This window comes from uncultured Actinobacillus sp. (assembly GCF_945915845.1).
In the GTDB taxonomy this organism is placed as follows: domain Bacteria; phylum Pseudomonadota; class Gammaproteobacteria; order Enterobacterales; family Pasteurellaceae; genus Exercitatus.
Genome location: NZ_CAMEFX010000014.1, coordinates 1 through 46,876 on the forward strand (window position 1 = coordinate 1; position 46,876 = coordinate 46,876).

Annotated in this window: 42 protein-coding genes and 2 other RNA genes; 16 read left to right on the plus strand and 28 right to left on the minus strand. The window is 37.8% G+C overall.

Annotated features, from left to right (window positions below):
• Positions 1-372 precede the first annotated feature (372 nt).
• Positions 373-1,302, plus strand: a complete 930-nt coding sequence (gene yvcK, locus Q0O89_RS05060) for a uridine diphosphate-N-acetylglucosamine-binding protein YvcK (RefSeq protein ID WP_293730597.1) — start codon at positions 373-375, stop codon at positions 1,300-1,302.
• A 235-nt stretch (positions 1,303-1,537) separates the two neighbouring features.
• On the opposite strand, the gene rnpB is transcribed toward yvcK, so the two are convergent.
• Positions 1,538-1,933: RNase P RNA component class A (gene rnpB / locus Q0O89_RS05065), an RNA gene on the minus strand.
• A 96-nt stretch (positions 1,934-2,029) separates the two neighbouring features.
• Between rnpB and Q0O89_RS05070 the strand changes: the two genes are divergently transcribed.
• The gene (locus Q0O89_RS05070; protein ID WP_293730598.1) at positions 2,030-2,965 is read left to right on the plus strand and encodes a KpsF/GutQ family sugar isomerase; all 936 of its coding nucleotides are present in this window, start codon (positions 2,030-2,032) and stop codon (positions 2,963-2,965) included.
• An 8-nt stretch (positions 2,966-2,973) separates the two neighbouring features.
• Positions 2,974-3,516 (plus strand): HAD family hydrolase, encoded by a 543-nt coding sequence (locus tag Q0O89_RS05075; RefSeq protein WP_293730600.1) that lies wholly within the window; start codon positions 2,974-2,976, stop codon positions 3,514-3,516.
• A 78-nt stretch (positions 3,517-3,594) separates the two neighbouring features.
• Here the strand turns inward: Q0O89_RS05075 and cra are convergent, their stop codons facing one another.
• A complete protein-coding gene (gene cra, locus Q0O89_RS05080) occupies positions 3,595-4,581 on the minus strand; it encodes a catabolite repressor/activator (protein WP_293730601.1) in 987 nt (328 codons plus the stop codon).
• Between the two features lie 586 nt (positions 4,582-5,167).
• On the opposite strand from cra, the gene nrdA reads away from it, so the two are divergent.
• Positions 5,168-7,438, plus strand: a complete 2,271-nt coding sequence (nrdA, locus tag Q0O89_RS05085) for a class 1a ribonucleoside-diphosphate reductase subunit alpha (protein WP_293730602.1) — start codon at positions 5,168-5,170, stop codon at positions 7,436-7,438.
• Between the two features lie 77 nt (positions 7,439-7,515).
• Here the strand turns inward: nrdA and Q0O89_RS05090 are convergent, their stop codons facing one another.
• The 7 genes from Q0O89_RS05090 to Q0O89_RS05120 all read right to left on the minus strand — a co-directional run bounded on the left by Q0O89_RS05090 (position 7,516) and on the right by Q0O89_RS05120 (position 15,960).
• Positions 7,516-8,859, minus strand: a complete 1,344-nt coding sequence (locus tag Q0O89_RS05090; RefSeq protein ID WP_293730603.1) for a PTS transporter subunit EIIC — start codon at positions 8,857-8,859, stop codon at positions 7,516-7,518.
• A gap of 2 nt (positions 8,860-8,861) precedes the next feature.
• Positions 8,862-10,190 (minus strand): alpha-L-fucosidase, encoded by a 1,329-nt coding sequence (locus tag Q0O89_RS05095; protein WP_293730604.1) that lies wholly within the window; start codon positions 10,188-10,190, stop codon positions 8,862-8,864.
• Positions 10,191-10,524: 334 nt separating this feature from the next.
• A complete protein-coding gene (gene ftsH / locus Q0O89_RS05100; protein ID WP_293730634.1) occupies positions 10,525-12,453 on the minus strand; it encodes an ATP-dependent zinc metalloprotease FtsH in 1,929 nt (642 codons plus the stop codon).
• 115 nt (positions 12,454-12,568) lie between these two features.
• On the minus strand, positions 12,569-13,195 hold the full coding sequence (gene rlmE, locus Q0O89_RS05105) for a 23S rRNA (uridine(2552)-2'-O)-methyltransferase RlmE (protein WP_293730605.1): 627 nt from the start codon (positions 13,193-13,195) through the stop codon (positions 12,569-12,571).
• Between the two features lie 76 nt (positions 13,196-13,271).
• Positions 13,272-13,856: an SIS domain-containing protein gene (locus Q0O89_RS05110; protein WP_293730606.1), complete on the minus strand. Its 585-nt coding sequence runs from the start codon at positions 13,854-13,856 to the stop codon at positions 13,272-13,274.
• Positions 13,857-13,858: 2 nt separating this feature from the next.
• Positions 13,859-14,236 (minus strand): YraN family protein, encoded by a 378-nt coding sequence (locus Q0O89_RS05115; protein WP_293730607.1) that lies wholly within the window; start codon positions 14,234-14,236, stop codon positions 13,859-13,861.
• A complete protein-coding gene (locus Q0O89_RS05120) occupies positions 14,236-15,960 on the minus strand; it encodes a penicillin-binding protein activator (RefSeq protein WP_293730608.1) in 1,725 nt (574 codons plus the stop codon). Before Q0O89_RS05120 ends, Q0O89_RS05115 begins: the two co-directional genes overlap by 1 nt.
• A gap of 84 nt (positions 15,961-16,044) precedes the next feature.
• On the opposite strand from Q0O89_RS05120, the gene rsmI reads away from it, so the two are divergent.
• On the plus strand, positions 16,045-16,890 hold the full coding sequence (rsmI, locus tag Q0O89_RS05125) for a 16S rRNA (cytidine(1402)-2'-O)-methyltransferase (protein WP_293730609.1): 846 nt from the start codon (positions 16,045-16,047) through the stop codon (positions 16,888-16,890).
• A 46-nt stretch (positions 16,891-16,936) separates the two neighbouring features.
• Here rsmI and Q0O89_RS05130 read toward each other — a convergent pair whose 3' ends face one another.
• The 8 genes from Q0O89_RS05130 to Q0O89_RS05165 all read right to left on the minus strand — a co-directional run bounded on the left by Q0O89_RS05130 (position 16,937) and on the right by Q0O89_RS05165 (position 24,685).
• The gene (locus Q0O89_RS05130; RefSeq protein ID WP_293730610.1) at positions 16,937-17,716 is read right to left on the minus strand and encodes a transporter substrate-binding domain-containing protein; all 780 of its coding nucleotides are present in this window, start codon (positions 17,714-17,716) and stop codon (positions 16,937-16,939) included.
• Between the two features lie 74 nt (positions 17,717-17,790).
• Positions 17,791-18,882, minus strand: coding sequence for a lytic murein transglycosylase (locus Q0O89_RS05135; RefSeq protein ID WP_293730635.1), 1,092 nt, complete (start codon positions 18,880-18,882; stop codon positions 17,791-17,793).
• A 3-nt stretch (positions 18,883-18,885) separates the two neighbouring features.
• A complete protein-coding gene (locus Q0O89_RS05140; protein ID WP_293730611.1) occupies positions 18,886-19,695 on the minus strand; it encodes a glycosyltransferase in 810 nt (269 codons plus the stop codon).
• Positions 19,696-20,577: a glycosyltransferase family 2 protein gene (locus Q0O89_RS05145; protein ID WP_293730612.1), complete on the minus strand. Its 882-nt coding sequence runs from the start codon at positions 20,575-20,577 to the stop codon at positions 19,696-19,698.
• Positions 20,577-21,755 carry a hypothetical protein gene (locus Q0O89_RS05150; RefSeq protein ID WP_293730613.1) on the minus strand — a complete coding sequence of 393 codons (1,179 nt, stop codon included), beginning with the start codon at positions 21,753-21,755 and terminating at the stop codon, positions 20,577-20,579. Before Q0O89_RS05150 ends, Q0O89_RS05145 begins: the two co-directional genes overlap by 1 nt.
• A complete protein-coding gene (locus tag Q0O89_RS05155) occupies positions 21,755-22,522 on the minus strand; it encodes a glycosyltransferase family 25 protein (RefSeq protein ID WP_293730614.1) in 768 nt (255 codons plus the stop codon). The genes Q0O89_RS05150 and Q0O89_RS05155 overlap by 1 nt, the downstream gene beginning before the upstream one ends.
• Positions 22,519-23,718: a hypothetical protein gene (locus tag Q0O89_RS05160; RefSeq protein WP_293730615.1), complete on the minus strand. Its 1,200-nt coding sequence runs from the start codon at positions 23,716-23,718 to the stop codon at positions 22,519-22,521. The genes Q0O89_RS05155 and Q0O89_RS05160 overlap by 4 nt, the downstream gene beginning before the upstream one ends.
• Positions 23,708-24,685 carry a polysaccharide pyruvyl transferase family protein gene (locus Q0O89_RS05165; protein WP_293730616.1) on the minus strand — a complete coding sequence of 326 codons (978 nt, stop codon included), beginning with the start codon at positions 24,683-24,685 and terminating at the stop codon, positions 23,708-23,710. Before Q0O89_RS05165 ends, Q0O89_RS05160 begins: the two co-directional genes overlap by 11 nt.
• 155 nt (positions 24,686-24,840) lie before the next feature.
• On the opposite strand from Q0O89_RS05165, the gene Q0O89_RS05170 reads away from it, so the two are divergent.
• Entirely contained in the window at positions 24,841-25,587 is a 747-nt protein-coding gene (locus tag Q0O89_RS05170; protein WP_293730617.1) for a YdcF family protein, read from the plus strand.
• A gap of 68 nt (positions 25,588-25,655) precedes the next feature.
• On the opposite strand, the gene dacB is transcribed toward Q0O89_RS05170, so the two are convergent.
• Positions 25,656-27,092, minus strand: a complete 1,437-nt coding sequence (gene dacB, locus Q0O89_RS05175; RefSeq protein WP_293730618.1) for a serine-type D-Ala-D-Ala carboxypeptidase — start codon at positions 27,090-27,092, stop codon at positions 25,656-25,658.
• A gap of 170 nt (positions 27,093-27,262) precedes the next feature.
• On the opposite strand from dacB, the gene greA reads away from it, so the two are divergent.
• From greA to Q0O89_RS05205, 7 genes are all read left to right on the plus strand, one after another.
• Positions 27,263-27,739, plus strand: coding sequence for a transcription elongation factor GreA (gene greA, locus Q0O89_RS05180; protein ID WP_293730619.1), 477 nt, complete (start codon positions 27,263-27,265; stop codon positions 27,737-27,739).
• Positions 27,740-27,830: 91 nt separating this feature from the next.
• Positions 27,831-28,197: a transfer-messenger RNA gene (gene ssrA / locus Q0O89_RS05185) on the plus strand.
• A gap of 158 nt (positions 28,198-28,355) precedes the next feature.
• Positions 28,356-28,730 (plus strand): hypothetical protein, encoded by a 375-nt coding sequence (locus tag Q0O89_RS05190; protein ID WP_293730620.1) that lies wholly within the window; start codon positions 28,356-28,358, stop codon positions 28,728-28,730.
• Between the two features lie 384 nt (positions 28,731-29,114).
• The gene (locus Q0O89_RS10520; RefSeq protein ID WP_366516021.1) at positions 29,115-29,282 is read left to right on the plus strand and encodes an SEL1-like repeat protein; all 168 of its coding nucleotides are present in this window, start codon (positions 29,115-29,117) and stop codon (positions 29,280-29,282) included.
• A 1-nt stretch (position 29,283) separates the two neighbouring features.
• Complete coding sequence (locus Q0O89_RS05195; RefSeq protein WP_293730621.1) at positions 29,284-29,439, plus strand: hypothetical protein; 156 nt, start codon at positions 29,284-29,286, stop codon at positions 29,437-29,439.
• 310 nt (positions 29,440-29,749) lie between these two features.
• Complete coding sequence (locus tag Q0O89_RS05200; protein WP_293730622.1) at positions 29,750-30,787, plus strand: hypothetical protein; 1,038 nt, start codon at positions 29,750-29,752, stop codon at positions 30,785-30,787.
• A gap of 1 nt (position 30,788) precedes the next feature.
• Positions 30,789-31,292: a hypothetical protein gene (locus tag Q0O89_RS05205; protein ID WP_135709629.1), complete on the plus strand. Its 504-nt coding sequence runs from the start codon at positions 30,789-30,791 to the stop codon at positions 31,290-31,292.
• A gap of 27 nt (positions 31,293-31,319) precedes the next feature.
• Here Q0O89_RS05205 and Q0O89_RS05210 read toward each other — a convergent pair whose 3' ends face one another.
• Positions 31,320-31,817, minus strand: coding sequence for a hypothetical protein (locus Q0O89_RS05210; protein WP_293730623.1), 498 nt, complete (start codon positions 31,815-31,817; stop codon positions 31,320-31,322).
• Positions 31,818-32,088: 271 nt separating this feature from the next.
• On the opposite strand from Q0O89_RS05210, the gene Q0O89_RS05215 reads away from it, so the two are divergent.
• Positions 32,089-32,316: a helix-turn-helix transcriptional regulator gene (locus tag Q0O89_RS05215; RefSeq protein ID WP_273405464.1), complete on the plus strand. Its 228-nt coding sequence runs from the start codon at positions 32,089-32,091 to the stop codon at positions 32,314-32,316.
• A 131-nt stretch (positions 32,317-32,447) separates the two neighbouring features.
• Here the strand turns inward: Q0O89_RS05215 and Q0O89_RS05220 are convergent, their stop codons facing one another.
• The 9 genes from Q0O89_RS05220 to lrp form a co-directional block, all read right to left on the minus strand.
• Entirely contained in the window at positions 32,448-33,296 is an 849-nt protein-coding gene (locus tag Q0O89_RS05220) for a glycosyltransferase family A protein (protein ID WP_293730625.1), read from the minus strand.
• A 135-nt stretch (positions 33,297-33,431) separates the two neighbouring features.
• Positions 33,432-34,721: a serine--tRNA ligase gene (serS, locus tag Q0O89_RS05225; RefSeq protein WP_293730626.1), complete on the minus strand. Its 1,290-nt coding sequence runs from the start codon at positions 34,719-34,721 to the stop codon at positions 33,432-33,434.
• 118 nt (positions 34,722-34,839) lie between these two features.
• Positions 34,840-36,267: a glycosyltransferase family 9 protein gene (locus Q0O89_RS05230; RefSeq protein WP_293730627.1), complete on the minus strand. Its 1,428-nt coding sequence runs from the start codon at positions 36,265-36,267 to the stop codon at positions 34,840-34,842.
• A 2-nt stretch (positions 36,268-36,269) separates the two neighbouring features.
• Positions 36,270-37,505, minus strand: coding sequence for a hypothetical protein (locus tag Q0O89_RS05235; protein WP_293730628.1), 1,236 nt, complete (start codon positions 37,503-37,505; stop codon positions 36,270-36,272).
• A 151-nt stretch (positions 37,506-37,656) separates the two neighbouring features.
• Complete coding sequence (locus Q0O89_RS05240) at positions 37,657-38,745, minus strand: 5-methyltetrahydropteroyltriglutamate--homocysteine S-methyltransferase (RefSeq protein ID WP_293730636.1); 1,089 nt, start codon at positions 38,743-38,745, stop codon at positions 37,657-37,659.
• A gap of 200 nt (positions 38,746-38,945) precedes the next feature.
• The gene (locus Q0O89_RS05245) at positions 38,946-40,289 is read right to left on the minus strand and encodes a replication-associated recombination protein A (RefSeq protein ID WP_293730629.1); all 1,344 of its coding nucleotides are present in this window, start codon (positions 40,287-40,289) and stop codon (positions 38,946-38,948) included.
• A gap of 68 nt (positions 40,290-40,357) precedes the next feature.
• The gene (lolA, locus tag Q0O89_RS05250; RefSeq protein WP_293730630.1) at positions 40,358-40,987 is read right to left on the minus strand and encodes an outer membrane lipoprotein chaperone LolA; all 630 of its coding nucleotides are present in this window, start codon (positions 40,985-40,987) and stop codon (positions 40,358-40,360) included.
• Positions 40,988-40,999: 12 nt separating this feature from the next.
• A complete protein-coding gene (locus Q0O89_RS05255; protein WP_293730631.1) occupies positions 41,000-43,714 on the minus strand; it encodes a DNA translocase FtsK in 2,715 nt (904 codons plus the stop codon).
• Positions 43,715-43,726: 12 nt separating this feature from the next.
• Positions 43,727-44,206, minus strand: coding sequence for a leucine-responsive transcriptional regulator Lrp (gene lrp, locus Q0O89_RS05260; RefSeq protein WP_135709637.1), 480 nt, complete (start codon positions 44,204-44,206; stop codon positions 43,727-43,729).
• Between the two features lie 209 nt (positions 44,207-44,415).
• Here lrp and fruB point away from each other — a divergent pair, with 209 nt between their 5' ends.
• Positions 44,416-45,933: a fused PTS fructose transporter subunit IIA/HPr protein gene (gene fruB / locus Q0O89_RS05265; RefSeq protein WP_293730632.1), complete on the plus strand. Its 1,518-nt coding sequence runs from the start codon at positions 44,416-44,418 to the stop codon at positions 45,931-45,933.
• Positions 45,934-45,942: 9 nt separating this feature from the next.
• The gene (gene fruK / locus Q0O89_RS05270) at positions 45,943-46,875 is read left to right on the plus strand and encodes a 1-phosphofructokinase (RefSeq protein WP_108923964.1); all 933 of its coding nucleotides are present in this window, start codon (positions 45,943-45,945) and stop codon (positions 46,873-46,875) included.
• The last annotated feature ends 1 nt before the right edge of the window (position 46,876 follow it).

Below are 46,876 nucleotides of genomic sequence, written 5' to 3' on the forward strand. Positions count from 1 at the left end.
CAAAGTGCGGTTGAAAATCACGCGGAATTTATTTTTGTTCATGTGCTGTTCCTTATTTAGTTGATTTTAAGGTGAAAATTATATGTCTAAAATGAGTTAAAACGAATACCACACATTAAATGCCGTATAACGCTAAAAATGGAAGCGACAATCTGGTAAGGCACATAATTGATGAAAATAACGCGCTCTTTTTTCCTAATTTAGGATTCAAATTTATACAGCTTATTTCAAGCTGTTAATCATATTTTCAATATCCTTTCATTTTAATGAAAATCCATATATTCAGCAATCCATTAACTCACTATTTTTTTTACGTTTAACGGTATGATAAAATCAATTTAATTTTGAACCGCACTTTTTCTTACAGCTATCATGCAAAATTTGACAACCAATCACTTAGAACAACTTAATCATATCGTCGCCATTGGTGGTGGACATGGATTAGGGCGCGTAATGTCCTCGTTAAGCTTTATGAAAGAGCGCTTAACAGGTATTGTAGCGACCACAGATAACGGTGGTTCAACAGGCAGAATTCGGCATCAACACGGTGGTATTGCTTGGGGGGATTTGCGTAATTGTTTAAATCAAATTATTGCCAAACCCACTACTGCCTCCAAAGTTTTTGAATATCGATTTGGCGGAAATGGCGAATTAGCCGGGCATAATCTTGGCAATCTTATCCTCAAGGCACTTGAAGATATGGAAATTCGCCCTACAGAAGCCATTAATCTTATTCGTAACTTTTTACGGGTAAAATCTTTTTTAATTCCCATGTCGGAACAGCCGGTAGATCTCGGTGCGGTTTTGCAATCGAAAGAACGAATTGTGGGCGAAGTAACCATTGATAGTTTAAATGAGCTTCCTATTGAACTCTTTTTGGAACCGAGCGTACGAGCAACACCTGAAGCTATCCTATCAATCCAGAAAGCGGATGTGATTTTATTCGGACCGGGGAGTTTCTTAACGAGCATCATGCCTACGCTACTGTTACCTGAAATCATTGAAGCACTAAAACAAAGCCGTGCTAAAAAAATTTTTATTGATAATCTCGGTATTGAGCATAGCCCGGCTGCTAGTTTGTCTCTTTTAGATCGTATTCAATGGATTCATCGAGTGATAGGCCAAGAGATTATTGATGGCATTATTACCCCACCTGAATTTCAACACCTCTCCCAAGAATTAAATATTCCGATTCTTGGTCATAAACTCAACGCCGATGATGTGGTTTATCGTCATGATCGCGAGCTACTTTGTACGGCTATCAATGAAATGATTGGCAAATTAGGGGCTGTTTGGCTTTAAGTAAATCCCCCTAAATTTAAGACAAAAAAAAGCGTCTTGGACTGAAGACGCTACTCGGAAAGCAAATTTTAAGATGACTATTTTTTATAGTTCTCGTTTTTTATGGGGTCAAGGATATAGAATTCAGTTCCGGCTTGCAAACCCCAATGTTTAATTTTGTGACATGGCGCACAAAATTTTTTATTTTTCCTTGTTTTCAATAAAAAAGCAGACAAAATTGCCTGCTTAATTAAATTTGGTGAGTTGGTCGATAAGCCGGGTTCTGTCGTTGGACAATCATTCCTCTAGGCGTTACATCACTATAACGCTCAAGCAACCTACCCGAACTCTGAGCGGGCACACCCATTGAGTTCCTATTTGGTCTTGCTACGAGTGGAGTTTACCTTGCCGTGAACTGTTACCAGCCACGCGGTGCGCTCTTACCGCACCCTTTCACCCTTACCTTTCCGAAAAAAGGCGGTCTGCTCTCTGTTGCACTTGTCGTCAGCTCGCGCTGCCCAGCCGTTAACTGGCACTCTGCCCTTTGTAGCCCGGACTTTCCTCTCGTTTACTTGTCCCACTTATCACCTATTTCAGGCTTGCCTTACGGCACTAAGGGCTTCAATAAACCAGCGATTGTCTGACCAACTCTGGCGCGTAGTATAGCGGAATTTTAACTAGAGTGAAACAAAAACATCAGTTAAAATAACCGCACTTGAGCCTATTTTTATGAAAAAAGGAGGGACTTATGGATTACTTGCAAAATGCACGTGACACATTAAAAATTGAAGAACAAGCACTGGCGAAAATGTGTCAAAATTTAGACCGCACTTTTGATGCCGTCATCGAGCTTATTTTAGATTGCAAAGGTCGTGTCGCCATTAGTGGCGTAGGCAAATCAGGGTTAATTGGTAAAAAAATTGTTGCCAGCCTCGCCTCAACAGGCACTCCCAGTTTCTTTTTACATCCCACAGAAGCCTTCCATGGCGATTTAGGGATGTTAAAACCGATAGATGTAGTGATATTAATTTCCTACAGTGGCGAAAGTGATGAAGTCAATAAACTTATTCCTAGCCTAAAAAATTTCGGCAATAAAATCATTGCATTAACCAGTAACCCTCATTCAACGCTTGGTAGACATGCAGATTTCATCTTAGATATCTCCGTGGAACGTGAAGCCTGTCCAAACAATCTTGCGCCAACCACTTCTGCTTTAGTTACCCTTGCCCTAGGGGATGCATTAACTGTGGCGTTGATTCATGCGCGTAATTTCAAACCTATCGATTTTGCTAAATTCCACCCCGGTGGATCTTTGGGGCGCCGTTTACTTTGCCGTGTTAAAGATCAAATGCAAACTCGCTTACCTATTGCCGCACCGTCTCTGGGTTTTACTGACTGTTTAACCGTCATGAATGAAGGACGAATGGGCGTCGCGTTGGTCATGGAAAATAATCAATTACAAGGAATTATTACCGATGGCGATATACGTAGAGCATTAACCAAAAACGGCGCAGAAACCCTAACGAAAACTGCCCAAGATTTGATGACCAGACATCCCAAAACTATTAATCAAAATGAATTCTTATCTCATGCTGAAAGCTTTATGAAAGAGAAAAAAATTCACTCATTAATTGCGGTCGATGATCAAAATCAAGTGGTCGGATTAATCGAATTTTCATCTTAGGAATCAACATGCAAGAAAAACTTCAAAAAATTAAATTCGTTATTACCGATGTGGATGGCGTACTGACAGATGGCTTATTGCATTATGATGCCAACGGTGAAGCCCTTAAAAGTTTCCATGTTCGTGATGGATTAGGTATTCGTATGCTTATGGAACATGGGATACAAGTAGCAGTGTTGTCTGGACGCAGCTCCCCCATCCTGCAAAAACGCATCGATGATCTTGGCATAAAACTGGCGTATCTTGGCAAACTTGAAAAAGAAAGTGCTTGTTTCGATCTTATCCGTCAAGCGGGTGTGACACCGGAAGAAACCGCATACATTGGCGATGATAGTGTAGATCTTCCCGCTTTTGCCGTTTGTGGTTTGGCTTTTGCCGTCAATGATGCCCCTATTTACGTACAAAATAATGCGGATTACGTTCTCACACAAGCCGGGGGCAACGGTGCATTTCGAGAAATGTCTGACATGATATTACAAGCACAAGGAAAAATGGAAAGTTTTTCAACAGCTAAGGGATTTTTGAAAACTGTGATTAATATGGCGCAATAATTGCTATTTTAAGTTGCAACAATCAGGTTCAAGTGCGGTTAAATTCTCTCAAGATTTTAACCGCGCTTTCTTCTCAACTTACCAACGATAATGATGAATTTGTCGAATCAACTTTTCAGGAATCACCGTTGTTTTGGCTTTTTTAGCTGGAATCGCTAATTCAAATAATGCCTGCGCGATAATATGATGATCTTGTACGCTACACACAACCGGGTTCGCCAATAAATCCACTAATTCATTTTTACCAAATGTCGCAAAAACAATCTTCTCTGGGATGGATTTGTGTTTTTTCAAGAATACCTCTAACACCCCTTGTAGTAAGGTCAATGAGGTGGTGTAAATGGCATCAGGTAAAGGCGATGTCTCTAACCAAGCTTCAAAAGCAGCGGCTGCCTTATCTTTCTTAAACTCATCGGAATATAAAAAGTGAACATGCTCTGTGGAATGATTTTTTAATGCTTCTCTAAACCCCATTTCCCGTTCTTTACTCACAACAAGCTCAGGCACCGCCCCAAAAAATAAAATATTATTGTAAGATTGACGTGCCAATAAATTAATCCCTAAATGACAAGCATCTCGGATATCATTTGCCAACAAATTTTTCACACCTTCCGTATGAAGACGGCGGTCAAAACCAATCACAGGTACATTCTGATGCGTAAGATAAAAATCATTTTCCGTTGGCAAACAAGTGGATACAATCAACGCATCCACTTGACGTTGAAACAGATGTTTAGCACATTCCATTTCATTTTGAGCCTTGTCATTTGAACAGGTAATTAATAATTGATAGCCCTTTTCGCGACAATGATTTTCCAATAGGTTAACAATCTTGGCATAACTAATATTGGCAAAATCAGGAATAATCATACCTATCGTATGACTACGTCCTACACGTAAACCTGCTGCCATAGCATTGGGTTTAAAGTCATATTTATCAATCAATGCTTGTACGCGTTCAATGGTACGATCACTTACTCTATATTCTTTTGCTTTGCCATTTAAAACATAACTTGCTGTCGTTCTCGACACGCCTGCTAGTTTGGCAAGTTCTTCTAATTTCATAATAAGTCCTTTAAAAATATATCTGTTACTTGCTGAACCGAGTATAGCATTGTCTTTTTTCTACTTCAGAAAGAATAGTGAAATCTGAGAACTTGATCACAAAAAAACATCAACTTTTCACCGCGCTTTCCATAAGTCTAAAAGAAAAATTTTTAACGAACCCAAAATCTCTTTTAGCTATAACAACTTACTTTCTGTCAATAATCAGAGCACAAATTTATTACTTGAAAAATCCCATTTTTTACCTTATCTTGTGCCAGTTTTAATTTTCCACCCCATATATAGGGTCTGTTTATCTTTCAATAAAAAGCTGCGTTGTCGCCTAAAAAAGCCATCGGCTAGGCGTAAAACGCAGTTAATAGCAGGACTATTTACAAGTTTTACAACAACGACGATGGCTTTTTTAGGCACAACCCGAAGGGGCGGGCTTCTTTTTTGCCCACTCTGTGTTAAAAAAACTTTGTTTAGAATGACTAAACGGCAGTTTTTTTGCCTTGATTGGGCAAAAAATAAGCTCCGCCGCAGCCTTTTATTGAAAGATAAACAGACCCTAGTGTTAAACCAAAGTAATTCATAGGCAAACAATATGAATAAAGCATTGATGGTCACCAAACGTGACGGACAACTTGAACCCATCGATTTAGATAAAATTCACCGTGTTATTACATGGGCTGCGGAAGGATTAGATAATGTGTCAGTTTCGCAAGTGGAATTGCGTTCACACATTCAATTCTACGAAGGTATTCGTACTTCGGATATTCATGAAACAATCATTAAAGCAGCCGCTGATCTGATTAGTAAAGACGCGCCAGATTATCAATATTTAGCCGCTCGTTTGGCAATCTTTCATTTGCGCAAAAAAGCCTATGGTCAATTTGAGCCGCCACGCCTTTATGAACAAGTAAAAAAATTAGTTCGTATGGGAAAATATGATGAGTCTCTCTTAACAGACTACTCGCGTGAAGAATGGGAAGAAATGAATGATTTCTTAGACCATTGGCGCGATATGACTTTCTCTTATGCGGCAGTAAAACAGCTTGAAGGGAAATATTTGGTACAAAACCGCGTCACCGGTGAAATTTATGAATCTGCTCAATTCTTATATTTATTAGTGGCGGCAAGTTTATTCTCGAAATACCCGAAAGAAACGCGTTTAGATTATATTCGCCGTTTCTATGACGCAACCTCAACCTTTAAAATTTCATTGCCAACACCGATTATGGCCGGTGTACGTACGCCTACACGCCAATTTAGTTCATGCGTATTAATCGAATGTGGCGATAGCTTAGATTCAATCAATGCTACTGCATCAGCAATTGTGAAATATGTTTCTCAACGCGCGGGTATTGGCGTGAATGCTGGGGCGATCCGCGCTTTAGGTAGCCCTATTCGTGGCGGTGAGGCTTTCCATACAGGTTGTATTCCATTCTACAAATATTTCCAAACTGCCGTTAAATCTTGTTCACAAGGTGGCGTACGTGGTGGTGCTGCCACAGTTTACTATCCGCTTTGGCACTTAGAAGTAGAAAGCCTGTTAGTATTAAAAAATAACCGTGGCGTAGAAGATAACCGTGTTCGTCATATGGACTATGGTGTTCAATTAAATAAATTAATGTATCAACGCTTAATTAAAGGCGGTGACATTACCTTATTTAGCCCATCTGATGTACCGGGGTTATATGAAGCATTCTTTGCTGACCAAGAAAAATTTGAACAACTTTATGAACAATATGAACAAGATCCGGCTATTCGCAAACGCACAGTCAAAGCCGTAGAGTTATTCTCATTATTAATGCAAGAACGCGCTTCAACAGGTCGAATTTATATTCATAACGTGGATCATACGAATACCCATTCGCCATTTGATCCTGCAGTGGCACCTGTTCGTCAATCAAACCTTTGCTTGGAAATTGCTTTACCAACCAAACCATTAACACATTTCCACGATGAAAATGGTGAAATTGCATTATGTACACTTTCTGCTTTCAACTTAGGTAAAATTGAAAATCTTGATGAATTAGAAGAATTAGCCGATCTTGCTGTTCGTGCGTTGGATGCTTTATTAGACTATCAAGACTACCCTGTTGCTGCAGCTCGCCGTAGTTCATTAGGTCGCCGTTCATTAGGTATTGGTGTCATTAACTATGCCTATTATTTAGCAAAAAATAACGTTCGTTATTCTAATGGTAGTGCCAATAACTTAACGCACCGTACCTTTGAAGCAATTCAATACTACTTGCTCAAAGCCTCAATGAATTTGGCCAAAGAGTTAGGTCCTTGCGAATTTTTCAATGAAACGCGTTATTCACAAGGTATTTTACCGATTGATAACTACAAAAAAGATATTGACAGCATTACCAGCGAACCGCTTCATTACGATTGGGAAACCTTACGCGAAGAAATTAAAACCTACGGCTTACGTAACTCTACATTAACCGCGCTCATGCCATCAGAAACATCTTCGCAAATTTCTAATGCAACCAATGGTATTGAGCCACCACGTGGTCATATTAGCGTAAAAGCCTCAAAAGACGGTATTTTAAAACAAGTGGTACCAGACTACGAAACCCTAGGCGAAAACTACGAATTATTGTGGGATATGCCAAATATGGATGGTTATTTACATCTTGTGGGTATTATGCAGAAATTCGTTGACCAATCGATTTCTGCTAACACTAACTACGATCCACAACGTTTTGAAGAGGGTAAAGTACCAATGAAAGTCTTATTAAAAGACTTATTAACCGCTTATAAATTCGGTTTAAAAACGCTTTACTATCAAAACACCCGTGATGGTGCCGATGATGCACAAGAAGATATGGATGACGGTTGCGCAGGCGGTGCTTGTAAAATCTAATCACTAAATAATGAAAATAACCCTGTACAAATCAGATTGTGCAGGGTTATTTTTTTATCGAGATAACGAATATAAAACTAACGCGCGGCTTCTTGTGCTTTTTGCATAAGTTTCTCAGCAACCACCTCATTTAGTTCTTCTATTTTCTCTTTTTCTAAACAAACTTTTTCGTACATTTTAAAGAATGGATAATAAATCACCACGTCTAATAAAATTAAGCCTGCACTCAATATCGGTGCCCATAAATCTCCCCCGGACACCAAATACGCCCCGATCGGTGCTGGCGTTGTCCAAGGAGCCATGAGGTAGATACGGTGAATGAGATTAAAGTCAAGTAAGAGATAGGCAATAATCGCATTCGCCATTGGTGCAAAAATCAATGGGATAAAGAACAATGGGTTCACTACCATTGGCACACCGTACACGATAGGTTCACCGATAGAGAAGAACGATGGTACCAAACCGATTTTACCAATGGAACGCAAGTGTGCAGATTTACTGCGAACCAATAAGAAGGCTAAGGCAATAACCCCACCAGATGCCCCATGCACAATATAGAAATCCCAGAATGAGTTGGTGATGATATATGGTAATGGTTCACCTGCTTGGAACGCGGCAAGGTTGGCTGCCATGTTTTGCAATAGGAATGGTGTCCATAATTGCATCAACACTAAAGAACCGTTAATTCCTAAGAACCAAAGCAAATGTGTAGCGAAGACGAATAAACAAATTGCCCCCAAAGAATCACTTACTTTAATTAATGGTGCCATAAAGTCCATGATAATTTGTGGAATAGTTGAACCTGTGGCGTGTTCAATATATAGGGTAACAGGATAAAGCGTGAGTAATACCGCTAAAATTGGAATCACAATATTTAAAGATTCCGCCACCGCACTTGGTACTTCTTTTGGTAAGCGAATACGAATATTTAAATACTCTAATAATCGGGTTAATTCTACCGTATAGATCGCGATAAAAATCGCGGAGAACAAACCAATCCCCCCAAAGAATTTAATGTCCATCGCCCCATCTTTAACAGGTGCTGCAACCAATAAGAATGTCATTACCGATAAGAATGCCGCAGGTAATGGCTCTCGTTTATAAGCTTTAGCAAGGTTATAAGCAATACTAGCTGATGTGAACAAAGAAATGGCGTTAAAGGACATTTGGAAGAATCGCCAACCATAACCGCTCGCCCAGTGAGAGAACTCCCACCACGCTTGACCAAATGAGTTTTGAGTATTTTCATCAAACGGCGGAATGAGTAGGATCATTATAAAACTACCTACAATCAAAAACGGTAACACCACAATAAAACCGTCTCGAATTGCAGAAATGTGCGGTTGATTTTCCATGCGTTTTGCCACAGGCGCAACATGCTCATTCATAAAATCAATGAAACGAGTTGAGATACTGCTCATAACTATTCCTCCCCATTTGCAATTTTAAAGCCTAAGATATACCAATCTGGTTGGTAGTTTTCGATATGTAAAATACGTCCTTCAGAGGTGTTTTCTACATGGAATTTCAGTTCAGGATTTAATGCCTCAATATTGCCGTATAAAGACAATGGCAAACTATTTTTACCTGCTTTCAATCCATCAACAAACAGGTACAAATCTGACCGCACTTTTGTGTGATAAAGAGTGACATCACCCAGTTTTTGTGTCGGATTGCGACTGCATCTAGAGTGATAAATCCCTTCACCATTAACCGCCAACCATTGACCTAAGGCTAATAAACGATCCACTTGCTCTTGCGGAATAGTGCCATCTGCTTTCGGACCAATATTCAATAACAGGTTGCCGTTATCGGCTACGGTTTCCACCAAAAGTGTCACCAAGTCTTTCACTGAAATTAAATGGCTTTCATCTTCCACTTGGTTATAGCCGAAAGATAAGCCCATACCACGGCACATTTCCCATTTTTTATCACGAGAGGCCGTCCCATGTTTATATTCTTTAGATGTGAAGTCACACCATAATTTGTTCCAACGGTCATCTACCACACCTTCTGTAACGGTGTTGTAATAATGGGCAAATAAGTGCGGTAACATATGTTCGCCTGCTTTTGGCCAACCAATATCATTCCAAAGCACATCAGGTTTATAACGATCAATAAGCTCGACTACCTGTTTATAGGCAAAATCAGCATATTCATAGGTTGGGCAAGCATTAGAGAAATTTTGACTTTCGGTAAAAATCGGGTCAGAGGCATATTGCCAATCAATAATTCCCGAATAATACGCTCCCATACGTAAACCTTTTTCACGCACTTGCTCAGTCAATTCGCCCATTAAGTCCCGTTTGGGACCGGCTTGTGTACAGTTAAAGTCTGTGTGTTTACTTGGAAATAAACAGAAACCATCATGGTGTTTTGTTGTTAATACCACATATTTAGCTCCTGCTTGTTTAAATAATTCCGCCCACTGCTCAGGCTGCCATTTTTCTGCTTTCCACTGCGGAATAAACTGATCATAGGTAAAATCTGCACCATAAGTTTTCAAATGATGCTCATAGGTTGGGCCTTTTTGAACATTGATTGAATTAAAATACCATTCTGCATAAGGGTTGTTACAGAACCATTGTTCATCAATATCAATTTCTCCCAGTTGGCAAGTCGGTGGTGCAAATGCCGGCACAGAATAAACACCCCAATGGATGAAAATACCGAATTTTGCATCTTCGTACCATTGTGGTACTTCATGGGTTTTGATTGAACTCCAATCGGCATGATAGCGTTTTTGTTTCATAGTGCCTCCTGATAAGTGCTATAAATATTAAATTCATTTTTCAACAAGAAGCCTAAATAAAAAAGAAATTTTACGTTTTAATGGTATTTTCGTGAACTAAATCACAAAAAAGCTCTCTTACAATCACATTTCATTACAAATGAAATGCCCGATTTTGACTGAAGATCAAAAAATCGGGCATAAAATTTCTAATGTTAAATATATGGTTAACGCTAAAAGCACTTTCCGATTAAGAAAAAATTCCTAGATTTACCGGTTTGTTTAAAGGAAAATTTCCCTATTTCCTTCACGATTAAAAAAGGCGACATCATGCCGCCTTCTTTCTAGTTAAATCTTACAAATCTTCCGATTTTTCGACCGCACTTTCATCAGTATTTTCAGCTTTCACCGTTTCATCTGCCGATTTTTGTGCTTTAGGTTCATCGGATTGCGTTCGTTTTGAACTATTTTCTTCCCAACCTGACGGCGGAGTTACCGGCTCACGATTCATCAATTGCTTGATTTGCTCTTCTTCAATGGTTTCATATTTGACTAACGCATCTTTCATGGCATGTAAAATATCCATGTTATCAATCAACAACTGACGAGCGCGTCCATAGTTACGATTTACGATAGCGCGAACCTCTTCATCGATCGTATGTGCTGTTTCATCCGACATATGTTTGGCTTTTGCCATTGAACGACCTAGGAATACCTCACCTTCATCTTCTGAATAAAGAATTGGACCAAGTTTATCGGAGAAGCCCCACTGGGTCACCATATTGCGCGCAATATTGGTTGCGACTTTAATATCGTTTGATGCACCGGTAGAAATATTTTCTTCACCATAAATCAACTCTTCAGCAAGGCGACCTGCATATAAAGTCGAAAGTTTGCTTTCTAATTGTTTTTGACTGATGCTAACTTGATCACCTTCAGGTAAAAAGAAGGTGACACCAAGCGCACGTCCACGAGGGATAATTGTCACTTTATGTACGGGATCATGCTCAGGCACTAAATACCCCACAATGGCATGACCGGCTTCATGATAAGCGGTACTTTCCTTTTGCTTATCTGTCATCATCATTGAACGACGTTCAGGCCCCATATTGATTTTGTCTTTTGCTTTTTCAAACTCTAACATAGTGACAACACGCTTATTCCCACGTGCAGCAAATAATGCGGCTTCATTAACTAAGTTAGCTAAATCCGCACCTGAATAGCCCGGTGTACCACGAGCCAAAGTCATAGCATCAACATCATCACCTAAAGGCACTTTACGCATATGCACTTTTAAGATCTGTTCACGACCACGAACATCAGGCAATCCAACTGTCACTTGACGATCAAAGCGTCCCGGACGAACAAGCGCCGGATCTAACACATCAGGTCGGTTAGTTGCCGCAATGACAATAATGCCTTCTTTACCTTCAAAACCATCCATTTCCACGAGCATTTGGTTTAAGGTTTGTTCACGTTCATCATGACCACCACCAAGACCTGCACCACGTTGACGGCCTACCGCATCAATTTCATCGATAAAAATCAAACAAGGCGCATTTTTCTTTGCTTGTTCAAACATATCGCGTACACGTGATGCTCCAACACCCACGAACATTTCCACGAAATCAGAACCTGAGATCGTAAAGAATGGGACTTTAGCTTCCCCTGCAATAGCTTTAGCAATTAAGGTTTTACCTGTCCCCGGTGGCCCAACCATTAATACGCCTTTTGGAATTTTACCACCAAGATTCTGGAATTTAGTTGGATCTCGTAAGAAATCGACAATCTCACCCACTTCTTCTTTGGCTTCATCACAACCTGCAACGTCTTCAAAGGTTACCTTAATTTGATCTTTGGTTAACATTTTAGCGCGACTTTTACCAAAGCTCATCGCTTTGCCGCCACCGCCTTGCATTTGACGCATAAAAAAGAACCATACACCTACAAGGAATAACATTGGGAACCAAGAAATAAGAATTTGTGAAAGCAAACTACGGCCTTCCGGCATCGTCCCTTCTACTCTAATTTTCTTGTTTAACAAGTCATTTAGGATTTTATCGTCATAGATTGGCATAATGGTGGCGTATTTTGAACCATCGGTTTTGGTGACACTAATCTCGCGATCATCACTAAATTTTACTTGTGAAACCTGATTATTACCCACATCTGTAATAAATGTGGTGTAATCTGTTTGGTTTCCCGAGTCAGTCGTATTAAATCCTTGGTATGCCGTCATCATGACAACAGCAACAACAACCCAAAGGACAAGATTTTTTACCATATCGTTCAAGGTTTAAACCTCATAGTTAGTTAAAAATTTGTTAATAGCATATATCAAAATCGACAAAGAAACTAATAGTCAATGCCAATTTTTTCCGTAGGGCAAGGATTTTTTCTTAACCTTTATAACCTGTTGCCACAATATAAACTTCACGAGAACGCCCACGTGAAGCTTCAGGTTTTCGGACTTTTACCACGGAAAACAAGGAACGAATTTCGCGTAAATAGTCATCAAACCCCTCACCTTGAAATACTTTCACCACAAAACTCCCTTTAGTGGCCAGAACCTGTTTGCACATATCCAATGCAAGTTCAACGAGATACATCGCTCGTGGAATATCTACCGATGACATACCACTAAAGTTTGGTGCCATATCCGACATAACCACATGAACTTTTTCATCGCCCACACGTTCCAATAACGCATTCAAAACATTTTCATCGCGGAAATCCCCTTGCAAGAAATCAACCCCAACAATAGGATCCATTTCCAAAATATCACAAGCGATAATCCGCCCCTTATCCCCGATTTGTGTTACTGCATATTGTGACCAACCACCAGGTGCTGCACCTAAATCTACCACCGTCATCCCGGGTTTGAATAACTTATCAGTTTGCTGAATTTCATCTAATTTAAAATACGCACGAGAACGTAGTTTTTGTTTATGTGCCTTTTGTACAAAGGGATCTTTAAAGTGTTCGTTTAACCAGCGGCTCGAACTTGCCGAACGTTTTCTTCCCATAAAATAAATATTTCCATTAAGGTTTCTTTGTTATTGGGGTGACTTCATAAAATTTAAAGTGCGGACAAAAAATAATTTATTTTTGCCCGAATAAACTATGATCAATTAATTCACATAATGTATTAATAATAAACAAATGGCTTTCCAAGAGGTGACTTTCTTTTTGGCTAGGCACCTGAATTTCAATATCATTTTCTGTCAAGATGCCTTGATAATAATCATTGCTAGCCCCGGTTAATGCAATAATGGAAACATCTTTTGTTGTGGCACAATTTACCACATCCAAAATGGCTTCTTCATCCCCAAACGGTGACATGACAATTAAAATATCCCCTTGCTGAGCCACGGCATTAAATTGACGCTGATAAAGCGCGGTCAAATGTTGATCGGAAATAATTGCTGCTCCTACTGCACTATCTACATTTAACAATACCGATGGAAAGCTAGGTCGTTCTAAATCATAACGGTTAAGTAAATTTGCCACCAAAATCTGCGCATTCGCATAAGAACGCCCATGTCCACAAACAATGAGCTTATTTCCTCGTAGCAATGCGGCTACGATAGCATAAACCGCTTTTTGCAATTGCTCAGGTAAGGTTCTCGAGGCCGCAATTTGCGTTTGAATATTCTCGTTATAAAGATCTTTAATTTTATCTAACATAATCAATCTAAAAAATTAGGTAACCACTCTATCTTATTGACTGTACGCCCAAAAGCCACTAAATCAAAACGACAATCTGCGTCTTCCAAACTACAACCACGTTTCGCTAGCCACATATTTGCTGCATCAAGCCATTTTTGCTGTTTTTGCCAATCCACACTCTCCACAGCCGATCCAAATACATTACTTTTACGCTGACGGACTTCCACAAATACGATGGTTTCACCATCTTGCATAATCAAATCCAATTCACCGCATTTAAAATGCTGATTAGCCGCAATAAATTTAAGCCCTTGGCGTTCCAAAAAAAGACGAGCTTGATGCTCAAAGCTCGCCCCTTGTTCACGTGTGGTTAAACGGCGTTTTAATAAGGTTAACATTAATTCAATGGCACCACATTACCGTCTTGATATTCAAACCACGTCATATTGCGTTCAATATTACAATTCGGACCGGCACTTAATTTACCCGTCAAACCGCTCACCGCAAAACCCGGCACTTGACGTAATTCATTAAATTGATTAATTAACAACCAAGCATCGGCTCCCATCGCATACAAACGCATTAGACTATAATCACCACCGGTGGTTTGGCTGATCTTTTGATATTGTGTCGAATCCGTTTCCTTAAAGAATGGAATATCACTAAATCTTACCCCATTCATTTGTAAACGATATTCAGGCGTGCTATTCGAAGTATTACTACGCGAACTTGCATAAACACGCGCCGTTGAACCTGAGTTTGTTAAGGCAGATTTAATATCAATTAACTCGTCTGCCGTAGCAACAACATAAATTCCCTCGGCATTTTTATTGGCCCCATCTTGAATCAACACTGCAGCTTCATCTGTGCTACTAAAAAATCTAATATTTGCATCATTACCTGATAATTGCTGCCAACGAACATTAAATGCCGAAGCTGTACGTTGCCCTACATCAGCTTGTGGAACGAGAACTAATGGATTACGGACATTATCATTCCACATACGCTCCGCCCCTGATTCTGCTTCATCTTCCGGTGATAAACCAAAATAGCAAAGTTTATCTACGGCACGCTCATTATAGGTTGAATTTAAGGTTAAAACATCAATACCTTGAATGGCGTTTGAATTATTAATCACTTCATCCACATTGGGTTTTAATAATGGCCCCACAATCGCCGAAGAGCCGGTTGCTTTTGCCTGTGCTACCGCTTCTTGTATTGGCGTGACGATGGTATCAATAAATTCTACTTGCATCGATTGATCTGTACCACGAGCATCATTAAACCCTGAACGCACAGTTGAACCAATAACGCCAGCATTACCACTTAATGGCAACAATACAGAAATTCGATTTAATTGAGTTTGTTGGAAATTATTGACACTTTTCAATTCTGTTGGGAAAAGATACGCCGCACTATGGTTTGGATATTGCGCTTTCCAACTCTCTAAAGCTTTGGTTAATTGTGATGGCTGATTTAGGTTATCATTATAGGTCTTTGCCAATGCTAACCAACCACCTAACCCGGGATTACTCTCTGCACTCGCACCACTTACTGTGCCTTTATTTGCTGCACGCAACAACGCCCAAGTGCGGTCGATATTTTCTTGTTTTCGTTGAACATCCGTTAAATTGGCATCCACTTGAACACGTGCTTTAACCGCTTCAATCACATCGTTTTGATTTTCTGCAATTTTTGCCGCCACTTCATAATAACGTGCTTTTTGAGATTGGCTTAATTGAGCAAGATTAATTCCACGAAGTGCGCTCATCGCTTCCGTGTTTTTACGTTTTACCGCCAAAATATATGCATCAATAATCGATTTATCCAATAACTGCTCAGGGGTTAAATCTTTTAATTCAGCTAATAAGGCTTCTGCTTGAGGCACTTTGTTTTCAGTGATCAACACTCGAGCTGCAAGTAATTTATAAGTTTGCTGATCTTCGACACTTTTTGTTTGCTCAAGCTTATTCATATAAAAATCAGAACTGGCATTGGCATCATTTTTTAACGTATTTGCAAAATTATCACCAAATACACTTGTACAACCCGCTAATAACATTGGAAATAAAAGTGGCATTAAACGTTTCTTAAATTTCGTACCTTGTAATAAAATAGTCATAAATTACTCCATTGAGAGTCTTGAGAAAATTATGCAGATCTTACTTCTCTCACAAACTAAAAGCAAATAAAAAGAAGAAACAAAATGAATCAAACAGGTATTTTATACATTGTCGCTACACCAATCGGCAACTTACAAGACATCACTCAACGAGCGTTAGAGACCTTTACACAAGTGGATTTAATTGCTGCTGAAGACACGCGTCACAGCGGTTTATTACTCAACCACTACGGTATCAAAAAGCCTTTTTTTGCCTTACACGATCATAATGAACAACAAAAAGCCGATCTCTTAGTAGAAAAATTACAGCAAGGCACCAATATCGCCCTTATTTCCGATGCAGGTACACCGTTAATCAGCGATCCCGGTTTCCATTTAGTTCGCAAATGTCGTCAAGCAGGTTTAAAAGTTGTTCCACTTCCCGGTGCTTGTGCTGCCATTACGGCATTATGTGCCTCAGGTATTGCCTCAGATCGCTTCTGTTTTGAAGGCTTTCTACCTGCTAAACCCAAAGCGCGCAAAGACAAATTACAAAATATTGCCGAAGAAGACCGCACTTTGATCTTTTATGAAAGTACGCACCGTATTTTAGACTCACTCGAAGATATTGAAACTGTACTCGGTGCCGATCGCTACATTGTGCTAGCACGCGAAATCACCAAAACCTGGGAAACTATTTCTGGAGACACCGTCAGTAATTTACGCCAATGGCTAACTGAAGATCCCAATCGTATCAAAGGTGAAATGGTGTTAATCATCGAAGGAAAACCTAAAACAGAAGAAAATGACAGCATTAATCCTCAAGCCATTAAGGCTCTCACACTAATTGCCAAAGAGTTGCCACTAAAAAAAGCGGCTGCTATTGTGGCAGAGCTTTATGGCTACAAGAAAAACGCACTTTATCAGTTTGGTATTGATAATTTTAGCTAGATCACGTAAACAAAAATGGCACGAACTCTTGTGCCATTTTTATGAATTAATCGCGCGGTAACCACTTATCAATAATACGTTGTAATTCGCCTGATTGTCTTTCGAGAGCAAAAAATTGATCCACATAAGCCTTAAAACGGAAATCATTATTTGGTACTAACCAACCATTTTTAGCTGGTTTTAGTGGTTTATCTGGATTAACGGCACAAAGCACACCTTTATGTTCATGCGCTTTCACAATGGCTTCTGCCGCTTCGCTCACAAACACATCGGCTTTTTTATCAATCACCTGTTGGAAAATCGTTAAATTTTCAGGGTTCATAGTTAATTTTGCTTTTGTTAACACAGTACGCGCATAATTTTCATTACTACCGCCAGGGTTAGCAATAATATTCACTTCGGGACGGTTGATATCTTCTACTGTTTGATATTTTTTCACATCTTCACAACGTACAATCGGGGTTTTACCGTTAGTAAAATAAGGTTCGGTAAACAATCCTTTTTGTTGGCGAGCTAAGGTTATAGAAATACCACCGACAGCTAAATCACATTTTTGCTCAAAATCTGCCAATAACGTTTTCCATGTTGTTTTTACGATAGTCACTTTCGCATCTAAACTTTCCGCCAATTTATTCACTAAGTCATTATCCACGCCTTCAAATTTACCGTTTGTATCAAAACTAAACGGTTTATAATCTCCTGGCGAACAAACTTTAATTTCTTTGGTTTCAAGAATTTTAGCTAACGTATCCGGCGTTTGAGTATTCGCTTGAACTGAAACACTGGTAAGTGCGGTGAATAAAACGGCTAAAAATGTTTTTTTCATTTTGCTTCCTCAATAGGTAATAAAAAAGAGTTTAAGCATAATACCTAAACTCTTTATAAAATGGCAAGTTACATTTACATTCCTGTCACGCTTTTAATACGATCAGCGAACATACCTACACTTAAGGCATAATAGTTTGAACGGTTCCAATGTAAAATCGTACGGAAATTATTGGTCACTAAAAATGCACGCCCTACTTCTTTGTCAGGACGAACAAGCCATAACTCCGCATTAAACATCGCATTTAACTTATTCTGTTCAAAACTATTTTTTAACACTACCCCTTGCGCTTGCCAGTCACTTAAGGAGCGCGCTTTGCTTTTTTCTATTCCAGATTGTGCTAAATCAACATATTGTGTTAACTCAACTTCCACACCCCAAGGCAAACGATTATCCCAACCGACTGTATGTAAATAATTTGCAATGGAAGCGAACACATCATATTCATTTGTCCAAATATCTTTACGCCCGTCACCATCCCCATCTGCCGCATAATTCAAATAGGAAGTCGGCATAAATTGCGTTTGTCCCATTGCTCCAGCCCAAGATCCCAATAAGCGAGCGCGTTGAATATCATTGCGATCTAGCATTTTCATCGCATTAACAAATTCTTTACTGAATAATTTTTCACGGCGGCCATCGAAGGAAAGCGTCGCTAATACAGAAAGGACATCAAAATTCCCTTGGTAATAACCAAAGCTACTTTCCATACCCCATAAAGCTAAGATAAATTCTTGCTGAACACCAAAATTTTGGCTTGCTTTTTGTAATTGCGTGCGAATATCCCAATAATTTTCTTCCGCTTTATCCACTTTGGCTTGCGTTAAATGCTTGGTAATGTAATTAGTTGCACCATTTGGGTTAGGTGGCGAAGGCGGTTGATTTTTGCGACGCGCTAAGTTCCCTGCTTGCTTCTGATCCAATTCCACTGCTTTGGCAATATACCGAATATTTTGTTGTGCGTTTAAAGTTGCCACAGAAACGCCCTGCCCTGCCGCTTTACGTTTTAAAAATTGCACATAATCTTGGAAATTATTTAACGTGCGTGCTTTGTTGTAAGTTGCGGTTTCGGTTAAAGGTGAAAGGCTATGGGTACTCTGATTTGTCGAACAACCAGCTACCACTAAACAAACCGCAAGTGCGGTTAATTTTAAGTATGTTTTCATCATTTATTTTCTCATTAATTTGTATAAAAGTTTAACCACCGAAACAGGCATTAAACGAGGTAATGTACGCGCTAAAAAAGTGACAAATCCACTAACCGCGCTTTGAATTTTAAGCTGCTGTTTTAAACGATAAAGTTTCCATTCGCTTTTAGCATAAATCCAACCACGGCGGCGGCTAAACATTGCATTACCTGCCGTACGCGCTAATAACAGCACTTCAGGCAAATTGCCCACTTTTTTACCTGTCGCAATAATACGATTCCATAAATTATAGTCTTCAAGGAATAAATGATGCTGATAATAACCAACCTCTTCAAGTAAAGACTTACGATACGCCACCGTCATATGATTAAATGGTGAACGCATTTGATTAAATTTCACAATATCCGCATAGTCCGTTGGAACATGACGTTCTGCGGTAATAATCTTTGGATCGGCATCAAATTCCGCAATTTGCGTACTAAACATCACAACATCAGGATGCTGTTCAATATAAGCAACTTGTTTAGCAAAACGCTCAGGCAAGCAAATATCGTCCGTGTCCATACGGAATAGCCATTCATTGTGAGCGGCTTTAATCCCTTCATTTAAGGCTTTGCCCAATCCTACATTTTGTGGCAATGGCACGCGTTTAATCGGCAATTTAGCCTGAAATTCATCAATCACGGCGGCTAATTCAGCGGTAATTGCCCCATCTAAGACCAACACAATTTCATCAGCTTGTACAGTTTGATCCGCTAAACTTTGCAAACTAGCACGTAAAAACTCGGGTTTTTCCTTAATATATAAGGACATTAAAACTGAAAATTTCATTTATACAAATCTTTTTAAGTTAATTGCCAATTTAGGCGAAATAAAGGTGACAACTGCAATAAGTAAGTGATTTAAACGATGACTTAATTTAAATATTTCAAAATAATATTTTGCAGCTTTTCGAGATAAATTCATGGCATATGGATATGCCAAAATATAAAGCGAATTTAGTTTAAAGTTATGCGCTTGCTCTGCTGTTTTTACATATTTCTCGCGGATAATCTCAATGGCTTTTTCTGTATTTTCCATATTAGTCGAAACGCTCGAACGTTTTGTATGAAATGCACATAAGGTTAATGGTTTATCCACATAAATAGGTTTGAAATTTTTACTTGAAACCACTTTTAATACAAAATCATAATCTTCAAGAGATTTTAATTCCGTTGATAATCCATTTAATTCAAAGAAAAAGGTTCTTTGAATACCTAGCATTGGAATACCGCCAATTTTATTCGCAAGTAGTATATTTTTGAGTGTTAATTTTTCTGGTGGTAAAGGATGTGTAATATAGCTAAAACCTTCATTCACCATTTCGCATTTTGCAGGATGATAAATAAAATTACCCTGTTTATTCTCATGAATCGCTTGAGCTAATAATTCACATTTATTATTTTCAAAACGATCATCATCATCTAAAAATAACAACCATTCATGTTGTGCATTTTCCGCACCAACATTACGGCTTTTAGCCGGTCCGGAATTCACGGTATTACGAATAAGTGAGACAGGAAAACTAAAAGTGCGGTCAATTTGAATAGCATTTGGTGAGCAATCATCTACCACAATCACTTCAAAATTTTTCACAGTTTGGTTTTCCAAACTCAGCAACAATGCATTAATTTCAGCATTACGATTATAAGAAGGAACAATAATACTAAACATTATTTTCTCTCAAAAAGTTTTAATTTTCCTTTGCTTCCAAATAAAGAAACAAACATTAAAAATGTGGTCATCAACCCAGGATAAGCATAAGTATCTGCTTTAATATTTAATACACTTAATAAAAATAAAGTAGATAAGGTATAAATCCAGCTGCCATTAAACCAATTATCAGCAATACGTTTTACAAAATAAGCTGTAAATAAGAAACAGATAAAAATATAGCCTACGCCACCATATAATGCCTGACGAATAAAGCCTGAATCTGAACCACCATAATAACTCCAGCCGTTCGGTTGATAATAAAGCCCATCCCCCATTATTAATTGTTTCAATTCAGGCATAAATAAATGTTTATTCATTAAGGTATCAGTTGAAGAACTTAAATGTTCACCACGAACTAAATTGATTAATGGTTCTAAAGCATGTTCAACATAAGGATGAGTAGGATAAAAATAAGCCAACCCTAAACATAATAATCCAAACATAAGTAAGACCGGAATATAACGAACACGAAAATAAACAAGAATACTGACCGCTGAAAAGATTAAAAAAGTACGACCTGAAATTAAGCCAATACAAAGTAATAAGAACAGATAAACAGCATTTAATGGTTGTCCTTTTGCATGATTAGCTAAAATAAAATGTAATAGCATCAAATAGAATGCACTTAATGGAAAGAATGCTGACGAGGTTAAATTATATAGACGATATTCTTGCTCTGAACCAATAAATCGTGGCAAATGTCCCCCCATAACAGAATTTGTATTCAGGGCAAGGTCGATCATAAATGATATACCGAATAATGCACCAATACCAATAATCCCTTGTATAACAATCCCCGTATTTAAATCCCGTAATAATTGTGTTCTTTTTTCTGTATGATGATAAAACATATTATAAATCACGATACCAAAACAGAATGTAATCATCGATTTAACATACATACTGATTACGCCCAGTTCTTTAGTTCCATTAATCAGAATAGGAATTATCGAAAATAAAATTAAAGCGAAACAAACAATTAAACTATCTACAGGAAGCACAAATTGTTTTTGCGCTTTTTTATACCATTGATAACCTAGCAATAATACAGAGAACACACCAATAAGCATGCTCATTCTTACAACATGGAAAAACCAAGGATCATATAAATAAAATAAATTAACGAATGCAGACATTATAAATTTCTCTTAATGGCAAGCAGTTTTTTCAGTGGTAATTTGAATAATTTTTTTACGATATTATTATTTAAAGACCCGCGAATAGCCTCTAAATTACTGGTTAAACTTGGGTTTTCAATCGCCATTAATGGACGAATAATGAGAATATCCAAACCAAATTTATCACCAAATAGAATAAAATCATCAGCTAACCAATATAAATTCTTTTGAGCATATTCTAAAAATACACGACAAGCAGATTTCCTAATTAAATAAGCTACAGTGCCTGCAAAATAATTTTTGTAAGGATAAGCATAGTAATAATTTGTTTGAGCTATTCTCTTTTGGAAGGCTTTAAGCGTTGTCGGATAATTAATCCACAACTCTCTGTCATCAAAACTTAAAATTTTTGACTGTCCAACTAAAATAATATCTGCATTCAACTTTTCATTTAAAAGTGCGGTTAGATTTTCATTAAAATTTTCAGCAAAAAGAACATCATCCTCACAAACTAAAACATAATCCTCTTCTGCAAGTGTTTGGTCATCAATAATTTTCTGATAAACCGCCAAATGACTTAATGTACACCCAATTTCACCTTTCGTGACCTGACGATGATAGGCTTGCTTAAAAGCATCATAATTAAACTTATTTTGTAATTCATCATCTGATAAAGCCATAGTATTAATGGCATTAAAGATTTCAAAATCAGATGTTTCCGCCTGAGAGAAAAAAAGTTCACGGCGATGAGCATCTTTTTCGAGAGAAATTAAATATTTTTTCATTTTTGCTCTACTTTCAAACTGTTAACCGGATATTTAAAATAATATACAATCGAGATAGCAAGGCGTGTTAAGCTAGAACCGATAAAAGCAAATGCCACACCATAAAGCTGATATTCTCGTAAAAGATAAAATAATACCACAAACACACCAATAGAAATTAATTGGCGGGTAAATAGTAATATCTGTTTACCTTGGAGTAACATATTTTGCGAAAGCAACCAAGACAATCCTGCAATAATTGAATTTAAAATAAACCAAATAAGAATAGGGGCAACTTCAACATATTTGGCACTGAAGAAAAATTTAATAATCGGCTCTGCTAATAATGGTGTCAAAATGACAGCACCAATACTCATTAAGACAATGACAGCCAAGACAGATTTAATTCGATTAAGATTATTCAACAATCCTGAATAATAATAATCTGTTAGCATATTAATAAATTTTGTTAATAGTGCATCAAAGGCAATGCATACCGTATAAAGACCTAAGTAATAATGCCCTATCCAAGCTACAATTAAGAATTTATCAATACTGGATGTTGTTGCTCCAAAGATTTGATAAAGATTTTGTTTAATCCAAGTTTTTAAGAAAAAAGGGCGGTCAATTTTTTCAATCTTTGGGTTTTCCTGTTGAAATTTTTTCTCAATTTTATAAAGATAATATAAACAAGTAATACCTTGAATAAGACTAAAGACAGTTAATAATTGAATAACCAATTCAAGCGGTTGTTCACCCAATAATAAATACGCACCTCCATAAATTGCCACCAATAAAATAGGTTGCTGTAACGTTAATGCGCGATAAATTTTTAATTTAGGATCAATTTTGCTTTTTTCTAATGTAATGGTAAGAATGGCTGTAAAAATGACATTAATCACAAATAACCATTCAAATTTTGTAAAATCAAATAGCGCAATCGCCAATAATGCCACCACAATAGCCGCAGTCAAAAAAGCTAAAAAGTAACGGCGCCAATGTAAATATTGTTTATGTCGCATAGACAATGCTAAGGCAAAGCCTGAGCCACCGGTTGCAATGGCAACAACATAAGAAACTGTGGTAATAAACAATTGATGGGTGCCGCGATCATCCACTGAAAGCATATGAGCAAGGACAAAGGAGCTTACCATAGTAAGCCCCATGCTTAAAATCGTGACCGCAATGAGCGTCAATAAAGAACGATTATTTTTCATCAGAATTATAAAGTTTAGTGTAATCTATTTCGCTTGTCCATTGATGATAATAGCCTGAATTCTTACCGTAGGAATTATCACAAACTTGATTTGGTAAGCCTAATAAACAAGAGAAAATATGTCCGTGTAAACGACTTGTAATAATTTCATCATAACTTAAGAAAATATCTTGGCAACGCGAAATAACCGCTAATGCATGCTGAAACCAAAGATCGTTAATTTTATTTTTTACAAAACCTAAATTAAATTTATTCGCTAATTTGGAAAAACGACTACACCATAATTCAAATTTTATATCACTTGGTAACAAAATATCTTCCCAGTCTTTTACATTTTCTAAGCTAGGCAAGGTTGCTTGGATTTCCGCCTCAATATGGCTTTTTTCAATATCTTTACGTAAAAAATAAAGTTTTTTGTCACCACTATGTACGGATGTTTTTTGTGGTAAAACGCCATAAAGTTGGTGCGCCATATCTGGCGATAAATAAGTATTTGGTGAAAAATAACTTTTCATCATATCAAAGGTTTTACTATCTCGTGAAAAGAGATGTAAATCTTGATGTTGAGAAAACAATGCTGCAGATTTTTTCATTGCATCATCACAAGAATAATGCGCAGTTTGTGGCAATAAAATAATACGATTATTCGGAAAGGCCTGAACAATATCTTCACGCATTTTTTGAATTAATGGATATAAATCTCCAAAGTTCCCCCCACCATGGCATAAAATGGTGGTATTTTTACCAATGAATTTTTTCGCTTCCATTAAATCAAACGCTTGTAAAGCTCGGCGTAATTTAATTTGAATTTGGTAATCTTTAAAAAATTGCTCTGTTCCTGCATAAATTAATAAATCCCCTACATTTAAATGCAGTGGATAATCAAAATAAACCACATCATTTTTATCTAAAATAAGCTCATTAATAGTATTTAATTTTTGTTTTAATGATAGTAAAACTGAATTCATAACATTCCTAACCAGATAAATAGCCCTAGGGCAGGTTCCCTAAAAAAACTTGCGTATCATAGCACTTTGATTGCCCTTTTGACAGTCGTTTAAGCATTGAGTTCCTAGCCAATTTGGGGAATAATAGACAAAAAATTTTTTACTTTGGATTGAATATGTTTGAGCTTACCAAAATCATCACGAATATCATTCTACCGCCTTTTAATGTCATCCTATTATTGCTTCTTGCATTTATTTTCACCCTATTTCGTTTCAAAAAACTCGCATTTTTGACCGCGCTTTTGAGCATCAGTATTTTATATTTTTTCAGTATTCCATACACCGCTGAAAAACTCAGTAATAGCCTTGTTCAAGAAGACAATTTAACAATTAATGATTATCGACAAGCACAAGCAATTGTCATATTAGGGGGGGGATTACGAGACAGCAAAGAGCTTTATAGCCCTATTACCGTGCCGGGCTTGCCATTGGAACGCATGCGTTATGCCGCCTACTTGCACAAAGAAACAGAATTGCCTATTTTGATTAGCGGTGCAAGTCCCAATGGAAACTCAGAAGCGAAAGTCATGGGACAAGAGCTTTTTACCTTTTTCGCGATCAAACCTAAATGGTTAGAAGAAAAATCAACCAATACCAAAGAAAATGCACTCTTTACAAAAGAAATACTCGAACGAGAAGGCATTACGCGTATTGTTTTAGTCACACATCAATGGCATATGCAACGCGCAAAAATGTTATTTGAACGTCAAGGCTTTACGGTTTACCCAGCTAGCGTAGGTTCAGGTAAAATTCCTGAAAGCTACGGCTTAAACTATATGCATTTTATTCCACAAGCAGGCGCACTTAATGCCAATATGCAGTTGTTAAAAGAATGGATTGGGTATTGGAAAGAAAAGATTTAGATATAATAGACAAAATGATTGCTCATCAACGCATTGAATGATGAGCAACCATTTTACGAACAACCTATTTATTCTGCATATATCGCATTATAGAGTTTATGTTCAAAATTCACTAATTGCGCGCGTTTAGTTTTATTTTCTAATTCCCCTGTTGAATAGCCATTAATAAACTGCACAAAGGCAACTTTTTCACCGCGCGCATTCGTCATAAAACCGGCTAAATTATACACCCCTTTTAATGAACCTGTTTTGGCAATCACATTTTTCACTAAAGGAGCCTGAATTAATCCACCACGCCCACTAATTGTACCGTCAACCCCAGCAATCGGGAAAGTTTCCATTAAATGCAATGTACTTTCATTTCTAGCAATATATTCCAATGCTTGTAACATAGTGTTCGGGTCAATTAAATTATGACGGGATAACCCTGAACCATCAGCTACAATCGTATGCCCAAATTTAATTCCTGCTTTGGTAGATAGTACTCTTTTCAATGCCATCGCACCTAATTGAAAAGAAGTTGGGCGTTTATAAGTATGATATGCCACTGTACGAAACAAACTATCTGCAATCTGGTTATCTGATTTTTTCATCATTTTTTTCAATAAATCAGGTAATGGCTTAGAAAAATGCTCCGCCAGTATTTTCCCTGTTTGAGGTTGATGTGGCACTTGAACTTGCCCATTAAATTCAATCCCTAGTTGTTTAAGCTGACGCTGAATAATCGCCGCCGCATAAGCATCAGGGTCTTGCACCGCAAAACTCAAACCAAAAGGCTTACTTTGGCGTGCAATGCATCCTTTAATCTGATAACGATTATTGTCATGAACCACAACATCTAACTGACAATAAGGTGCATCCTCATTACTCACCACTTTAACCTGACCAAATACTTGAATAGGATATTGTGATGGAACATTAAATTTAACACTTTCCCCCACAGATTGATTCGCTTCTAAATTCACCGAAAAACAGTTACTATCAATATTTGCCGCGGCAGGTGGTGAATTAAAGCACATAGTCAAATCATTCCAAATCCAGCCAATACCACGATCATGGCTTGCAAAAACAGAAGTATCTAAAATTAAATTTCCCTGAATTTTGCTTACCCCTTGTTGCTTTACTTGAGCCAATAATTGATAAAGTTGGCCGCTGGTTAAATCAGGATCCCCTGTAAATTTTACGATTAAATCTCCATTTAGCTCGGCATTTTGCAAATTACCATTCGCCAATACCGATGTTTCAAACCGAAATTGATCGCCTAATACCAATTTTGACGCCAAGGCAGTAAACACTTTTTGTGTACTCGCCGGTAACATAAAAGTTGAAGCATTGTGTTCTGCAATGACTTGATTTGAATTAAGATTTTTGGCTACAAAACCTAAGCTTGCACCTTGCGGCAATTCATGACTAAAACGTTGAACATCCACTTGTGCAAATGCAGTTGCGCTAAGAAACAGGGTGGAAAGAATCCATTTTTTTAAATGTGCTGTTGTATTTAACATAGTAAAAGTGCGGTTAGTTATTGCTATTTTTTTTCAGACGAACAATAATAGACCTCGATTCCCTTAGAGTAAATTTATTTTTGCTCATAATCTAAATTTTTTATCTATGTGACGACATCACAATGTGATGCCGTGGTTTTGTTTTTACTTAATAAAAGAGAAAACGAATAATGAAACAAATTCCAATGACTGTTCGCGGTGCAGAATTATTACGCGAAGAATTAGATTTTTTAAAAAATACACGCCGTCCTGAAATCATCAAAGCCATCGCGGAAGCGCGCGAACATGGTGATTTAAAAGAAAATGCGGAATATCATGCTGCGCGTGAACAACAAGGCTTCTGTGAAGGACGTATTCAAGAAATTGAAGGTAAACTTTCTAATTGCCAAATTATAGATGTCACCAAAATACCTAATAACGGCAAAGTCATTTTTGGTGCAACCGTTGTGTTAATCAACGTTAATACAGAGGATGAAGTGACTTATAAAATTGTAGGCGATGATGAGGCAGATATTAAGTCAGGATTAATTTCTGTTAATTCTCCTATCGCACGCGGTTTAGTCGGTAAGGAAGTCGATGATACGGTAAATATCATCACACCGGGCGGTACCGTTGAATTTGATATTGTAGAAGTGAATTATATTTAATCAAATTCTCGCTAAAAAGCCTTAACTCACTAGCCTTAAGGCTTTTTTACTTGGTATTTTAAAAAATATTTGCTAAACTGGCCGCACTTTTGGGGCTGATTTTGGATTCGACGGGATTAGCGAAGCCCAAGGTGCACGTCGAGGTGCGGTAGGCCTCGTAAATAAACCGCAAAAAAATAGTCGCAAACGACGAACAATTCGCTTTAGCAGCTTAATAACCTGCTCATGGCCTTCGCTCCCTAGCTTCCGCTCGTAAGACGGGGATAAAGCGGAGTCAAACCCAAACGAGACCGTGTGGACGCTTCAGCTTGGAGATCGAAACACTAAATTGAATCAAGCTAGCTTATCGCTTGCGTGTCTGTCCGCTGGTGATAAGTGAAATTAAAGACGAGACTAAGCGTGTAGTACTGAAGGTAGAGTAATTTCGGACGGGGGTTCAACTCCCCCCAGCTCCACCAAAATACAATTTGATAGAATCCTATCGAATACAAAAAGTCTTGAAAATCACCTTTTCAAGGCTTTTTTGTTCCTATATAGTCTAATGTAAATTTTTCAACACTACTCACGTTACTTGCAACGTTTTTGGGTTAATATTTTCTCTTAAAATAGGTGACAAATGGAAGCTTTGCTTATTTCACCTTATATGGTTTTGCTCTGTGTTTTTTATCAACGTTTGAGACGTTTACGTGTCATTTACTATCTCATTTTTGTCTCAATCATTATTACGGTAAGTCAATGGCTCATGCAACTTAATTTCGTGGGTTATATTGTGGGATTTGGAAATTACTTAGCTATCGTATTCGAATTTATCATTCTTTTTGTCGGTATCATATATCAATTTGTCTATTTAAAAATACGTGTAGTGAATCAGGCTCAACTTGACGAGTTATTTAAAATGCCAATACTTGCCCTTTTTCCACGTCCAGCGTTATGGTTTACAATGAAAAAAGACTACGATTTGTTTTGGGATAATTACAACAAGCAAAGATAAACATATTCTAATATTGATAAAGTAAATTATCTTATATGCCTTTAGCATAATCATAATGCTAAAGGCATTTTATTTTGATATTGTTTTTAATGTTTACAATAAAATAACATATCACCAGAACAAGAATGGGCGCAGTTCATTAAAAATAGTCTCACAGTAAATACCTATAAAAGTTTACAAAATGCCAAACAAGCTGCGCAAGATGGTGAAATTGAATGGCCAATCACCTTATCTGATTTCTATGAATATCGAGATGAGAATGAACATATAAAATGGCTTAAACTTCTTGCTGAATCAGGAGAAGAAACAAGTAGCTATTCATTAGCACTAGTCTATGAAAAGCAAAAAAATTATTCCGCAGCATTACATTGGTATAGAAAATCTATCGATGATCCTGAAGCTCAAGAACGCATTAGTTATTTCTATGAACATGGATTAGGTGTGGAACAAAATGAATATCTTGCATACCATTGGGCGAAAAGGGCTGCCAACAATGGTAGTGATGACGCTAAAGCAAGACTTCCTGAGTTAGTAATCTATTCGGAGATGTAAGATGAATAAGTTATTAGAAATAGACGGCTCAGATCTTAGTGATATTTTTCCTTACCTAAAAGATGAAAATTGTCACTATAGTGAATTTTTACTTGTAGATAAACCTTACGAAGAGAGCAATGTAAAACATTACAAAACCAAGTTGCAGAAACGATGAATGTTGAAGATTATAAAATCTTTAAACTAAAACTGCATATTCAACATTTAAAAAATTACATCAAAGATCTAGAGTCTAAACTTCCTTCCCCTATCTGGTAAGATCTCATACCTTACTCAGCGAATTATCCCTAATCTGATAGCCTTAGCCGATCTGCTAATGGCTGTCAGATTATTCTCATCGCTCACTCACCAATATCCAAACTCCCTATTTTGATCTTATCTTGGCTTGATTTTCTATCAATATTTTGCCAATATACACACCATTCGTATCATTTGGATGATTATATTTATCTTATTTGGAGTTACCTATGAAAAAACTACCTACCTATGTTGTCCTTCTCACTTCATCTATTTTAGTGGGTTGTAATAAATATGACCTAAAAATCCCACAAGATCTTCAAACTGTAGAGTTTTATACCGCAAATGAAGAAAAGGCCTTGAAAGCTCAAAAAGAATGTGAACAGATCGAGAATGAAATCGAGCAAATTTCTCGCTCCATTCCTAAATCAGAACAACTAGAATTCGATAAATATTTATCACAATCTGACTACTCTAAATTCAGAAAGAATTGCAGAAACGCTATAGACGGTTTAGATAATATTGAACGCCAAAAAGAAAAAGCTAAAAGAGAACAGCAAGAAGCAAAGGAACAGGCTGAGAAAGAAGCAAGAAAAGATGAAATTATTAAGTATATGAAAGATACCTATTCGTCCTATGAGCAACTACCATGGCAAGATGGTCTTTCTAAAATTTTAAGCGAAACTGTCACTTCTACTAGCCATCCAGACTCTGATCCTGCAAGAGAGTTTTTTTATGCTCGAAACGAAGACATGTCTTCTATCGATAGAAATATGATCAAAAAGTTGGGGAATTCGGATATAGAATCGCATATCGAATATGGTTATGAATTAGCATTAGATGACAAAAACGAACTTGCTTTAATATATTCCGCAAACCAACTTTGGCAAAAAGGCTTAGCTGAGTTAAAAGCGAAGAACTATGCTGAGCTTGCTGTCGATGAATCTTACTGCAAAAAAGATAAAAGAAAATATTCTGCCTGTGATGTATGGAGACAAGCTATTTCTGAGAAACGTGCAGAAATTGTTAAAAATTACACCCTAAATTATGATAGTTTAAAAACAGACTATAACCAATGTGTTGTTCAATTGGAAGATTATTTGAAATCAGTCAATGTGGGCAAAAATGACACGGGTGTTCCTTATAATATTTTAAAAGGTATTCAAGAAACTGAAAAAAATATTTATGCAAAATACCCTTGTTCTGAAACGGAAGAAGCATTACGAAAATTAAATTTAAACTTCGATCACTATGAGAAACTAGATTAAAATGAATAAATTAAAACATATCATAACCGAACTGTTGAAAAATGAGAAAATTAAAATATTTTTCAACAAAGTTATTCATCTTATAAAAGGATTAAAACAACATGTTGTTATCAATAATCTGATCAATAAAACAGTCAATTTTGTAAAACAGCATAAAGCCATTTCTGTTGCTATTGCGGTAAGTGTTGTCGCTATTCCCCCATTAATTACACCGACATCACATTACCCAAAAGAATGTCGTGGCTTAACAGGAGAAACGGATTATCGTGGTGGAATGCCTTGGAATGATAATTATGTGCCTGAATTATCTCTATTAGCATTTGAAGAAGATCCAAAACTTCTCTTAGGAAAAAAAGGGGGAATGTTTACTTATTACGATGATGATATTCTTCCTGAATTATTTGAAGCTAAATATTCTCGATTAGTAACAAGCTCTGGTAAAAAAAGTGCTGAAATTTATAGAGAACAACTCGCTAAAGCTTGTCAAAAATATAGAGAAGAATAAATATCATATTCCTATTAGCACTCTATTTCAGAGTGCTTTTTTATTATCCTTTTCTCTAAAAACAAACTTTCTTGCCCAAATAGTAAACTGCTTTAAAAAATATAAAACACGAAATACATCACCTGATAAACAACAAATCTTCATTTCACCCCAGGTGCGGTTAAAACGAAGTTCAAATTTTTCATTTTTATGTTCCCTTAATTTATTTTTTTCATATATGTCACAAATACGATGGCTAATATCGATAAGATCAAAAATTAAGTCAGTCGATAAATAGGATAAATCTATTCTGATTTTAAACTCTTTCAGGAACGGATCTTGATGTTCTCTTAAAACATAAAAGCGATTACGAGAAACAAACATAAAAAAATTTTCCACAGAAATATTAAGGACATTTTCTTCAATGGTTTCTCTAATATCATTCTCATCAACATCCGCTATAGTCCAAGCCATAGATAAGTTAAGCGTATAGCTTTTATTCCCTAATAGTCTTACTTTTCTCAATATATTTTCATTTGTCATCATAATTATTCTCCTTTTATTTAATGAACTAAAAGGAAAGAAAAATCCCCTTTTAGATTACGAAAAAATATCATCTAAAGGGGATTTAGTTATAAATAATGTACGTTCTGAAACTGGGTCTGTCAAGGTCTTGACGAGATAAAAATATTTTCAAAAACACTATATACTATCCGTAGAGAATCGATACTTTATTTAGTGATAAATCGAATGTAAATTATCGATGCGCTATAGATAGTATGTAGCATATTCTTCTCGGCTTTTATAAAGTCAAGATATGAATAAAGAAGAACGTGAAATCCTATTAAAACAACTTGGTCTATCAATCAAGTTAGAACGAGTCAGAAAAGGCTTATCTCAAGAAGATCTTGCCGAATTATCAGGCTTGCACCGTACCTATATTGGTATGGTAGAACGTGCTGAGCGTAATATTAGTGTGCTCAATTTAGTGTTGATTGCTAAAGCACTTGATATTTCAATCGATACACTATTAAACTGGCGATAGGCTAATATAAATCTAAAGCGCGGTGAAAATTCCACCGCGCTTTTCTTTTTAAACTAACCGGCATTATGTGCTCCTTACGCAAGCGCACCACTTGTACTTCCGCTTTGCGCAACGGCTACATCATACCGAAGTTACTTATCCCAAGGGTAAACACCACCATGTCGCTCAAGATTTTGTTGTTGCTTTTGAGCCGTCACTTGGTAATTTAGTTGTCTAACTTCTTCACGACTTAACCCCGGAAAAGCTTTTTCGACAGATAAAATAAATCCCATATCATATTTATCTAAATCATACAGATAATTGACAGTGAATTGTTTTGTACAACAATGAGAAACATTAAATTGCACCAATGCATTAAACACATTTGTGTCATTATGAATACCGCTATACCAAAAACGAGAAATAGCAATGGCTAACTCTCGGCGCATCATATAACAATTCGTATCAATATGATGACCTTTATGCGCAGTCGTATGCATCGCCAGAGTTTGCCCATTTATCAAAATCTGGAAATTATAGGGATTATCGAGTTTATTCTCATAAAAGCCAATAGATTCCAGCGTATCCTTACAAATAAACTGCTCAGCGGGTGAATAAAAATTACGCAATGCATAAACATAATCTGCCCCTGATTCATTCAGGGTTTTAACACATTGCTCAACATGATTGGGTTCATACCAGTTATCATCATCCAAATAACAAATCGCGGCTTCTTTTACTAAAAAAGGCGCAATTGCATTAATACTACTATTTGTCCAACCATCCGCTCCGGTATTCATGGGCAAATAAATCGCGGTTACCTCAGGATATTTATCCAAAATAACTTTCGCATCCTCACGAAATTGCTCACCGTCTACAAATACATAATGTTTACAAGGGTAAGTTTGTGCCTTAACACTTAAAATTGCGCGTTCAAGCTGCGCCCGACCAATAGTAGAAGTAATCACGGCGACAGATAAAGGACTATTCACTGTTTGCATAGAGGATCCATCTAAAAATAAAGTAAACCACTGGGAAATGTTTCTTTTATTAAGATAAAAAAGTGCGGTCAAAATAATAGTTATTTGACCGCACTCTAGGTCTGTTTATCATTCAATCAAAGGGTTAGTGAGAGCTTAACCAATCACTTCCAAACCGCCCATATATGGACGTAATACTTCAGGTACCGTAATCGTACCATCTGCATTTTGGTAGTTTTCTAGGACTGCAACCAAGGTACGACCAACCGCTAATCCTGAACCATTTAGGGTATGAACTAAACGTGGTTTTTTGTCATTTTTACCGCGACAACGTGCTTGCATACGGCGTGCTTGGAAATCCCACATATTTGAGCAAGATGAAATTTCACGGTAAGTGTTTTGTGCCGGAACCCAAACTTCCAAATCATAGGTTTTACATGAGCCGAATCCCATATCACCTGTACATAATAAAACTTTACGATACGGAAGATTTAATAATTGCAATACTTTTTCAGCATGTCCCGTTAATTCTTCTAAAGCTTCCATTGATTTCTCAGGTTCAACAATTTGGACCATTTCTACTTTATCAAATTGGTGCATACGAATTAAACCGCGTGTATCGCGACCATAAGATCCCGCTTCTGAGCGGAAACAAGGTGTATGTGCGGTCATTTTCAACGGTAAATCTTCTGTATTTAAAATTTCATCGCGCACTAAGTTTGTAACCGGTACTTCTGCTGTAGGAATCAAGGCATAAGGTTGTTCGCCTTCTAACGCTTTAGTATGGAATAGATCTTCACCAAATTTTGGTAACTGACCTGTTCCATACAATGTAGTATGATTCACTAAATATGGAACATAAGTTTCAATATAACCATGTTGCTCAGTGTGTAAATCCAACATAAATTGCGCCAAAGCACGGTGCATTTTCGCAATTTGACCTTTCATGACAGCAAAACGTGCACCACTTAATTTTACGCCGGCGGCAAAATCCAAACCGCCTGCTAAACTTTCGCCTAAAGTGACATGATCTTTGACTTCAAAATCAAAGGTACGCGGTGTTCCCCAACGTAAAATTTCTTTATTTTCAGAATCATCTTTTCCTAATGGCACTTCATCCGCCGGAATATTCGGGATCGTCAACGCAATCGTATTTAATTCAGCAGAAACTTCATCAAATAACGCTTTGGTCTGTGCTAATTCAATCCCCATTGTCTCTACTTCTGCCATTAATGGTGCAATATCTTCACCACGCGCTTTTGCCGCTCCAATGGCTTTTGAGCGCGCATTACGCTCAGCTTGTAGGGTCTCTGTTTTAACTTGTAACAGTTTGCGATGCTCTTCTAATTTCGCTAAACGATCTACATCTAAGTCAAAATTACGTTTTTCTTTTAATTTCTGTGCGGTTTCTGCAAGGTTATTACGCAGTAAATTTGGATCGATCATATTGTTACCTATTTTATTCCATAAAAAGTGCGGTTATTCTAACGTGAAATCTTACAAAAATCACCTTAGGATTATGCAATTAATTTATTTTTATATATTAGCATTTGTTTATCTTTCACTAAAAAGTAGCGTTATTGCCCCCAAAAGCCCTCATCATTGCATTTAACTCAGCGATCACACTCTCAATAACCGGCTGCCAATCATAATCAAGCGTTTGTCGAAACAGGCGAACGCTTTCATACCAAACCGAATCTTCTCGAGAAATCAACCATCGAAAATCCGGTTTATAGTTAATCAAAATCCACGTAGGTTTCCCCATTGCCGCAGCAAGGTGGGCGACAGAAGTATCCACGCTAATGACCAAATCTAAATGCTCAATCATTGCGGCTGTATCGTGAAAACTTTCGATCGCCCAATGGCAATCTACCACATTCTCATAATGCGCTAAAACCGCTTGATCTGCTTCACTTATCTCTTTTTGCAGCACATAAAAATCCGCCTGCACATTAAATAATTGAGCAAAAAGAGCCACAGGAATGCTGCGAATTTTATCGGTTTCAGTTTTGATGCCCCCTTGCCACACCACGCCGATTTTTAATTCATTATTTTTTAGCGGTAATTTTTTCTGCCATTTTTGCAAATATTCAGGTGCAGCAACAAGATATTTTTCCGTTAAAGGAATATTTGTTAATTCAGTTCCTAAAATATAGGGCAAACTCATCATTGGGATCCAATGACTAAATTCAACTTTATCACCTAGTTTTGCTGTTGGAATATGATATTTAGCTAAATTAAATGTTAAAAAATCATCAACATAAGTATTATTCCAAACTAAAACATCAAAGCCTAATTGTTTTAAATAAATAGCATAACGAACAAATTGAATATTATCGCCAATGCCTTGTTCAGAATGAATTAAAAGTCGCCCTTTTCCTTGTGAAATATCTTCCCCTTGCCAACGTGGCCGAGGGAATTCTATCGGCTTTTTAAATGATTTATAACCTGTTTTCCACCGATATTCATAGAATTTCCAACCCTCTTTAAATTCCCCAACCAAATTTAATAAAATTGCCTTATTAAAACAAGCTAACGCATATTCTTCCGGAAAATCTTGCAAGGAATTCAAGGCAAAATTACAATCACGTAATGCCAAATTAAATAGGCCTAAATTCTGTAAATTACCGCTACGTAATACAAACAAAATAGGATCAATTTCTTCTGCGGTTAAATATTTTTCATTATTTAAGATATAAGAAAAAATTTCATAATAATGACTATCTTTTTCTGCTTGATATTGTTCAGCAAAACGCTTTTCATCTAAATAAGATTGATATTGATGATTATAATATTCCTGATCCGTTTTTCCTTCTAAAAAAGCAGAAATACGATTATCTACTTTGGCAAGAGCATCACATCCCAATTCTTGTAACAATAAAGCACGCCGGCGATAAATAAGCGGATTTTGACTATCAAAAGACAAACTGCGGTCGATTTTAACTAATTTATCAAGTTTTTCTAAAAGCGGTTTTGCTATTTCTATCTTCATTTTCAAATTAAAGAGGTATTTTCTAAAATATAACGAACACCACTATTTTCCTGCCATAAATCTAAACTATTAAAAATCAACTTATCCATTGGTTTTAAATGAATAATGTATTTTCTATTTACGGCTAAATCTAATAGCTTCTCATTATGATAAAAAGTAACACTAATTGGCATATGACAATTTAATAATGGCTGATAAGCAAAGGTAATAACTTGTTCCTTATCTTGTTCATTAGCAAAAATAATCTTCCCATTATGCTGCAGATCAATAATTAAATTATTTCCTTTACCGAATAAACCCTGTTCATTATTTGTTGCCTTTAATGAAACACATTCTATTTCTAACGGTGTTAATAAATTTTCTGCTTTAGGTAAATGAGCAAAAAGCCCTCCACAATTGATATAAGAATTTGAATTTATTTCACCAATACAAAATGCTTTTCCTTGTTCTAAATAGAAAGATTTTTGTAATGCAATAAAATGATATTCTTTACTTTCTCGATGATAACGGGTAATGTGAATACCTTCAATAATTTCATCTTTAAGTTTAAAATACAGGCTATTCTTCTGTTGAAAGGCAAGTTGAATTCCCCAAAATGGCAAGCAATTATATTTTTCTGAGAGATATGCCACCCTATTTTTCATTACGGCATAAAGATTAAATACTGAAGTATCAACCCCATAAATCATAGGGAAACCATTAAGGCAATTGAGTTCATCAACTATATAGCAAAAATAATTTTTCCACGCTTGAGAATGCCCAACGACTAAACCTACTTGCCAAACAAAGCCTTGCTGTTTATATAAATCATCAAACATTATTTGATATTCTTGTTTTTTATTTTCAGGTAAAGCTAAAGATAAAAAAGGTGGATAAATTACATCATAGCAACAATAAAGTTTTTCATTATCTTTAATATTTTCAAATAATGTTAAAAATGAAGAAGGGAACCAAATATCCGCATCATATAAGGCCAAATAATCATATTGATATTTTTCAGCAATATGTGCAGCAGATATTTGTCTATCAATTAAAATTTCGGAAAATAAATTTTCAGCTGGGAAAATAAGAATATGTTGCGCCCGTAATTTTTCTTTTTTCGCTTCTGAGAGTTGATAATCAATAACACCAATATCCCCCTGATAATCTGTTTGTTTTAAACTTAAAATAAAAGGAATAAAACAGCGATACCAAATTTCATCATTGTTATTTAGCGCCGTTAGGATTAGTTTTTTCATTTTTTCTCTGGAGTGACAAATAAGGAGAAGATTATAACGTAAATTTGCTAAATGTTTTTACCGGAAGGATATTTTTTCTGCAAAAAAATGCCCAATATTGTTTATCGGGCATTTTGGAAAGAAAAGTGATGATAGGTTATTTATGGATAAACTAATCTTCGCCCCAAATTTCTTTGGCAATTTCTTCCACATGGCGTACTTTTGCCCATTGTTGGGCTTCAGTCATAATATTACCTTCTTCGGTAGAAGCAAAACCACACTGTGGGCTTAAGCAGAGTTGTTCTAATGGCACATATTTTGCCGCTTCCAGAACTCGGGCTTTAATTTGCTCTTTATCTTCAAGTTCAGGGAATTTAGAACTGATTAAGCCTAACACAATACGCCCTTTATTATTGGCAAAATGCTTGAGAGGTTCAAAGCCGCCAGAACGTTCATCGTCATATTCAAGGAAATAGCCATCATAATTGGTTTGAGCAAATAATCCATCGGCAATAGGATCATAAGCCCCACTTAAAAGATAAGAAGATTTATAGTTGCCACGACAAACGTGGGTGGTAATGGTTAAATCTGCCGGTTTATCGGCTAGAATAGCTTGGATGTTTGCCACCGCTTGTGCTTTATCGGCTTCAAAGGTCGGTTGCTGATAATTGTTGCAAAGCGATCCCCAATAAACATCGTCAATTTGTAAATAACGGCAGCCGGCTTCATAAAACGCTTTAATTGCCTCTTTATAAGCCTGTTGCACATCTTTGGCAAATTCTTCACGTGTTGCATAAACGCCTGTATCCCATTGAATTGGATACATCAGCTGGTTTGGACTTGGAATAGTAAATTTCGCCACTGCTCGCCCGGCGACAATTCCATTAAACTTTTTAAAATGTGCAATAAAAGGGTGATTTGGATTCCAAGAAACTTTACCACAACAACGGGTATTATAAGGACGAACTTCTACGCCTTTAAACGCATAGGCTTTTTCCGGTACATAACCTTCAATGCCATTTAAATTTTCTAAGAAATCAATATGCCACCAAGAGCGATGAAATTCGCCATCGGTTACCACCTGAATTCCGGCGGCTAATTGTGCTTCAACCAGATTTTTAACTTCTTGCTCGACAATTTCATCACGCGCTTCTAATGAAATTTTACCTGCTTTATAGTCGGCTTGGGCCTGTTTCCAAGCATCTGTGCGTAAATAAGATCCAACGGTATCTGCGTGTAAAGGTAATGTTTTTGCCATAATCGTTTCCTTATGATTGGTCTAACTAATGTTATTCAATCCTAAGGGAAATAGGCTGTTTCGGCAACTTAAAGAAAGGATTTAACCGCTGAATTATTTTCCTCTTTAAGATGAAAAAATTTCATTTTGCCATTGAGTTTTTATAAAAGGAGTAGGGGCTGTTTATCTTTCAATAAAAAGCTGTGTTGTCGCCTAAAAAAGTTTTATTTTCCCCACCGCACTTTATCGCTTAACTTATCTTGCTCTCTTAACCAATCTAACTTCTCTTTAATCTTAATTTCCATACCACGCTGAGTAGGGAAATAAAATTGCGTCTCTTTAAGTGCTTCTGGGAAATAATTTTCACCGGCAGCGTAAGCATTGGGTTCATCGTGAGCATAACGATACTCCGCGTGATTTCCCAGCTCTTTGAGTAATTGAGTTGGGGCATTGGTTAAATGACGCGGTACATCATAATCAGCCGCTTGTTTAGCCAGTGCTTTGGCGGCATTAAATGCCTGATAAACGGCATTACTTTTTGGCGCAACCGCAAGATAAACAATAGCTTGTGCAATGGCTCGCTCACCTTCTGCTGCGCCTACACGCGTAAAACAATCCCAAGCAGCTAGTGCCACTTGCATCGCACGAGGATCCGCATTCCCAATATCCTCTGATGCAATGGCAAGCAAACGCCGTGCCACATAAAGCGGATCACCGCCTGCGGTAATAATCCTGGCGTACCAATATAATGCCGCATCAGGCGCGGAGCCACGTATAGATTTATGGACGGCAGAAATTAAATCATAAAAACGATCACCACCTTTATCAAAACGTGCTTGACGTTCACCTAACACTTCCGTTAGCAAAGCGCGGTCAATTTTTTTACCTTTTTCGCTCTCCTCTGCCATATCCACCATTAATTCAAGGCAATTCAAGGCAAGGCGGGCATCACCGTTCACATAATCTGCCAGATATTCCAATAAATTCTCTTCAATATCTAACCGCAGTTCTCCCAAACCACGAACCTTATCTGTAATGGCTTGTTGCAAGACTGCCTGAATATCAAGATTGGTCAAGGATTTTAAAATATACACGCGGGCGCGCGACAGCAAAGCATTATTTAATTCAAAAGAAGGATTTTCTGTTGTCGCGCCAATAAAAATAATAGTGCCATCTTCAATATGCGGCAAAAAAGCATCTTGTTGGCTTTTATTAAAACGATGCACTTCATCCACAAATAAAATGGTTCGGCGATCTGCCTGACAATTCAGTTTTGCACGCTCAATGGCTTCACGAATTTCTTTAATACCCGATGTGACCGCTGAAATCCGTTCTACTTCAGCATTAATTTGTTTGGCGATAATTTCCGCTAATGTTGTTTTTCCTGTCCCCGGTGGCCCCCAAAAGATCATCGAATAGGCATGCCCTGCTTCAATAGCTTTACGTAGCGGTTTACCCAAGCCGATTAAATGCTGTTGACCGCAATATTCCTCCAGCGAACGCGGACGCATGCGCGCCGCTAAAGGGCGAAAATCATTTTCAGCAAAATCAAACGTCAGATTAGACATACATCATTCCTACATCAAGTGACACTAAAAGAGAAAAAAGGGCGCATTTCTACGCCCCACAACATCATCTATTTTTTCTTTTTATTACGCTGATCATCAAATTCAGCCCCTTTCGGTACGCTAAATTTAAAGAGACGATCCGCTAAATCCGCGTTGGTAATGTTACGTAACGCGTATAAATTTGACTGCCCGTCTTTCTCAATGGTACTAAAGCCTTTTAACACGCCATTGGCATCAATACGAATATCAAATTGCTTAATATTGCTGTTTTTAGCTTTTGGGGTTAACACAAAGGTATCGCTGTCTTGTTGCACATTGTACTGATTCCAGTGGCTGGCTTCATTGCTCGTTAACAACACAAATGGCGTATTGTTCACCGCATCCGCTACCCAATTTGCTGTAACTTGCTCAACGAAAGGATCGTAAAACCAAAGGGTTTTACCGTCCGCAATAATTTGGGTTTCTTGTGGGGTTTTATTATCCATACGGAACAAATTCGGACGTTTAATTTGAAGTTTTCCCGAACCTGATTGTACTTGTTTGCCATTAGCTGAGCTGACAGTTTGAGTAAAATCCGCACTAAACACGCTCACTTTTTGTAAGCGCATTTGAAGTTCACTTGCCGCATCAGCAAAAGCTAAAGGTGTAGCTATGGCTAAAGTGAAAAGTGCGGTGAATTTTTTTATTGCTTTTTGCATTTGATTTTCCTTTTAATATTCCGATGTATTGCGAACCAGTAATTCGCGTTTGCCGTTACGCATTTCTGAAACAATACCTTGTTCTTCCATTTGATCCATAATATTTGCCGCTCGGTTAAAACCGATTTTTAGGCGGCGTTGAATAAACGAAGTTGAAGTCATTCCAGTGCTACTCACCACTTCCACGGCCTTATCAAACAATGGATCGAGTTCATCGCTACCGCCGGCATAACTTGTATCATCCATTGTGATCTCTTCATCATCCCCAACCGTTTCTAAAATAGCGGAAATATAATTCGGTTTACCACGCGCACGCCAATCATCCGCAACACGGTTTACCTCATCATCTGTCATAAAGGCACCATGAACACGCATTAATTCTGTCGTGCCATTAGCTAAATACAGCATATCACCACGGCCCAGCAATGCTTCTGCCCCATTTTGGTCTAAGATCGTCCGCGAGTCATTGCGTTGTACAACGGTAAAGGCAATACGACTCGGAATATTGGATTTAATTAACCCGGTAATCACATCCACAGATGGACGTTGAGTTGCCAAAATAACATGAATCCCCACTGCTCGAGCTTTTTGTGTTAAACGTGCAATGAGCTCTTCAATTTGTTTTCCTGCCACCATCATCAGATCCGCAAACTCATCAACAATCACCACAATATAATTCATTCGGCCTAAATGTGGTGCTGTTGCATCCATACTGTCTGACGGCTTCCAAAGCGGATCAGGAATACCATAACCTTCCGCTTTTAATTCATCGATTTTATCATTAAACCCTTCAATATTGCGCACACGAACCTGTGCCAACAATTGATAACGGCGTTCCATTTCTTCTACGCACCAACGTAGCGCATTTGCCGCCTTTCTCATGTCGGTCACGACTTCCGTTAATAAATGCGGAATATCATTATATACCGACAGTTCAACCACTTTCGGGTCGATCATGATAAATTTCACATCCTCAGGTCTAACGCGATAAAGCAGACTTAAAATCATGGTATTGATCCCAACAGATTTTCCCGATCCCGTTGAGCCTGCCACTAATAAGTGTGGCGTTTTAGCTAAATCAATTACCACGGATTTGCCCGAAATATCTTTCCCCAATGCCATTGGCAACAACGCATTAGAATTACGGAACTCATCGCTATCTAATACATCGCGCAAATAGACGGTTTGACGTTTCGCATTAGGAGTTTCAATACCAATATAAGGTTTTCCGGGAATGGTTTCTGCCACACGAATAGATTTAAAGGTCAAAGCTCGCGCTAAATCCGTATCAATACTTGTCACCTTAGAAGCTTTAATACCTGGTTGTAATTCAAGTTCATAGCGCGTAACCACAGGCCCCACTAAAACATCTCGCACTTCTGCTTTGACATTAAAATTACGTAACTGCGCTTCAATACGTTGTGAAGTTTGTTGCAGTTCTTCTGGGGTGATGTCATGACTTTGGGTAGAATGTTGATCCAGCAAATCCAAGGTTGGCATTGCTGTTGTCGGTTTTTCCGTCGCTTTTGGACTACCGAACATTTCTATCACCTTATCCACAGAAATAGAACGTAATCCATTCTGTTCCGGTTCAGAATGAGCATCTGTTTCTAACGCAATCCCCATTTCTTGCGCTTGCATTTGACGTCTATTTTCACGTTCTGCTTCCTGTGCGGCAAAGGCAGTAGCCAAATGGCTCAAATCCCCCTCTGCCTCAGGAGATGGTTCCTCTTCTGTTGCTTCTACCGGGAAAATCGGTTTAGGCGATAATTTCACTTCAGGTATACGTGGGGTATCCATCAAATCTTCTTCAAGAGCGACCGCGCTTTCTGTCATTGGAAGAGAAATGGACGTTTCAGGCTCAATTTTTGGCAAAGTTACTCTGGCAATACTCACTTCAGGAAGCTGTTCCGGAGATTCCACTTGATATTCCCCTAACAAAGCAATATCGTCCATCTCATCATTTGCCAGCGGACTTTGCTCTTGTTCATGGGGCAAGTTTAAGCCTTCAATATTGATATTTAAGGTCTTCGCTTGTTCCGCTTGACTGTCTAATGTTTGTTGCCATGGCGCAATCGTTTTTTCTACTTCTTGAACTTCTGTCGTTTTCTGAGAAACAACGGCTTCATCTTGCTCAATCAGTTTTTCTTCAGATTCATTTTGAACCGTTAACCAATGATAAAATTTTACAATCAAACGGATTAACGACGCACCCGAGCAAAAAATAAAACCAATGATGCTTGTAATAAAAGCAAATAATAAAACCCCAAATTGACCTAGTGTTGGAAATAGGTGTTGCACCAAACTGCCACCAACTACCCCACCGGCAAGATGATAATTGTCGTTATCAAGCAATAAAGAACAAAGCGATGTCAATCCCAACATTAACATCACAAAACCAAACATACGCAAGCTAAAACGCGTCCATGTTAGGCTATCAACGCGCTTTGTACGAATAAAATAAATTGGTGCAATACAAATTAGGAAAGGCAGGATATTTCCAACTTTACCAAAAAAGACAAAAAAGAGATCCATCACCCAAGCACCTAATTTGCCTGACTTATTAATCACTTCTGTTTGGTAAGTCGAAACAGACCAAGCACTATCAATAGGACTATAACTTGACCAAGCAATAATCAAATAGAACCCAAAAAGTGCGGTCAATCCAAATAAAAATTCAACAAAATAATGTTGAGGCGTAAAGCCATCTGTTAGTTTTTTAATCATTCTACGTGAGTGTTATTTTAATTGTAAAAAATTCGTTTGTTTCACTTCTTCCATCACAACATAGGTGCGTGTATCATTCACACCCGGTAAACGCAATAAAGTCGTCCCTAGCAATTTGCGATATGCCGCCATATCAGCGACACGGGTTTTCAACAAATAATCGAAATCCCCTGACACCAAATGACATTCTTGAATTTCATCTAAAGCTTGCACCGCCGCATTAAATTCCTCAAACACATCCGGTTTACCACGAATCAAGGTAATTTCCACAATCACCAGCAAAGGGGCATTCAACAACTCCGGATTAAGCAATGCACGATACCCCGTAATCACACCTTGCTTTTCAAGACGCTTCACCCGCTCCAAGCAAGGTGTTGGCGACAGTCCCACTTTCTTTGATAAATCAATATTTGAGATTTTGCCATTGCGTTGCAACTCATTCAAAATTTTGACATCAATGGCATCAAGGGCTTTAGGCAATTTTTTATCCACAAAATTCACCATATAAAAGAATAAAATTCTGCAAATTGTAGCTTATTTTTGATTAAATAGCTATTTAGTCGAAAATAGTTTTCTTAAGATTATACTTGTAGTGTCTATTTAGAAACTGTTTATCTTTTTGCTAGAACGTTTTAGTCAAAATAAGGTACAATCAGAACGTTTTTTAAATTGAAAATGACTGTCCATAAGAAGGAGCAAAAATGCTTGATTTATCAGCCCAAAATATCCGTTTAAACGGGCAAGCAGCGAACAAAGAAGAGGCGATTAAATTAGTCGCAGCAGGTTTAGTTGCAAATGGGAACGTAGCAGAAGGCTATGAAGCCGGTATGTTGGCACGTGAAACCCAAACCTCGACTTTTTTAGGCAATGGGATTGCGATTCCGCACGGCACATTAGATACCCGAGATTTAGTTCAAAATACCGGTGTACAAATTATTCAATTTCCTCAAGGGGTTGAATGGGGCGAAGGAAATATTGCTTACGTAGCTATCGGTATTGCGGCAAAATCCGATGAACATTTAGCTTTACTTCGTCAATTAACGACTGTGTTAAGTGATGAAGAAGCAGCAGAAAAATTAGCAAAAACCCAAGATGTGCAAGAGTTTGCTGATATTTTAAGCGGTAAAAAAACATTACCGGCGCTTTCAGAAGCCTTAATCTCATTAAATGTAGAAAGCTCAAGTTTGATTACCCTTTCTGCTATTAATGCGGGTAAATTACAAGAGCAAAATTACGTCACACAAGCCTTTATTAGTGATGTGGTTTCAGCCGCTCCACTTCATCTAGGCGATAATGTGTTCGTGATTGATAGCGCAAAAGGTAACTTGGCTAATGGCGTAGCAGTTGCACGTAATACGCAAGGACAAACATTAGTCAGCGTGGCTACGGTAGATAATGCACTCAATCCCATTTTAGCCGCATTATTAAAATCTGAGGTTCGCAGTCAGTTTGCTTCTGCCAATAGCGCGCAGATGCTTGCGTTGTTTAATGGCGAAACGGTCAATACCGCCGAAAATTCAACCGCAGTTGTTTCAGCCACTTCAACGGTAAATAATGGACAAGTGGTTGGAAACTTTACGGTACGTAATGAACACGGTTTACACGCTCGCCCAAGTGCGGTATTGGTTCAAACGTTAAAAGCATTTAGCTCGAAAATTACCGTAGAAAACCTTGACCGTGCAACAGCGCCGGCAAATGCAAAAAGTACAATGAAAATTGTGGCATTAGGTGCAACGAAAGGGACGCGTTTACGCTTTATTGCAGAAGGCGATGATGCTCAACAAGCTATTGAAACCTTAGGCAAAGCAATGGCAGAAGGCCTTGGCGAAAGTGTCACTTTTATTCCTGCCGTTGAAGATAGCATTGAAGGTACTGCAACATCAGCACAAACCGTTGCGGTTGAAACAGTTGTGCCAGCGGTAGCTGATAATGCAACAGAAGGTGCGGTAGAAGCGACTTTCGTTATTCACAACGAACACGGTTTACACGCTCGCCCAAGTGCGGTGCTTGTTAATGAAGTGAAAAAATATACGTCAAAAATCGAAGTGCAAAATCTTGATAAAAACTCACCGCTTGTGAGTGCCAAAAGTTTGATGAAAATCGTGGCACTTGGCGTAACAAAAGGCACGCGTTTACGCTTTGTGGCAACAGGTGATGATGCACAACAAGCCTTAGACGGTATCGGTGCAGCAATTGAAGCCGGTTTAGGTGAGAAATAAGGGGAAAATATGCGTATTGCAACAGTAACGTTAAATCCTGCATTTGATTTGGTCGGTCGCCTTGCCCGTATTGAAATCGGCGAAGTTAATACCGTTGAAACCTTAGGTTTATATCCTGCCGGAAAAGGGATCAATGTGGCAAAAGTCTTGGCAGATTTAGGCACAAAATTATCTGTAACTGGTTTTCTTGGTGAAGAGAATCAAGGGGATTTTGTGCAATCTTTCGCAAAAAATGGGGTGGACGATCAATTCTATCGTGTCGCAGGTAAAACTCGTATCAATGTCAAAATTACGGAAACGGAAGCCGATGTCACGGATCTCAACTTTTTAGGCTTTGAGATCAGCGAAGAGGAGTGGGAGAAATTTACCGCTCAAACTCAACATTGGGAAAGCCAATTTGATCTTGTTGCTGTTTGTGGTTCTTTACCTCGTGGCGTAAGCCCTGAGAAATTTGCCTTGTGGTTAGAAACGCTACATCAGCAAGGTTTAAAAGTGGTATTGGATAGCTCAAATGCGGCATTAACCGCTGGATTAAAAGCCCATCCTTGGCTAGTCAAGCCTAATCGCCGTGAATTAGAAGTTTGGGCTGGTCGAGCCTTAAATAGCCTCGAAGATGTGATTGTTGCTGCTCAAGATTTGCGTGCTAGAGGCATTGAAAACGTCATTATCTCAATGGGTGAAAAAGGTTCGGTGTGGATCAATAACGAAGGCGTACTTCAAGCTCAACCACCACGTTGCGAAAATGTGGTAAGTACCGTAGGGGCTGGCGACTCAATGGTTGCAGGGCTTATCTATGGTTTCTCACAAGGTTGGGATAAAGCGAAAACCCTTGCCTTTGCCAGTGCGACATCTGCTTTAGCGGTTTCCCAAAGTAACGTGGGCGTAAGCGATAAAACAGCGTTGGAAGGGATTTTGGCACAGGTTAAATTGACTGAACTTTAAT

What these genes read in the sequence shown, in the direction of transcription:
- yvcK (WP_293730597.1), top strand. Translation starts at nt 373, where the DNA reads ATGCAAAATTTGACAACCAATCACTTAGAACAACTTAATCATATCGTC.
- Q0O89_RS05070 (WP_293730598.1), top strand. Translation starts at nt 2,030, where the DNA reads ATGGATTACTTGCAAAATGCACGTGACACATTAAAAATTGAAGAACAA.
- Q0O89_RS05075 (WP_293730600.1), top strand. Translation starts at nt 2,974, where the DNA reads ATGCAAGAAAAACTTCAAAAAATTAAATTCGTTATTACCGATGTGGAT.
- cra (WP_293730601.1), bottom strand. Translation starts at nt 4,581, where the DNA reads ATGAAATTAGAAGAACTTGCCAAACTAGCAGGCGTGTCGAGAACGACA.
- nrdA (WP_293730602.1), top strand. Translation starts at nt 5,168, where the DNA reads ATGAATAAAGCATTGATGGTCACCAAACGTGACGGACAACTTGAACCC.
- Q0O89_RS05090 (WP_293730603.1), bottom strand. Translation starts at nt 8,859, where the DNA reads ATGAGCAGTATCTCAACTCGTTTCATTGATTTTATGAATGAGCATGTT.
- Q0O89_RS05095 (WP_293730604.1), bottom strand. Translation starts at nt 10,190, where the DNA reads ATGAAACAAAAACGCTATCATGCCGATTGGAGTTCAATCAAAACCCAT.
- ftsH (WP_293730634.1), bottom strand. Translation starts at nt 12,453, where the DNA reads ATGGTAAAAAATCTTGTCCTTTGGGTTGTTGTTGCTGTTGTCATGATG.
- rlmE (WP_293730605.1), bottom strand. Translation starts at nt 13,195, where the DNA reads ATGGGAAGAAAACGTTCGGCAAGTTCGAGCCGCTGGTTAAACGAACAC.
- Q0O89_RS05110 (WP_293730606.1), bottom strand. Translation starts at nt 13,856, where the DNA reads ATGTTAGATAAAATTAAAGATCTTTATAACGAGAATATTCAAACGCAA.
- Q0O89_RS05115 (WP_293730607.1), bottom strand. Translation starts at nt 14,236, where the DNA reads ATGTTAACCTTATTAAAACGCCGTTTAACCACACGTGAACAAGGGGCG.
- Q0O89_RS05120 (WP_293730608.1), bottom strand. Translation starts at nt 15,960, where the DNA reads ATGACTATTTTATTACAAGGTACGAAATTTAAGAAACGTTTAATGCCA.
- rsmI (WP_293730609.1), top strand. Translation starts at nt 16,045, where the DNA reads ATGAATCAAACAGGTATTTTATACATTGTCGCTACACCAATCGGCAAC.
- Q0O89_RS05130 (WP_293730610.1), bottom strand. Translation starts at nt 17,716, where the DNA reads ATGAAAAAAACATTTTTAGCCGTTTTATTCACCGCACTTACCAGTGTT.
- Q0O89_RS05135 (WP_293730635.1), bottom strand. Translation starts at nt 18,882, where the DNA reads ATGAAAACATACTTAAAATTAACCGCACTTGCGGTTTGTTTAGTGGTA.
- Q0O89_RS05140 (WP_293730611.1), bottom strand. Translation starts at nt 19,695, where the DNA reads ATGAAATTTTCAGTTTTAATGTCCTTATATATTAAGGAAAAACCCGAG.
- Q0O89_RS05145 (WP_293730612.1), bottom strand. Translation starts at nt 20,577, where the DNA reads ATGTTTAGTATTATTGTTCCTTCTTATAATCGTAATGCTGAAATTAAT.
- Q0O89_RS05150 (WP_293730613.1), bottom strand. Translation starts at nt 21,755, where the DNA reads ATGTCTGCATTCGTTAATTTATTTTATTTATATGATCCTTGGTTTTTC.
- Q0O89_RS05155 (WP_293730614.1), bottom strand. Translation starts at nt 22,522, where the DNA reads ATGAAAAAATATTTAATTTCTCTCGAAAAAGATGCTCATCGCCGTGAA.
- Q0O89_RS05160 (WP_293730615.1), bottom strand. Translation starts at nt 23,718, where the DNA reads ATGAAAAATAATCGTTCTTTATTGACGCTCATTGCGGTCACGATTTTA.
- Q0O89_RS05165 (WP_293730616.1), bottom strand. Translation starts at nt 24,685, where the DNA reads ATGAATTCAGTTTTACTATCATTAAAACAAAAATTAAATACTATTAAT.
- Q0O89_RS05170 (WP_293730617.1), top strand. Translation starts at nt 24,841, where the DNA reads ATGTTTGAGCTTACCAAAATCATCACGAATATCATTCTACCGCCTTTT.
- dacB (WP_293730618.1), bottom strand. Translation starts at nt 27,092, where the DNA reads ATGTTAAATACAACAGCACATTTAAAAAAATGGATTCTTTCCACCCTG.
- greA (WP_293730619.1), top strand. Translation starts at nt 27,263, where the DNA reads ATGAAACAAATTCCAATGACTGTTCGCGGTGCAGAATTATTACGCGAA.
- Q0O89_RS05190 (WP_293730620.1), top strand. Translation starts at nt 28,356, where the DNA reads ATGGAAGCTTTGCTTATTTCACCTTATATGGTTTTGCTCTGTGTTTTT.
- Q0O89_RS05195 (WP_293730621.1), top strand. Translation starts at nt 29,284, where the DNA reads ATGAATAAGTTATTAGAAATAGACGGCTCAGATCTTAGTGATATTTTT.
- Q0O89_RS05200 (WP_293730622.1), top strand. Translation starts at nt 29,750, where the DNA reads ATGAAAAAACTACCTACCTATGTTGTCCTTCTCACTTCATCTATTTTA.
- Q0O89_RS05205 (WP_135709629.1), top strand. Translation starts at nt 30,789, where the DNA reads ATGAATAAATTAAAACATATCATAACCGAACTGTTGAAAAATGAGAAA.
- Q0O89_RS05210 (WP_293730623.1), bottom strand. Translation starts at nt 31,817, where the DNA reads ATGATGACAAATGAAAATATATTGAGAAAAGTAAGACTATTAGGGAAT.
- Q0O89_RS05215 (WP_273405464.1), top strand. Translation starts at nt 32,089, where the DNA reads ATGAATAAAGAAGAACGTGAAATCCTATTAAAACAACTTGGTCTATCA.
- Q0O89_RS05220 (WP_293730625.1), bottom strand. Translation starts at nt 33,296, where the DNA reads ATGCAAACAGTGAATAGTCCTTTATCTGTCGCCGTGATTACTTCTACT.
- serS (WP_293730626.1), bottom strand. Translation starts at nt 34,721, where the DNA reads ATGATCGATCCAAATTTACTGCGTAATAACCTTGCAGAAACCGCACAG.
- Q0O89_RS05230 (WP_293730627.1), bottom strand. Translation starts at nt 36,267, where the DNA reads ATGAAGATAGAAATAGCAAAACCGCTTTTAGAAAAACTTGATAAATTA.
- Q0O89_RS05235 (WP_293730628.1), bottom strand. Translation starts at nt 37,505, where the DNA reads ATGAAAAAACTAATCCTAACGGCGCTAAATAACAATGATGAAATTTGG.
- Q0O89_RS05245 (WP_293730629.1), bottom strand. Translation starts at nt 40,289, where the DNA reads ATGTCTAATCTGACGTTTGATTTTGCTGAAAATGATTTTCGCCCTTTA.
- lolA (WP_293730630.1), bottom strand. Translation starts at nt 40,987, where the DNA reads ATGCAAAAAGCAATAAAAAAATTCACCGCACTTTTCACTTTAGCCATA.
- Q0O89_RS05255 (WP_293730631.1), bottom strand. Translation starts at nt 43,714, where the DNA reads ATGATTAAAAAACTAACAGATGGCTTTACGCCTCAACATTATTTTGTT.
- fruB (WP_293730632.1), top strand. Translation starts at nt 44,416, where the DNA reads ATGCTTGATTTATCAGCCCAAAATATCCGTTTAAACGGGCAAGCAGCG.
- fruK (WP_108923964.1), top strand. Translation starts at nt 45,943, where the DNA reads ATGCGTATTGCAACAGTAACGTTAAATCCTGCATTTGATTTGGTCGGT.